We start from the raw sequence: 57,338 nt of genomic DNA on the forward strand, positions 1-57,338 counted from the left end.
CGATTTAACTCGCGGAAACATAAGGGTTTAATGCTGAACGCTTAAAGCTGAGCATTGACCGGCCGTCCAAGCTGGCATATTGCCAGTGATCTACGCCTTGTGAGCCCTGCCTGCGCTACCTAGAATGGCCTCGCCCGTCCCGCCTTCGAGTTATCGCTGTCATGCCACTCCCTATCACCCGCCTCGCTGTGAATGCCGAGCGCACTCTTGTAATCGGGAGCGTGGCAGCAATCCTGACCATTGTTGGCATCGTGGCGTTTCTGCTCAACGAGGAATACGACAGCGCCAGGGAGGTTGCGCTACGTGGCGCCAATAACGTTGCACAACTGATCGACAGCGATATCCAGCGCACGGTGGAGCTTTACGATCTGTCGCTTCAGGGCCTTATCGATGCATCACAGAACCCCGAGCTTTCACAGGTGCCGCCTTCGCTCAAGCGCCAGCTGTTGTTCGGGCGCGCGATCTCCATACCGCTTCGGGGCGACATTTTGTGGGTAGACCAACACGGCGCGGTGGTGGCCGATTCGCTCTCACCCGAACCGCGGCGGTTCGATTTCAGCCAGCGGGACAATTTCCGCCAGCATGCCTCCTCGCCTTCGTTGGCGCTTCACATCAGCCGTCCCTTCGAAGATCAGCTAGGCAAGCTTGATTGGTGTGTAGCCTTCACCCGGCGGATATCGGGCCCTGGCGGGGAGTTCCGCGGCATGGCGTCGAGTGTGTTGCGGCTGGACTACTTCGCTGACCTGTTCAAAAGCCTGAATATTGGCAAGGGCAGCAGCGTAAGCCTGGCCAACCTCGATGGCGATATGCTTGCACGTGAGCCAAAGCCTCCTGGACGCTCGGTAATCGGCGATAACTTCGCCAGCTGGCCGAACATGCGGCGCATGCTTGACGGCGGCGCTTCAGGCTATTTCATGTCCACGTCCGGGCTGGACGGGATCAAACGGGTATACAGCTATAGCCGCGTAGCCGACCTGCCGTTGATGGTAATCGTAGCCATGGCGTACGACGACGTCTTCGGCCCATGGCAACGCACCGCCCTGGTCATCTGCCTGGCAACGCTGGGGCTGTGCCTGGGCATTGCCTGGCTTACCGTCTTGTTCATGCGCGAGCTGCGCCGCGGCAGGCGTTCCGAAAACACGCTTGCCGCGCTGGCTGCTACCGATGGGCTCACCGGCCTGGCTAACCGTCGGCGCCTTGACCACACGCTACAGCATGAATGGGCGCGCACGCAGCGCAGTCGACGTGGGTTGGCCGTGCTGATGATCGACGTGGACCATTTCCGTGCCTTCAACGAGCGTCATGGCCACCACGGCGGCGATCAGGCATTGCGCCGCGTGGCTGATGTCATCAACCAGAGCGTGCAGCGCCCTGGGGACCTCGCTGCACGTTATGGCGGCGAAGAGTTCATGGTGGTGCTGGTTGATACCGGCCTCAATGGCGCCCTCGCCGTGGCCGAATCGCTGCGGCATCAGATTGAGGCATTGGTACTTACCGAGTTGGATGACGCTCGCCTTACCGTCAGCATCGGGGTTGCAGCTTCATTTGATCAGGCTCGGCTGCCCGCAACGCTGGAAGGTGTGCTTTGTGAAGCCGATGCGGCGCTCTATCGGGCCAAGCGCGACGGCCGTAACCAGGTGTGCCACGCCGAGCCCGGTAGCCAGGCAAAAAAAACGCCGGCAACGCCGGCGTAAGAGGGATTCCAGCTTAAGCTGGTACGAGCAGGATTCAACTGGCGCGAGCGATATTGCGCAGGGCCTTGATCTGGTCATGATTGCGCTGAACACCATGGAACTGGCGTTCGACGATGGCGTACACATTCGCCGGCAACGGTTGGGTCAAAGCCTCCTTGTAAGCCTTGATCGCAACGTCCTCACCTCGTTCAGCCTCGTTCAATACGGCCTCTTCGCTTTTGCCGGTGATAAGGGACTTGAGGTCAACCCAGCGACGGTGCAGGTCACCGCTCAGGCTGGTCGAATCTTCCGGGCTGCCGCCAAGCGCGGTCACTTCGGCTTGCAGCTCACCCGCGGCATTTTTGCATTCCTGGGAATGCTTGAGAAAGAGCGCCTTGAGTTCAGGGTTTTTAATGTCATCAGCGCAGGCCTTGAAGCCTTCCTCACCGTCTTTGCAGGTTTCGATCAGACGGTTGAGTACCGATACAACATCTTCTCCAGACTTGGTCATTTTAATCTTCCTCTTGGCAGTATGCTTTGGGAGAGAAAAAGCAGACTTCGTGCCAGCCTCGATCAATTCCGGTTAGTCAATAGAATCAACGTGTTATAGACCAGCCGGGTTACGCTACCATTCCGAATGCAATATCCTGTTGTTGCTACATTGCAAAATGCATGCAGCAGCTGACCACTCGCGAAACAACACGGCGCCAAATAATGGATTTCCAGAAACTTGAGGCATTGGTAACCACCAAGATGCCCTACGGTAAATACAAGGGCCGCTTGCTGGCGGATCTGCCAGGCAATTATCTGGGTTGGTTCGCTCGGCAGGGTTTTCCCCACGGGGAATTAGGCGCCTTGCTGGCGCTGATGCACGAGATCGATCACAACGGGCTGAACGACTTGCTGGCCCCACTGAGGCTGAAGCACCGAGCCGCGGAATAAAAAAAGGTGCGCCGACCAAGCGCACCTAAAAGCCATGAAACGAGCAACAATGCTGTATCAGAACAACGCAACGGCCTCGCGGCTGCATTGTTCGACTTTGTCCCACTCCCCGCCGCTGATCCACGCCTTGTCGAGCATCCATGTACCGCCTACGCACATCACGTTCGGCAAGCTCATGTAGGCCTTCACATTGCCGGTGTTCACGCCACCGGTGGGGCAGAAGCGAACGTCGCCAAACGGGCCGCCGAAAGCTTTGATTGCCGCAACGCCACCGCAGATCTCTGCGGGGAACAACTTGAAGCGGCGATATCCCAGTGCATAACCCATCATGATTTCCGAGGCTGTGGCGATCCCTGGCAAGAGCGGGATCGCACTTTCCACACCTGCCTGGAGCATGTCCTGGGTGGCGCCGGGCGTTACCACGAACTGAGCGCCCGCTTCTTCCACCGCGGCAAACATCTGCCGGTCCAACACGGTTCCTGCCCCCACGGTCAGCTCCGGCCGGTGCTGGCGAAGCATCTTGATTGCCTTCAGCCCGTACTGGGACCGCAGCGTCACTTCAAGGCAGGTCAGCCCACCCGCCGCCAGCGCATCGGCCAATGGCAGGATTTCGCTTTCGGAATTGATGACTATCACCGGCAGAATCCGCGCACGTTGCGCCATCTCGTCGATGAGTTTGACCTTGTCCGCCATGCGGGATTGTTGTTCAGGCGTCATAACGGCTGATCCTTGGCTCTGGGGCACCGGTGAGGCCGGCGTGTTGTGGTGGTTACTGGGCCGTCAGCGTTCAGGCGGCCGTGTTCAGATATCGCCATACCAGGACCTGCCATCGCGCGTGATCAGCGCAATGGAACTCATCGGGCCCCAGGACCCCGCCGCGTACGGCTTGGGCGCATCGCCGGATTTCTTCCACCCGGCGATCAATTGGTCGCACCAGCGCCAGGCGTATTCGATTTCGTCTTTGCGCACGAAGAGGTTCTGGTTGCCTTGCATCACTTCGAGCAACAGACGTTCGTAGGCATCCGGAATGCGCGAGCTGCGGTAGGTGTCGGAGAAATTGAGCTGCAGCGGTCCGCTGCGCAGATGCATGCCTTTGTCCAGGCCCTGCTCCTTGGTCATTACGCGCAAGGAAATGCTTTCGTCAGGCTGCAGCCGGATTATCAGCTTGTTGCTGATCTGCAGGCGCTGCTCCGGCGCGAAGATGTAGTGCGGCGGTTCCTTGAAGTGGATCACGATCTGCGAGAGCTTTTGCGGCATGCGCTTGCCCGTACGCAGGTAGAACGGCACCCCGGCCCAGCGCCAGTTGCGGATATCGGCGCGCAGGGCCACGAAGGTTTCGGTGTCGCTCTGGGTATTAGAGTTTTCTTCCTCCAGATACCCCGGCACGCCGCGGCCCTCGCTGTAGCCCGCAATGTACTGGCCGCGAACCACATGGGTGCTCAGGCCTTCACCGGTGATGGGCGCCAGCGCCTTGAGTACTTTCACCTTTTCGTCACGGATGGCATCGGCGGAAAGGTCCGCAGGCGGGTCCATGGCGATCAGGCAAAGCAACTGGAGCAGGTGGTTCTGCACCATGTCACGCAATTGACCCGCCTTGTCGAAGTACCCCCAACGCCCCTCGATACCCACCTTCTCGGCAACGGTGATCTCCACATGGGAGATGTAGTTCTGGTTCCACTGGGTTTCGAACAGGCTGTTGGCGAACCGCAAGGCAATCAGGTTTTGTACGGTTTCCTTGCCCAGGTAATGGTCGATCCGGTAAACGCGGTTTTCCGGGAAGTAATGCGCGACCGCATCGTTCACCCGTCGCGAGGACTCCAGGTCGTGACCGATGGGCTTTTCCAGCACAACGCGAGTGCGCTCGGCCAGGCCCACCTTCGCGAGGTTCTCGCAAATGGCGCCGTACACCGCAGCCGGCGTGGCGAAGTAGGCGATTACCTGGGCCGCGGGCCCGATGCGCTCGGCCAGCACGGCATAGTCTTCGGCCAGGAGGAAATCCACATGCAGGTATTCGAGGCGCGCTTTGAACCGCTCCAGATGGTCCGTTTCGAGTTCTGCCGCCGGGACGAATTCGTGCAGGTGCTCTTCGATCGATGCCAGGTGCTCGCCGACTTCGCCAGGCTCACGGGCCAATGCGAACAAGCGGGTATCGGGGTGCAACAACCCTGCGCGCTCCAGCTGGTACAACGCCGGAAACAGTTTTCGCAAGGCCAGGTCACCGAGGGCGCCGAAGAGAGCAAATGTGCAAGGTTCGGAAATCGACAGCATGATATGGGTTCTTTTATCAAGTTGGACGAGTATTACGGGTTTTGACCCCGTCGATCAAGTCGAAATGTAGTAATAAAACAACAAGCGCCACGCTTGCCGCGCCGGGTACTGGTGATCGCCGTGGCCCATCAGTACGATAGACCACCCATCACGGCTGCCGTGCCGGGAAACGACCCGCGGTGCGGGCCGGCCATCACAGGAGATTACATGGATCGCGTGCGCAACCTACTGGAACAGATCCAGGGGCGCCTCGAAGAGCTGAACAAGGCGGAGCGTAAAGTTGCCGAGGTCATTCTCGGCAATCCCCAGCAGGCTACCCGGTTCAGTATCGCCGCACTGGCGCAGGCCGCCAAGGTCAGTGAGCCCACGGTGAACCGCTTTTGCCGCTCGTTCGGCGTAAGCGGGTACCCTGAACTCAAACTTCAACTGGCCCAGAGCCTGGCCAGCGGCGCGGCTTACGTAAGCCGTGCGGTTGCGCCGGACGACGACCCTGCCGCTTATACGCAGAAAATATTTTCCAGTGCCATCGCCTCGCTGGACAGCGCCTGCCAGCAGCTGGACCCGCAACTGGTGAGCCGCGCCGTGGACCTGATGATCCAGGCCCGGCAGATCCACTTCTTCGGGCTGGGTGCTTCGGCGCCGGTGGCCCTGGATGCGCAGCACAAATTCTTCCGTTTCAATCTGGCCGTCTCTGCCCACGCGGACGTGCTGATGCAGCGCATGCTTGCCTCGGTGGCGCATACGGGCGAACTGTTCGTGATCATTTCCTATACCGGGCGCACGCGTGAGCTGGTGGAAGTGGCGCGCATCGCTCGGGAAAACGGCGCGTCGGTGCTGGGGCTGACTGCGGCCGGTTCACCACTGGCGCAGGCGAGCAGCTTGAGCCTGAACATCCCGCTGCCCGAGGACACGGACATTTACATGCCCATGACCTCACGCATCATTCAGCTCACCGTACTCGACGTCCTGGCGACAGGCATGACCCTGCGCCGCGGCTCGGACTTCCAGCCGCACTTGCGCAAGATCAAGGAGAGCTTGAACGCCAGCCGGTATCCCCTCGAAGAGGGGTAACCGAGCGGGTGAGTCCCGGGTTCCACCGGATGGTCCGTGGAGCCCGGGAACCTGTGGGGCACAGTTAGAACTTGGACTGCACCTTCAGGCCAGCCACCAGTGCGTTGTCCACATCATCCACGCCACCTGGGCGCTTGATGTACTGCAGGTTGGGACGCACGGTCAGCCAGTTGGTGACGTGGAAGCCGTAGTAGATCTCGGCGTCGTATTCACTGCTGCGGATCGGCACGTAGCTTGGGTTGTCGTAGTCGTCGATACCGCTCAAGGCGTTGGCCAGGCGAGCGTTGTCAGACACATCGTCGTTCACGTGGATACGTGCGATGCCCACACCGATGTCATCCTTCGGACGGCTGTCCAGCAAGCCTTTGTAAACGAAGCCCACCTGTTGGTAGTTGTCCACGACGGTAGTGTCCTTGTCGTGCACGGTGGCGTTGGCAAAGATGCTCAGGCCGCGGCTGGCGTCGCCGTTGTGGCTGGTCAGCTGCTGCTGGACCACAACCCATGCGCCATGTTTGCTGCCCTGGGTACGGTAGGCACCGCCACTGCTGGCTTGCAACTGGCCGTCTTCGCCTTCGGATACGTCGTTCGCCTTGGCCGTGCTGTAGTAGTAGCCAAGGCGGTACTCACCTGGCAAGCCGTTGACAGTCGGCGACCACACCACTTCCACCGGAATGATCGCGCCCTTGGTGCCGCTGCCGCTCAACTTCCAGGCATTGCCGGTTTCGAGGTAGGACGGGTTCTGCTCGTAGGCACCGATCTGTGCGTAGAACTCAGGCGTGATGTTGTACTTCACGCGCAATGCCCACTGCGACACAGGCCAGTTGTACCAGATGTCCCCGATCCAGTTACCCACCTGCGAGCCGCAGAACGCCAGGTTCTGGAAGTCGCAAGGGAAGCTGTTGAAGTCCTCGCCCTCGCCGAAACGGCCGAATTTCACATCCAGCTTGTCGTCCAGGAAGGTCTGCTTGACCCACATCTGGGTCAGGCGCCAGGTTTGGCCCCGGCCCCATACTTCCTGCGAGGAGCTGAGCGTGCCGGCGCGCGGGTCGCCGATGCGGTCGTTGCTGATGTTGCGGCCGCTACGCTCGGTGATTGCCAGCTTGAACTCCGCGCCGTGCCAGCCAAAGAGCTTTTCCAGGTCCAGCTGTACGCCCAGCGCGAACTGGTCCGAGTAACGAGCCGTACGGTCGTCGTTATAGCCGCCGTTCAGGTTGGTAGCGGCTTCACCTACGTACTCCAGGGTGAAGTCATAACCCTTGTCGTAAAGCTCATGACGCAGCCCGCCCCAGTCGCCAGTGCCGTATTGCGATGCATCGTAGGGCTTGGCCGCGTAGGCAGTGGTTGCCAACCCCATCGCGCCCAACACCGAAAGCTGGCGCGCCAGCCGCAAGGTGCTCGTTTTGGTGATGATTTGCTTGTTCATTCCCTGGCTACCCTCGTTTTATTGTTATTGGAACTCATCGTTGTGCGGCGGGTGTTGGCACCCGCTCACTCAGCGGCCCGTAAAACGAGCCACGTTGTCGCTGCGCGGCTGCTCCACGGGCGCAGCCGCCAATCCCAGACGTTCGCCGGTGGCGGCGTCGAACAGCAGGACCTTGCTCGGATCGAAGCGTACATCCAGCGACGCCCCCACCGCCGGGGCGTCGTCGGGGGCCACCCGGCAGCACACCTTCGTGTCGTTCAAGGTCACGAACACCAGGGTATCGGGCCCGGTAGGCTCGATGACCTGGACTTCCGCCCGCAGGCCGGGGAAAGCGCTGCCCGCCTCCCTTGCCACGATCAGTTGTTCCGGGCGCACACCCAGAATCACCTCTCGGTCCTCAAGGCCTGCGGTATGCAGGCCAAGGGGCAACTCGCAGCGTGCCTGGCCGCTGTCCAGCACAGCGACCAGGCCCACATCCCGCCGCTGCAGGCGCAGCGGAATGAAGTTCATGGGTGGCGAACCGATAAAGCTTGCCACAAACAGGTTAGCCGGATCGTTATAAATATCCTTCGGCGTACCAAATTGCTGAATGATGCCGTCCTTCATCACGGCAACCTTGTCACCCAGGGTCATGGCCTCGATCTGGTCATGGGTTACATACACGGTGGTGGTGCGCAAGCGCTGATGCATCAGCTTGATTTCGGTGCGCATTTCCACGCGGAGCTTGGCGTCCAGGTTCGACAATGGCTCGTCGAACAGGTAGATCTTCGGCCGCCGCGCCAGCGCACGCCCCATGGCCACCCGCTGCTGTTGGCCCCCCGAGAGTTGGCCAGGCTTGCGCGTAAGCAAGTGTTCGATCTGCAGCAGCTTGGCCACGCGGGCCACTTCCTGGTCGATTTCGGCCGTGGGCATCTTGCGGATCTTGAGCCCGAACGCGATGTTCTCGCGCACCGTCATGGTGGGGTACAGCGCGTACGACTGGAACACCATGGCGATGTCCCGGTCTTTGGGGCTCATGCCGCTGATGTCCACGCCGTCGACCATGATCGCGCCGCCGGTGATGTTCTCAAGGCCGGCGATGCAGTTCATCAGGGTCGATTTACCACACCCCGACGGGCCCACCAGGATCAGGAACTCACCAGAGTCGATCGCCAGCTGGATGTCCTTGAGGGTGTCCGGCAAGCCGCTGCCGTAGCTTTTGATTACGTTACGCAGTTCAAGCGTTGCCATGTGCCTTACCCCTTGACCGCGCCGGCCGTGAGCCCGCGCAGGAAATACTTGCCTGCCAGCACATACACTAGCAGCGTCGGTAGCCCGGCGATCATCGCCGCAGCCATATCCACGTTATATTCCTTCACCCCGGTGCTGGTATTGACCAGGTTGTTCAGCGCCACCGTAATGGGCTGGGCATCGCCACTGGCAAACACCACGCCGAAGAGGAAGTCGTTCCAGATCTGGGTGAACTGCCAGATCAGGCACACCATGATGGTCGGGATCGACATCGGCAGCAGAATGCGGCCGAAAATCGTGAAGAACCCTGCTCCGTCCAGCCGCGCGGCCCGTACCAGTGCATCCGGTACGCTCACATAGAAGTTGCGGAAGAACAGCGTGGTAAACGCCAGGCCATACACCACGTGCACCAGTACCAGGCCGGTGGTGGTATTGGCCAGGCCCATCTTGCCAAGGGTGAACGAAGCCGGAAGCAGTACGGTCTGGAATGGCAGGAAGCAGCCAAACAGCAACAACCCGAAGAACAGCTGCGAACCCCGGAAACGCCACATCGACAGCACATAGCCGTTGAGCGCGCCCACGAACGTGGAAATGAGTACGGCCGGAACAGTGATTTTCACCGAGTTCCAGAAATAGCCGCCCACGGTATTCCAGGCTTTCTGCCAGCCTTCTACGGTAAATACCTGAGGAAGGCTCAGCAGGTTGCCCGCAAACACGTCCTCCGGGGACTTGAAGCTGGTGAGCAACATCACCACCAGCGGCACCAGGTAAATCGCCGCGGCGACCAGCAGCACCGCATAGATGGCGACGCGGTCCAGGGTCAGGCCCTGCTTGAGGCGAGTATCAGTCATGGCGCTTGCCTCGCAATTCCGAGTAGAGGTAAGGCACCAGAATGGCCAGGATCGCCCCGAGCATCAGCATGGCACTGGCCGAGCCAACGCCCATCTGCCCACGGCTGAAGGTGAAGGAATACATGAACACGGCGGGCAGGTCGGAGGCATAGCCAGGGCCGCCGGCCGTCATCGCCATCACCAGGTCGAAGCTCTTGATCGCGATGTGCGCCAGGATCATGAAGGCGCTGAAGAACACCGGGCGCAGGCTCGGCAATACGATCTTCATATAAATGGTGGGCAAGCTGGCGCCGTCTACCTGGGCCGCCCGCACGATGGAACTGTCCACCCCGCGCAGGCCGGCGAGGAACAACGCCATCACAAAGCCCGAGGACTGCCACACGGCGGCGATCACCACGCAATAGATCACCCGGTCCTGATCCACCAGCCAGTCCAGCCTGAAGCCTTCCCAGCCCCAGTCGCGCAGCATCTTGTCCAGGCCCAGGCCTGGGTTGAGCAGCCACTTCCAGGCGGTGCCGGTGACGATCATCGACAGCGCCATGGGATACAGGTAAACGGTGCGCAAAAAGCCTTCGCGGCGGATGCGCTGGTCCAGCAGCACCGCGAGGAATACACCGATCACCAGGCTGATGGCGATGAACATACCGCCGAATATCGCCAGGTTCTTGCTGGCGACCCACCAGCGATCGTTGTCCAGCAGGCGCACGTACTGCTGCAGGCCAACGAATTTGTAATTTGGCATGAAGGTGGAACTGGTGAACGACAGCACGAACGTCCAGATGATGTAACCATAGAAGCCCACCAGCACGATCAACATGCTCGGTGCCAACACCAGCTTGGGTAGCCAGCGCTGGAGGGCATCCAGGGGTGACGCTTTGCTCAAGACCGCTACTGAGCTCATGACTTGTGATCCGCTAGAAGCATTCGGGTTCGGGGCCTGCACCGCAGTCATGCTCGTGACCACGGTGCAGGTTGGCTCGGCAGGTTACTTGGCGCTTTTGATAGCGCTTGCCAGTTGCTTGGCGGCCGCGGCCGGGTCTGCACCCGGGTTGTTGATGTAGTTGGTGACTACGTCAAATATCGCGCCCTGAACAGCCAGCGAGGTTGCCATGTTGTGCGCCATGCTCGGCTGCAGGCCACCGCTCTTGTCGTCGGCCAGGAAGTCCTTGGCCGCCTGTTGAGCGCAGCTGTCGAAACCGAGTTTTTCCATGTCGTTCTGCATGTCGGTACGAACGGGGATCGAACCTTTGTTAATGCTGAAGACCTTCTGGAAATCGGTGCCCAACGCGACCTTGGCCAGGTCCTGCTGCGCCGCGATGTTGTTCTTGTCCTTGAGCAGGAACACCGCGAGGGAGTCGATGTTGTAGGTGAAGGCCTTGTCGGTGCCCGGGAACGGCACGCATTGGTAGTCCTTGCCGGCTACCTTGTGCTTGGCGGTCCACTCGCTCTTGGCCCAGTCGCCCATGGCCTGCATGCCGGCCTTGCCGTCGATCACGTCGCCAGCGGCGAGGTTCCAGTCACGGCCCGCGCGGTTGGCGTCCATGTAGGTAGCGACTTTCTTGAGCTCGGTGAAGGATTTCACCATTTCAGGGCCGGTCAGGGTTTTTTCGTCCAGGTCCACGAAGGCTTTCTTGAAGCCATCGGCGCCCATGACCGAGAGCACGACGTCTTCGAAGACAGTGCTGTCCTGCCAAGGCTGGCCACCGTGAGCCAGGGCGATGAAGCCAGCGGCCTTGAGCTTGTCGCCGGCGGCGTAGAACTCTTCGAGGGTGGTAGGCGCCTTGGCGATGCCGGCCTTCTTGAAGACTTCCGGGTTGATCCACAGCCAGTTCACCCGGTGGATGTTCACCGGCACGGCAACGTACTTGCCTTCGAACTTCACGGTATCGGCAACTTTCTTCGACAGCAGCCCGTCCCAGTTTTCCTGCTTGGCAACGTCGGTGAGTGCGTCCGGGTTCAGCAAGCCAGTGCTGCCCCATTCCTGGATGTCGGGGCCTTTGATCTGCGCAACGCCGGGCGGGTTACCGGCCATGGCGCGGCTTTTGAGCACGGTCATGGCAGTGGAACCGCCGCCACCGGCAACAGCGCCGTCTTTCCAGGTGAAGCCGTCTTTTTCTACTTGAGCCTTGAGTACATCAACAGCAGCCTTTTCGCCGCCCGAGGTCCACCAATGCACGACCTCGACGGTGCCTTTGCCATCGGCGGCATGCACAGCGAAGGGGAATAGCGTGGCGAGAGAAACAACAGCGGCGAGGCGATTGATCGCGTTCATCGAAGTACCTTTTTGTTGTTATGCATTGCAAGTCTGGCGCTTGCGCTGCGGGAAGTTTAAGCAGGGTATTTAGCGCAACGGGTAACGAAAGGACGTGCGTTTGTCACCAAGCCGTGACATTTGTCCCGCCACTGGCAACCGCGCTGGCCAGGCTCAAGGATAACGGCAGGCCGGGCAGCAGCACCGCCTGAAGCGCGTGGTACAGGTCCGGCTTGCCGCCCCATACCTCGGCACTGGGCCGATTGCCGGCATCGAGCTCGTGATGCCAGCTCCCGTGTTCCAGGTCGATCAGGAAGCGCTCGGTGAAATCCCAGAACACGCGGTACCACTGTTCATAGTCGGGCTCGGCGGTACGCCTGAGCAGCGCAGCGGCTGCCGAGCTGGCTTCGGCGTGAACCCAGTGCATGCGCTGGCGCACCAGCGGCTGGTCGTCCCAATCCAGCGTATACACCAGCCCTGGCGCGCCATCTATGTGCCAGGCGGTACGGCACGCGGTAGCGAACAGGCTTCGGGCGTTATCCAGCAACCAGCCCGGCGCGGGAAGGCTTCGGCGCTCGAGTGCGGCTTCGAGGTGCAGCAGCAACCGGGCCCACTCGAAGGCATGGCCAGGGGTGCTGCCATACGGGCGGAACGGGTCAGCCGGGCGGGCCTGGTTGTAATGCAGCGAGGGCTGCCAGTCGGGATCGAAATGCTCGATCACGCGATGACCATTGCCGGCTGCATGCGCGTGGATAACCCGCTCGCTGATGCGCAAGGCACGCTGCAGCCACACAGCATCACCGGTTACATCCGCCAAGGCCAGGAACGCCTCCACGCTATGCATGTTGCTGTTGGCGCCGCGGTAAGCTTCTTCGGCAGCCCAGGCCTGGTCGAAGGATTCGCGCATGGCGCCTTGCGCTTCACACCAGAACCGTTGCTCGATCACATCTATGGCCTTGGCCAGGAGAGCCTCGGCGCCGGGCCTGCCCGCTACCACCGCGGAGCTGGCGGCAAGGGCGACGAAGGCGTGGAGGTAGGCGGCCTTGCCGGTATCTTGCGCGCCATCGGCAAGGGCATACCAGCCTCCATGGGCGTGATCCTGCAGGCACCCTTCGAGCGCGGCGATGCCGTGGTCGATCAGCTCACCGTACCCGGGCAAGCCGTTGAGGTGCGCCAGCGCGAAGCTGTGGGTCATTCGTGTGGTGATGAGGGTTTGCGCTTGATCACTCGCCAGCTGGCCACGCTCGTCCAGCGGGCCGAAACCCTCCACAAGCCGCGCTGCCCGCGCGAAACGTGCCAGCCTGCAAGCCTCGGCGCCTAGCCATTGCTGGTGCGCAGGCGCGGCCAGCCAGGTATTGAATCGGGGGTGGTGCCTTTCCATGGGAACCCTGCGTTTTTATTGTTCGCGGGCCGAGTGTAACCAAGCTGCAAGAGTGCCCGCGTAACGAAGCGGTTTTGAAATGTCACCACCTTGTGACGTTTTATCTAGCGGGTAACGGGTTACTGTCGAGGTAGGTACAGGGTTACCCGCAATCCGCCTTCGCGCAGGTTCTGCAGGGTCACTTCACCGCCATGGCTGTGGGCAATATTGCGCGCGATCCCAAGCCCCAGGCCGTAGCCCTGCTGGTTGCTGGACAGGCGCACATGAGGCTCGAACACGGTTTCCAGGCGCTGCGCCGGCACCCCCGGCCCTTCATCATCCACATGCAGCACGAACGCCTTGGCCGAATCCTCCACAACCAGATGGGCACGATCACCGTACTTGAGCGCGTTGTCGATCAGGTTGCCCATGCAACGCTTGAGCGCCAGCGGCTTGCCCCGGTACACCCGGCGCGCGCGGCCATTGACGGTCACCCGGCCGTTGCCCACGGGGCCAAGATACGGCTCCACCAGGCAATCGAGCACCTGGTTCAGGTCCACGCGCTCGATGTTTTCGTGGATGTCTGTGTCCTTTACGCACTGCAAGGCGCCTTTTACCAGCAGGTCCAGCTCGTCGAGGTCACGATTGAAGCGTGCATGCAGGGCTTCGTCCTCGAGCAGTTCCACGCGCAGGCGAAGCCGCGTGATCGGTGTGCGCAAGTCATGGGATATGGCGCTGAACAGCTGGCTGCGCTCGGTCAGATACCGGCTGATGCGTTCGCGCATGGCATTGAAGGCTCGGCTCACCTCCACCACTTCGCTGCCGCCTCCCTCCGCCAGGGGCTGATCAGGCTCCGCACCCAGGGACAGCTCCCGCGCGGCACGGGCGAGCCGCTTGAGGGGCCGGCTTTGCCAGTGCACCAGCAACCCGATGAACACCAGCAGAAAAGCGCTGGTGAGGGCGATGAACAGGAGCTGCTGGGCCGGCAGGCCTTCTTCGTCGAGGCTGGTATAGGGCTCGGGCAAGAGTGACGCAATGTATAGCCACTCGCCGTCGCCCAGGCGGATCTGGGTGACCATCACGGGCGGGTTCACAGGCTCCAGGGTCAGGGCGTAGTGCGCCCAGGAACGTGGAAGATCGTCCAGCGCCAGGCCGCTGTTGAAGATACGCAAGTCCTGAGGCGTCACGAACTGCACCGTCAGGCTCACCTGCTCGCCAAGCTGTTGATGCAATACCGCTTCCACGGCGGTGATAACCGCCTGCCGGCGTGGCGACGGTTCCAGTACGCGCATGCTCAGCGGTTTGTCATTGAGGGACACGAAAAACCGTGTGCCGCCCATGCTGCGCAGCTGGTCCAGAACCAAAGGGCGATAGGCCAACGGCAACGAACGGAAATAGCTCACGCTGGCCGACATCGAATGCGCAAGGCTACGGGCGCTGGTGACCAGGCCCTCGAGCTGGGTTTCCCGCAGCTGCGACAGCCAGATCACGCTCGACAGCGCCTGGGCGAACAGCACGGCCAACAGGGTAAGCAGCAGCATGCGCCCCAGCAGCGAGCGCGGCAGCGGTAGCCGCTTACGCCGCGACAACGTTGGCCGCCAGCAGATAACCACTGCCCCGCACGGTACGGATCAACCGTGGCGGTTTCTCCGTATCGCGCAGGCGTTGGCGAAGGCGGCTGACGGCCATGTCAACGATGCGGTCCAGCGGCATGGGCTCTCGCCCGCGGGTCGCATTGCCAATGGTGTCGCGATCAAGAATCTGCTGAGGATGGTCAAGGAATAACTTGAGCAGGGCGAAATCAGCGCCAGAGAGGATCACTTCTTCGCCGTCCACGTGGAACAAGCGGTGGCTTACAACGTCCAGCCGCCACTCGTCGAAGGCGAGCAGTTCGCTGGTGCGTTCGCTGCCAAATTGCGCCCGTCGCAGCAGCGCCTTGATCCGGGCTTGCAGTTCGCGGGGGCTGAAGGGTTTGCCCAGGTAATCGTCCGCGCCCAGCTCAAGGCCGACGATACGGTCGGCCTCATCAGAGCTGGCGGTGAGCATGATAATCGGCACCTGTGCCTGGCGAGGGTGCTGCCGGGCCCACCGGCACAGGCTGAAGCCATCTTCGTCGGGCAGCATGATGTCCAGGATGACGAGGTCCACGCCAGCTGCGTTGAACGCTTCGCGAAAACCCTGGCCATCGCCGACCGCCCGTACCTGAAAGCCAGCACGGCCCAGGTAGGTGGTCAGCAATTCGCGAATGTCCTGGTCATCATCCACCAGGAGGATGGTCTTTCCGGCAGTGGTCAAAGCGGTCATTCCCCGTCATCCCGGGTCGTCGCCCGTTCGACGCCGATTAGACGCTCAGAGCGGCCCTTCCCGCAAGGCCACTCCTGCCCCGATCAGGCCCGAGAACTCGGCGGTCACAACCCATACCGGCACATTTGAGAAATATCCGCTCATGCAGCCTTTGTCGCCGAAGCTCTCGTTGAAGCCGCTGGCCAGAAAACGCTCGATGAATTTCGGGATCACGCCCCCCACGATATACACCCCACCGAGCCCACCCACGGTAAGCACGTTGTTGCCAGCCACGCGCCCGAGGAAGCGGCAGAACTGATCGATGGCCTGCTCTGCCACGGGGTCGCCCGCCAGCGCCAGCTCGGTCACCTGTGATGGCTGCGCCGCTTTCACCGGGTGGTCGTCCAGCGCGCAGATCGCCTGGTACAAACGCAACAGGCCGCCGCCGCTGAGGATGGTTTCGGCGCTCACATGGCCGATCTCGTCCTGGATGTGCTGGCGCAGGCTGGCTTCACGGGCATTGCCCACCGGAAGGTCCACATGGCCGCCCTCGCCTGGCAAGGCCATGTAGTGCCCGCCCCCGAGGTTGAGCAAGGTGCCAACCCCAAGGCCGGTGCCCGGGCCGATCACCACGGCCGGGCGGCGCGGGTCGGCGCGGCCTTCGCGCACGGTCCTGAATTCACCTTCCTGTAGCTGGGTCATGCCCAGCGCCATGGCGGTGAAGTCGTTGATCAACAGCAGGCGCTCCACCCGCAACGTGTTGCAGAAGGCCTTCTGGCTAAGCCGCCAGTGGTTGTTGGTGAAGCGGAACTCGTCGCCGTCCACGGGCCCGGCAACCGCCAGGCACACCTGAGAGACCGCGCCCGCGGCCAGGCCCTGGTCTTTCAGGTACTGCGCAATGGCTTGCTCGGGGCTGGTGTAGTCGGCGGTGGAGAAAACCTGCACCGCGCGCATCGCATCGTTTTCCCACAGGGCGAAACGAGCGTTGGTGCCGCCGATGTCACCTACCAGTGCCAATGTCATTTAAGGGCTCCCAAAGCCGAGGTAAAGGCGCTGGCGCCCTGCTCGGCCGAGCTGAACGCCACCCGCATGAAACTGAACAGCTCACGACCGCAGCCCACGCTGCTGTCGATGGTTGGCACCGCAGGCTCGCGGGCGGCGAACTCGGCCGGATCGACCTTAAGCTCAAGGCTTCCGGTCGCGCCGTCGACGCGGATGATATCGCCATCGCGCACGCGGGCCAGCGGGCCACCGTCCACCCCTTCCGGGCAGACATGGATCGCGGCCGGGATCTTGCCCGATGCACCAGACATTCGTCCATCAGTAACCAGCGCCACCTTGAAGCCTCGGTCCTGCAGCACGCCGAGGAAGGGGGTCATCTTGTGCAGCTCCGGCATGCCGTTGGCCCGTGGCCCCTGGAAGCGCACTACCGCTACCACGTCGCGCTCCAGCTCACCGGCCTTGAACGCATCGGCCAGTTCCTGCTGGTCTTCGAATACTCGGGCAGGGGCCTCCACTACGCGGAATTCCGGCGCCACGGCCGACACTTTCATCACGCCGCGGCCCAGGTTGCCTTCCATTACACGCAGCCCGCCTTCATTGGAGAAGGGGCGGCTGGCCGGGCGCAGGATCGCTTCTTCGAGGCTATCGCTCGGGCCATCGCGCCATACCAGCTTGCCATTGTCCAGGAACGGTTCGCGGGTGTAGGCGGCCAGGCCTTTGCCCAGTACGGTGTTCACATCTTCGTGCAGCAGCCCGGCGCTCAACAGTTCGCGGATCAGGAACGCCATGCCGCCGGCCGCCTGGAAGTGATTGATGTCCGCTTTACCGTTCGGGTACACGTTGGACAACGTGGGCACCACCTCGGACAGGTCGGCCATGTCCTTCCAGGTGAGCTGGATGCCCGCCGCCATGGCGATCGCCGGCAAGTGCAGAGTGTGGTTGGTGGAACCGCCGGTGGCATGCAAGGCCACGCAGGCATTGACCAATGCGCGCTCGTCGACGATTTCACCCAGCGGCATGAAGTTGCCGCTGGCCTTGGTGATGCGCACCACTTGCTGGGCGGCTTCGACTGTGAGCGCCTCGCGCAGCGGGGTGTTGGGGTTGATGAAGGACGACCCGGGCAAGTGCAGCCCCATGACTTCCATCACCAGCTGGTTGGTGTTGGCGGTGCCGTAGAACGTGCAGGTGCCCGGTGCATGGTAGGAATTCATCTCCGATTCCAGCAGCTCTTCACGCGTGGCCTTGCCTTCGGCGTAGCGCTGGCGGACGTCGGCTTTCTGCTTGTTGGAGATGCCGGACGGCATGGGCCCGCCCGGCACGAAGATGGTCGGCAAGTGCCCAAAACGCAGGGCGCCGATCATCAGGCCCGGAACGATCTTGTCGCAAATGCCCAGGCACAGGGCTGCGTCGAACATGTTGTGGGACAGCGCCACCGCGGTGGCCATGGCGATGGTTTCGCGGCTGGCGATCGACAACTCCATACCCGGTTCGCCCTGCGTAACCCCATCACACATGGCCGGCACACCACCGGCGAACTGGCCTACCGAGCCCATTTCCCGCAGGGCGGCCTTGATCACGTCGGGATAACGCTCGTAGGGCTGATGCGCCGAGAGCATGTCGTTGTAGGCCGACACGATCGCCACGTTCGCCGCATTGAGCAGGCGCAGGTGGTGTTTGTCCTCCGCGCCGCAACCGGCAACGCCGTGGGCAAAGTTCGCGCATTGCAGCTTGCCGCGCTGAGGACCGTCGGTCGCGGCGGCGCGGATCATGGCCAGGTAACGCTCGCGCGTGGGGCGGCTGCGTTCGATCAGCCGTTCGGTAACCTCGAGGACGCGGGGATGCATGTAGGACTCCAGGCTTTGAGTGGGACCGTTATCGGGCGCCGCAGCGGATCGTCCTGGGGTGAAACTTTCAACTTAACTGCCAGGGGTCGATCAAAAGACAGAGCCGTACCGGTCACGCGTTGTAGATAAAACAAAATTCTGCCATCAAAAAGGCTTGTTTTCTATTTCTATGCGAATAATCTTGTAATTCCAATAACAAAACAGATTTGGTGATTCGGATTCCTCGGCTGGAGCGTTCACAATCTGACAGTAGGTAAAGCCATGACCATTCGCATCGCAATCAACGGTTTCGGCCGCATCGGTCGAAACGTCCTTCGTGCACTGTATACCCAAGGCTACCGCCAGAACCTGCAAGTCGTCGCCATCAACGATCTGGGCGACAGCGCCATGAACGCGCACCTGCTCAAATATGACACCGTGCATGGCACGTTCGACGCGACCGTCGAGCATGACGAGCAGGGTTTGAGCGTGAACGGCGACCGGATTGCCGTTTCGGCCATCCGCAACCCCGCCGACCTGCCGTGGAAAGCCCACAACGTAGACGTGGTGTTCGAATGCACCGGCCTGTTCACTGACCGTGAGAAGGCCGCGGCGCACCTCACCGCAGGCGCCGGCAAAGTGATCATCTCCGCCCCGGCCAAGGGTGCCGATGCCACCGTGGTCTATGGCGTGAACCACCACATCCTCACTGCCGAGCACAAGGTCATCTCCAACGCTTCCTGCACCACCAACTGCCTGGCACCGGTGGCACAGGTTCTGGACCGTGAACTGGGCATCGAGCAAGGCCTGATGACCACGATCCATGCCTATACCAATGACCAGAACCTGATCGACGTTTACCACACCGACCCGTTCCGTGCCCGCTCCGCTACCCATTCGATGATCCCCAGCAAGACCGGCGCCGCTGAAGCAGTAGGCCTGGTGCTACCGGAACTCAAAGGCAAGCTGACCGGCATGGCCGTGCGGGTGCCGGTGATCAACGTGTCAGTGGTAGACCTTACGGTGAACGTGAAGCGCGACGTGACCGCCGAGGAAGTAAATGCCCTGTTGAAGGCCGCTGCCGAGGGTTCGAAGGTGCTGGGCTACAACACCTTGCCGTTGGTATCGTGCGACTTCAACCACAACCCGCTGTCGTCCATTTTCGACGCCAATCACACCAAGGTGATCGGGCGCATGGTGAAAGTGATGGCCTGGTACGACAACGAATGGGGCTTCTCCAACCGTATGCTCGATAACTGCCTGGCCCTGTGTAACGCCAGGTAATGGTTCCCACGGGGACCCGGCTTGACCCAGGCAGCAGATGAGAAGCATTATCATCCGCTGCCAAATGGTCAGGTCGCCCCGTGAACCCCTCTCGTCTGGATGTCGTGTTTCTCCGCCAACGCCTCAGCCTGCTTCGTACGCTTCAGGGCCTGGTCCGTAATGCCAGCGTAGCCGAGGACCTGCTCCACGAAACCTGGCTCAGGGTTTCGCGTGCGCTGGCCGAGCGCCCCGTGGATCATCTCGAACCCTTCGTGTTCCAGACCGCCCGCAACCTGGCGCTCGACCACCTGCGCGCCCAGCGCCGCCACGCCCGCCTGGTGGATACCGAACTGCCCGCGCACGCCTTGCACAATGTGGCCGAGGAGCGCAGCAGCGCGGAGGACGCGGCCTATGCCGAACGGCTGCTGCGCCGCCTGAGCACGGAGGTGGCTGGCTTTACGCCGCGACAGCGGGAGATTTTCGTGCGCAACCGCCTTCACGGCCAGCCCTGCCCTGCTATCGCCAACGAACTGGGGATATCCGCGAGCACCGTGCAGAAAGAACTCAAGCAGATCATGCTTATATGCCTGCACGCTACAGGGCATGGTAGTGAGTAGTCGCCCGCGTGATCAGCGCCTAAGCTGCGGGGATCGAAACCAGGAGAAGCACCCGATGACCGACGCATCGCCCGGCAAGGCCCTGGAAGAGGCCGTGGAATGGATGATCGTCCTGCAAAGCCCTACGCCTGCGCAGTGCCAGGCCTTCGATGCCTGGCTGGCCGAAAACCCGTTGAACATAGATGCCTACTCCAAGGCTTGCGCGGGCTGGAACCATGAGGCCGTAGCGCACGTGGCGCAGGCACTGGAAGTGCCCCGAAGCGCGGCCAAACCCCGGCCGTCACGCAAAGGCCGCTGGCGCCATGCCGTCGCGGCCATGCTGGTTATTGGTGTAGCCGGCGTGAGCAACCTGCCGCTGCGGCTGCAGGCCGACCACCTCACCGCAACGGGAGAGCGGCAGCGGTTCGACCTCAACGACGGCACCCAGGTGGTGCTCAATACCGACACGGCCTTGTCCAGCGATGGCCAGGAGGGCACGCGCTCGGCGCACCTCTACCAGGGCGAGGCGTGGTTCGACGTACCTGGGCGCGCTCGCCCATTGGAGGTGCAGGCCGGCCCTCTGGTGGCACATGCCAATGGCAGCACGTTCACCGTACGCCTGTTGAAGGGCGAAACGCGTGTGCAGGTGGCGCGTGGCGAAGTGCAACTGGAAGGCGCCCGGCAAACCCTCAATGTGCCTGCGGGCATGGGTGTAAGCCTCGATGCTTCGGGTTTCAGCCGCCCTGCCCCGCTGCATCCGGACGAAGACCTCGCCTGGCTGCGAGGGCGACTGGTGTTCGTTGACCGCCCCTTCAAGCAGGTGCTCGCGGAGCTCAGCCGTTATTACCCTGGCTGGATCGTGATGGCCAACGATGCCCTTGGCGAGCGGCGTATCACCGGTAATTACAATGTGCAGGATCCCGCCGCCGCCCTTCGTGCGCTGGCTCAAGTCACTGCGGCAAGCCTTCGGGAGCTTCCTGGCGTGATGCTGCTGAACTGAACCCCTCACAGCACGCGTACCCTTTCATAGCGGGCGCCAAATTTTTTTTTTACGCGTTTACGCCGTTCATTCGTCTCGTCTTCTTGCCAATGCAAATTATTCGCATCAAGACGGAGCCTTTCATGCATCATCCCCTGCTTCCCGGCGCCTTGTTTGCCCTCACGGCCGTACTAAGTACCGCAGCCCAGGCGCAACCTGGCGACAGCCGCGATTTTCGCATCGTTCCACAGCCACTGCCCGCAGCGCTCAATGCCTTCAGCCTGGTCACCGGCTGGCAATCCGGGCTACCGGCGGAGCTGGGCCAGAATGTAATGTCCAGCGGCGTAACCGGCCACTATGCCCCCGAGGAAGCGCTGGCCCAGTTGCTCAAAGGTACCGGGCTTTCCTACCGTAAGGTGGGCGATAACTCGGTGGTGCTCACGCGTCAGGCCGCGGTCGAGCTGGCGCCCGTCACCGTCAGTGCCACCCGCCGCGCGCAGGCCGTTAGCGAGGTACCGGCGAGCGTGAGCGTGATCGAGCGGCAAAGCCTGGACCGGGACAACGTCAATACCATCCACGATGCCGTGCGCTACGAGCCAGGCGTGAGCGTGGGCGGTGCCGGGCAGCGTTCCGGGCTTACCGGCTACAACATCCGCGGCATCGACGGCGATCGCATTCTTACCCAGGTGGATGGCGTGGCGATTCCCGAAAGCTATTTCTTCGGCCCTTACGCACAAACCCAGCGCAATTACGTAGATCCCGAAATCATCAAGCGAATGGAGATCCTGCGCGGCCCCAGTTCGTCCCTTTACGGCAGCACGGCCATCGGCGGTGCCGTGAGCTATTACACGCTCGACCCCGAAGACATCATCAAACCCGGAGAAGCCTTGGGCGCGCGGCTCAAGGCCGGTTACAGCTCCCGCGACAACAGCTGGCTCAAGTCCGGCACTTTCGCCGCGCGCCACGGGGCTTTCGATGGCCTGCTGCACCTAAGCCAACGCGATGGGCATGAAACGGAATCCTATGGAGGTAACAATGGCACCGGGCTAGCTCGCACCGCAGCCAACCCGCAGGACGTGCGCAGCAGCAGCGTGCTGGCCAAGGCTGGCTGGAACTACACCGACGACGGCCGCGTGGTGCTCACCTACGAGAAATACAAAAGCGAGACCGAAGCCGACATCAAAAGCGCGGTGGGCGGGCCTTTCATCTATGGCGCTGCGAGCGGCATGTACCGCTCGCGCAACACAGACGACACCCTTACCCGCGAGCGCTTCGGCATCGCCCACAGCTTCAGCCTGAACAGCCTGCTGGCGGACGAAGCCAAGTGGAGCCTGAACTACCAACTGGCCAAGACCGACGAGCAGACCGACGAGCTGTATGTCCCCTTTACCCGTCAGGTGCTGCGCCACCGCGATACCACCTACAAGGACCGCCAGTGGATTTTCGACGGCCAATTGGAGAAAGCCTTCACCCTCGGCCTCACGGACCACGACCTTACCTACGGCGCAACGCTCAAGCGCCAGAAGGTAACCGGGTTGCGTTACGGGTACGGCACCTGTGTGGCCAATGGGTTGAACTGCAGAGCGGGCAACCCGAGTGCCGGTGACTACCTGGCGCCGGAAAGCGACTTTCCAGACCCGACCGTGGATACCTTCAGCGTGTTCGCCCAGGATGAAATCCGCGTGGGCAACTGGTCATTCCTGCCGGGCGCGCGCTACGACTACACCCGTCTGAGCCCGCACCTCACGGATGAATTCCTGAACACCATCACCGCTACCGACGCCACGTTCAGCGACGAAACGAAAACCTGGCACCGCCTGTCCCCCAAGCTGGGGATTACCTACGCGTTTACCGAGAACACAAGCTGGTATGGCCAATACGCCGAAGGTTTCCGCACGCCCACGGCCAAGGCGCTCTACGGTCGCTTCGAGAATGCCGCTGGCGGTTACCGGGTAGAACCCAACCCCGACCTGGAGCCGGAAAAAAGCCGCAGTTTCGAAACCGGCCTGCGCGGCTACTACGACACCGGCAGCTTTGAGCTGGCCCTGTTCTACAACAAATACCGCGACTTCATAGATGAAAACCAACTGAAGGGTGCCTACGACGCAGTCACCTTCCAAAGCAGCAATATTCGCCGTGCCAGCATTCGCGGTGTGGAGCTCAAGGGCCGCTTGAACCTGGACCGTTTCGGCGCGCCGGAGGGGTTCTACAGCCAGGGCTCACTCGCCTATGCCCGCGGGCGCAACGACGATACCGGCCAGCCCATCAACAGCATCAACCCCCTCACCGGCGTGCTTGGGCTGGGCTACGAGCAACCGCGCTACGGCGGGCTGATGAGCTGGACACTGGTCAAACGCAAAACCCGAGTCGATGGCAGCAGCTTCAACACCCCCGATGGTGGCACCCTGTTCAAGACGCCGGGGTTCGGCACGCTGGACCTCACCGGTTATTACAAGCTCAGCGACGACCTGACCGTGAACGCCGGCCTGTACAACCTGACCGACAAGAAATACTGGCTGTGGGATGACGTGCGTGGCTACGACAGCGTGGGCGAAGCGGCAGTGACCGCACCCGCGAACCTGGACCGCCTCACCCAGCCCGGCCGCAACGTCTCCGTCAACCTGGTGTGGGACATCTGACACCCCTGCTGGGCCGTGTGCCGCGGCCCGGCACCTTCGAATCCTGGAGCGACCCCATGAACGCAAACGCCACCTTCCCGCAGCAAACCCTCGCACGCCCGCTACGCTCGCAACGGCTGAGCCAAGCCACCCATGCCCCTCACGACGTGCTCGACAGGCTGGTGAAGGCCCAGGCACCCTTCGATTCGCTCGAAGGCTTCAGCCGCTTCGTGACGGCCCAGTACCTGTTCCAGGCCGAACTCGAAACGCTTTATAACAACCCTCGCCTGGTAATCCATTTCCCCGATCTGCCCTCGCGCTGCCGTCTGGAACAGGCGCGCTCAGACCTATCATATCTGCACGTAGAGCTACCTGCCGCAGTGCCCGGCGCGCCGGCGGGTTTGTCCCTCGGCGAAGCGCTGGGCTGGATTTTTGTCTCTGAAGGGTCGAAACTCGGCGCCGCATTCCTCCTCAAGCGCGCGGAGGCCCTCGGGTTGTCGCCTACGCAGGGGGCTCGCCATCTGGCCGAACCCGAAGGGGGCCGGGCGGCGGGCTGGAAGGCCTTTGTCAAAGTGTTGGATGCCGTGACGCTGGACGAACGTGAGGAGCAGCTTGCCGAGGCAGGCGCGCTCGCGGCGTTTGAGCGCTTTACTGTATTGCTGCAAACGGCCTTTGCCCGTGCACAGGCTTGAATTCATTGCCCGGCCCGCCCTTGGCGTGGCCGGGCCCCATCTCTGCACGGTGCCGATGACCGCCCAGCTTCCCCCCAACCGCTCGCGGCTCGCCCGCCTTCTTTACGGTGTGCTTGCTTACGTATGCCTGGGCATCGGCATCATTGCCATTTTCGTCCCGGGCCTGCCCACTACCGAGTTCGTGCTGATCGCGGCATGGGCCGCTACCCGCAGCTCGCCCAGGCTTGCTGCCTGGCTGGAGCACCACAAGGTGTTCGGCCCGATCATCCGCAACTGGCGTAACGGCAAGGTGATCACACGGCGGTCGAAACTTGCCGCCACCTTCAGCATGCTGGCGTGCGCCGTGATCATGTGGCTGACCTTGCGCCATTACTGGGCGATCTATGCGGCCATCGGTGGCATGGTACTGGTGAACCTGTGGATCTGGTCGCGCCCTGAAGGGGTAAAAGGATCCAACAAGCAAGAACCGCCCGTCTAAATATTTAAAGTCCTTGTATGGCTTGCCGATGCGGTGAGGTAGTCGAACGTTCGGCTTGCGGGGTGCGCCACAGCCCTCGCTGATCACCTCACCCCATTACGAGCGCGCCCCATGCTGCAGTCACTTTCTATCCGTTTGAAGATAGTCCTCCTGGCGGGGCTATGTCTTGTTGCCGTGGTCGCCACCGTGGTGGGCATGAATATTTACCAAAGCCGGCAAAACAATGCCTTGGTCAGCGACTCGAGCGAGCGGATGCTCACCCGTAGCGTCGAGAAGCTGCTGCTGGCGCAGGCGGCGGAAAAAGCCGCTTCGCTGCAAAAGGCCTACAGCGCAGACCTGATGCTGGCCAGTGATGTAGCCGAGCAGATGGGCCAGCTGAGCAGCGCGGGCAAACGCCATGACTTCAGCGATCGCGCCATCCGTGAGGAAGCCAACCGCGCGCTGGAGCTGAGCTTCAAGCGCAACCGTGACGTGCTGGGGGTGTGGGCAGTCTTCCAGCGTGACGCCTTTGATGGCGATGACGCCAGCTTTGTAGCCGATCTGGCACGCGGCTCCAACGAAACCGGCCGCTTCGGCAGCTACTGGAGCCGCTACGACGGCACCGACAACAATACCGCCATCGATGAAGACGATCTGGTGAAGTCGGACATCAACGCCAGCGGCCTGCCCTACAACACCTGGTACACCTGCGCCCTGCAAAGCGGCAAGCTGTGCCTGCTCGAGCCCTACGCCGACACCATTGGCGACAAAACCGTGCTGATGACTACCATCGCATTGCCCATCCGTGTCGATGGCAAGGTGGTGGGCGTGGCCGGTGTAGACCTGGCCCTCAACTCGCTTCAGGTCAGCGCGGTACAGGCCAAAGCTGAGCTGTTCGACGGCGCAGGCCACATCATGGTGCTTTCCAGCAAAGGCGTGTTAGCCGCCAACAGCGATGCGGCCGATACCCTCGGCAAGCGCATCGACACCGCCCTCGGCGACGAAGGCCGGGAGATCCTGCAGCTGGTACAAGGTGGCACCGCCAAGGTTATCGCCCGCGGCGACCTGATCCGCGCCATTTATCCCGTAACACCGGTGGAAGGCGCCCCTTCATGGGGAGTAGCCATCGACCTGCCCCGCAATGTATTGCTGGCTGATGCCCTGAAACTTCAGAAGCTGCTGGATGCCGAGCAAACCAGCGGCACCTTGCAAACCCTGGCCGTGGCTGTCGTGGCAGGCCTGCTCGGCTTGCTGTTGCTGTGGCTCACGGCGTCGGGCGTGACCCGCCCGATCACCAGCGTGGCCATGATGCTCAAGGACATCGCCAGCGGCGAAGGCGACCTCACTCGCCGGATCCAGTACGCTCGCCGCGATGAATTGGGCGAACTGGCGAGCTGGTTCAACCGTTTCCTCGACAAGCTGCAACCTACCATTGCTCAGATCAAGACCAGTATCACCGAGGCGCGCGCCACGGCGGACCAGTCTTCGGAAATCGCTCGGCAGACCAGCGATGGCATGCAGGTGCAATTCCGCGAGATCGACCAGGTGGCCACCGCTTCGAACCAGATGAGTGCCACCGCTCAGGAAGTGGCAAGCAGCGCGTCCAATGCGGCCAGCGCAGCCCGGGGAGCGGACCAGTCTGCACGGGATGGCATGAGCATCATCGAGCGCAGCACCCGTGACATCAACGGGCTGGCCGAAGAAGTCAGCAAGGCCGTGGCCGAGGTGGAGACCCTGGCGGTGAACAGCGAGCAGATCGGTACCGTGCTCGAAGTGATCCGCAGCATTGCCGAGCAGACCAACCTGCTGGCGTTGAATGCTGCCATCGAGGCGGCCCGCGCTGGCGAGAGCGGCCGTGGCTTCGCGGTGGTGGCCGACGAAGTGCGTAACCTGGCCAAGCGTACCCAGGACTCGGTGGAAGAAATTCGCCACGTGATCGAGCGCATCCAGGGGGCGACCCGCGACGTGGTGTCGACCATGCATTCGAGCCAAGGCAAGGCCCAGGAAAACGCCACGCAGATTCTCCAAGCGTCGTCTGCCCTTACCCGCATCAGTGAGGCGGTTGGCGTGATCAGCGAGATGAACCTGCACATCGCCAGTGCCGCGGAAGAACAAAGCGCCGTGGCCGAAGAAGTGAACCGCAACGTATCGGCGATCCGCATGGTGACCGAAACCCTGACCGGGCAGGCAACGGAGTCGGCACAGGTCAGCAGCCAGCTCAACGCCCTGGCCAGCCAGCAAATGCGCCTGATGGACCAGTTCAAGGTCTGATTGCCAATTGCGGTCTATGCTTCTAGCGTCTACGCCCCGGCCCCCGGGGCGTTTCAGCAAGGGAGCGCTATCGATGTTCGAACCGGGCCATTTGCATCTTGAACACATCCCAGCCCAGCCACGCGATGTTGCGTACCGGCTGGACATCACCTACGAGCCTCACGACGAGCCAAACGGCACGGTGATGCACTTCCAGGTTACTGGAGATATCGCCGGGCAGCCGTTGGACGAAGGCCTGGACCTGCCCGCGGACCTGGCCTTCAATTTCGCCAGCGACATCGACCACCTGGCGCGCCAGCATGGGATGCCGGCGACCCAGGTGCTACCCATCAGCATTCACAAGCAGTACGACGCCATGTTCGCTGACATTCAGAACAAACTGCAGCGTTCACCTGGCGACCCGGTCGATCCCGCGCACTTGCCCACACTGTAGGCAAGCGCGGGCAGCGGTTCCTTCATACCTGAGGGCAAGGCATAATTCGCGGCTTCTGCCGCTCAGGCCCGCCCGCCCCCTATGCGCATTCACGTAAGTTTCCAAGACCGCGTCGGTATCACCCAGGAGGTGCTTGCCCTGCTGGGCGCGCGCAACCTCAACCTGGATGCCGTGGAAATGGTCCCGCCCAATGTCTACATCGACGCGCCCACGCTCAGCCCGGCGGTGCTGGATGAGCTGCGCGGGGCGCTGTTTGCCGTGCAAGGCGTGAATGCAGTCACGGTGGTAGACATGCTGCCCGGCCAGCGCCGGCATTTGCAGCTCGACGCGCTGCTGGCCGCCATGAGCGACCCGGTGCTGGCGGTGGACACGGCCGGCACGGTACTGCTGGCAAACCCCGCCATGGTGTCGCTATATGGGCGCGACCTCGCGGGCCAACCGCTGAGCGAGCTGTTCAACGACCCTGCAGTGATGACGGCCTTGCTGGAAAACGGATTTCGCTTGCCGCTGCGAGAAGTGGCAGTAGAAGGCGAGCCGCTGTTGCTGGAGGCAACCCCCATCCCCAACGCCGGGGCACTGCTTACGCTATACCCGCCCAACCGGATCGGCGAGCGGCTGGCGGCGTTGCACCACGACCATGCCGAAGGCTTCGAGGCGCTGCTGGGAGAGTCCGCTGCCATTCGCCAACTCAAGGCGCGGGCGCAACGTATCGCAACGCTGGATGCACCCTTGCTCATTCAGGGCGAAACCGGCACTGGCAAGGAATTGGTTGCGCGGGCGTGCCATACCGCCAGTGCACGCCACAATGCGCCATTCCTGGCGCTCAACTGTGCCGCGCTGCCGGAAAACCTCGCCGAGAGTGAACTGTTTGGCTATGCCCCGGGCGCGTTCACTGGGGCGCAGCGCGGCGGCAAGCCTGGCTTGATGGAGCTGGCGCATCAGGGAACGGTCTTTCTCGATGAAATTGGCGAGATGTCTCCGTACCTCCAGGCCAAGCTGTTGCGGTTTCTCAATGACGGCAGCTTCCGGCGAGTGGGCGGCGAACGCGAGGTGAAGGTGAACGTGCGTATTCTCAGCGCCACGCACCGGGACCTGAACAAGATGGTCAGCGAGGGGAGTTTCCGCGAAGACCTGTACTACCGGCTCAATGTGCTCAACCTGGACGTGCCGCCGCTGCGGGACCGCGGGCAGGACATCCTGTTGCTGGCGCGCTGGTTCATGCGCCAGGCCTGTGCACAGATCGGCCGGCCTATATGCCGTTTGGCGCCCGGCACCTACCCGGCGCTGCTCGGCAATCGCTGGCCAGGCAATGTTCGCCAACTCCAGAACGTGATCTTCCGCGCCGCGGCTATCTGCGAAAGTACCCTGGTAGACATTGGCGACCTGGACATCGCCGGCACTTCCGTAGCGCAACACCGGGACCGGGATGTGCAAAGCCTGGAACAGGCCATGGACGACTACGAACGCGCCCTACTGGAAAAGCTCTACGCCGACTACCCCTCCAGCCGCCAGCTTGCCGCCAGGCTGCACACCTCGCACACCGCCATCGCCAATCGGCTGCGCAAATATGGGATACCGGGGCAGAGGGGGTGATGAACCCTAGTCTTTCTGTTGGTCTTCACAGCCGTCCACATAATCGTGACGCCCCCGTAATGAATTCAATACGGTGTATATATCACGTTACACCCCCCGAGGCCGCCTAGGCACTGACTTCGCTTAAAACCGTAACGGAACCGCTACACCGCCGTTCCTCACGCTGTTTCAGTGATCCAGCGGCACCCAACAAAACCAGCCCTTTGCCCCGCTTGGCAACCAAATTGCAACAGCCCCTGGAATCCAGCCCACACGGGCACTTGTTTTCGGCCCTGTATCGGCCTTCAGGAGTGTTGCATGAGCGTTTTGCGTTTTACCCATGAGCATGAGTGGCTGCGTGCCGAAGCGGACGGCAGCGTGACGGTGGGTATCACCGCGTTTGCTCAGGAAGCACTGGGGGACGTGGTATTTGTGCAGCTGCCAGACACCGGCGATCACGTCGCTGACGCAGAAGTGGCGGTGCTGGAGTCTGTAAAGGCAGCGAGCAGCATCAACATGCCGCTCGACGGTGAAATTCTTGAGGTGAACCCGGCGCTCGAGGGCAAACCCGAGCTGGTCAACGAAGACCCACTGGGCCGTGGCTGGTTCTTCCGCTTCAAGCCTGCCGACGCCGCCCAACTGGATGGCCTGCTCGACCAGAACGCCTACGATCAACTCATCGCCGCACAAGCCTGAGGAGACGCAACATGCCTTTCGACGTTGCTTTGACCACCGATAACGAATTCATCGGCCGCCACATCGGCCCCCGCGCCGAGGACGAGCAGGCGCTGCTGCAAACCCTTGGTTTCGACAGCCTGGAAGCCCTCACCGCTGCGGTAATCCCGGACACCATCAAGGGCACCAGCGTGCTCGATGGCAGCGACGGCCAGAGCGAAGCCGATGCCCTGGCCGCGCTCAAGGCCATCGCCGGCCAGAACCAACTGCTCAAAAGCCTGATTGGCCAGGGTTACTACAACACCCATACCCCGGCACCGATCCTGCGCAACCTGCTGGAAAATCCGGCCTGGTACACCGCCTATACGCCCTACCAGCCGGAAATTTCCCAAGGCCGGCTCGAAGCCTTGCTGAACTTCCAGACCCTGGTCAGCGACCTCACCGGCCTGCCGATCGCCAACGCCTCGTTGCTGGACGAAGCCACCGCCGCCGCCGAAGCCATGACCTTCTGCAAGCGGTTGTCGAAGAACAAGGGCGGCAACGCTTTCTTCGCTTCGGTACATTGCCACCCGCAAACCCTCGACGTGCTGCGCACCCGTGCCGAGCCGCTAGGCATCGAGGTGGTGGTGGCAGACGAGCAAACCCTGGAAGACACCAGCGCCTTCTTTGGCGCCCTGCTTCAGTACCCTGCCAGCAACGGTGACGTGCTGGATTACGCGGCAGTGGTAGAGCGCTTCCATGGCAGCCAGGCGCTGGTAGCCGTTGCTGCGGACCTGCTGGCCCTGACACTGCTGACGCCGCCCGGTGAATTCGGCGCGGATGTGGCCATCGGCAGCGCCCAGCGTTTCGGCGTGCCCCTGGGCTTCGGCGGCCCTCACGCGGCGTACTTCTCCACGAAGGACGCCTACAAGCGCGACATGCCCGGCCGGTTGGTAGGCGTGTCCATCGACCGCCATGGCAAGCCGGCCTATCGCCTGGCCATGCAAACCCGCGAGCAACATATCCGCCGCGAAAAGGCGACCAGCAACATCTGCACCGCCCAGGTGCTGTTGGCGAACATCGCCAGCATGTTTGCGGTGTACCACGGTCCCAAAGGCCTGCAACAGATTGCCAAACGCACCCATGCGCTCACCGCTATCCTCGCCGCAGGGCTCAAGGAGCTGGGCGTAGAGGTGGAACAGGCCTACTTCTTCGATACCCTTACCCTGCACACGGGCGCCCACACTGCCGAGCTACATGCCAAGGCGCGGGCCGCTGGCTATAACCTGCGCCAGGTGGGCGCTGAACGCGTGGGCCTGTCGCTGGATGAAACCAGCCGGCAAGCGGACGTTGAAGCGCTGTGGACGCTATTCAGCGACGCTCAGCAACCTGATTTTGCGACCGTTGCAGCCAGCGCCTCCGACGCATTGCCTGCCCCGCTGCTACGCCAGAGCGCAATCCTCAGCCACCCGGTGTTCAACCGTTATCACTCTGAAACCGAGCTGATGCGCTACCTGCGCCGCCTGGCCGACAAGGACCTGGCCCTGGACCGCACCATGATCCCGCTGGGCTCCTGCACCATGAAGCTCAACGCGGCAAGCGAGATGATCCCGGTGACCTGGGCCGAATTCGGCAACCTGCACCCCTTCGCCCCCGCCGAGCAAAGCCAGGGCTACAAGGCGTTGACCGAAGAACTGGAGGCTATGTTGTGCGCGGCCACCGGCTACGACGCCGTGTCCCTGCAGCCCAACGCCGGCTCCCAAGGTGAGTACGCCGGGCTGCTGGCCATCCGCGCTTACCATCTGAGCCGTGGCGACAGCCAGCGTGACCTGTGCCTGATCCCCTCCTCCGCCCACGGGACCAACCCGGCCACCGCTCACATGGCCGGCATGCGCGTGGTGGTGACCGCCTGCGACGCACGGGGCAACGTCGACATCGACGACCTGCGCGCCAAGGCCGAGGAGCATCGGGACCGCCTGGCCGCGCTGATGATCACCTACCCGTCCACCCACGGGGTGTTCGAGGAAGGCATCGGTGAAATCTGCCAGATCATCCATGACCACGGTGGCCAGGTGTACATCGACGGCGCCAACATGAATGCCATGGTCGGCCTGTGCGCCCCCGGCAAGTTCGGCGGCGACGTGTCCCACCTCAACCTGCACAAAACGTTCTGCATCCCCCACGGCGGTGGCGGCCCCGGCGTAGGGCCCATCGGCGTGAAAGCCCACCTGGCGCCGTTCCTCCCCGGCCATGGCGAGCTGGAGCGCAAGGAAGGCGCCGTGTGCGCGGCACCGTTCGGCAGCGCGAGCATTCTGCCCATCACCTGGATGTACATCCGCATGATGGGCGGCGCGGGCCTCAAGCGCGCCTCGCAAGTGGCCATCCTGAACGCCAACTACATTGCCCGCCGGCTCGAGGAGCACTACCCGGTGCTCTACACTGGTAGCAATGGCCTGGTCGCTCACGAATGCATTCTCGACCTGCGCCCCCTCAAGGACAGCAGCGGCATCAGCGTCGATGACGTCGCCAAGCGCTTGATCGACTTCGGCTTCCATGCCCCGACCATGTCCTTCCCGGTTGCGGGCACGCTGATGATCGAGCCGACCGAAAGCGAATCCCGCGAAGAGCTGGACCGCTTCTGTGACGCGATGATCTGTATTCGCGAAGAAATCCGCGGGGTGGAAAGCGGCGCCCTCGACCCCGAGGACAACCCGCTGAAGAACGCGCCGCACACCGCCGAAGAACTGCTGGGGGAATGGCCGCACAGCTACAGCCGCGAGCAGGCCGCCTACCCGTTGGCCAGCCTGAAGGCGACCAAATACTGGCCGCCGGTGGGCCGCGTCGACAACGTGTTCGGCGACCGCAATCTCGTGTGCGCCTGCCCACCTATCGAAGCCTATCAAGAGGCCTGACCTGGCCACAGGGCGGTGTCTTCACCGCCCTCCCGGGTCACCTCGATAGCGTCTTCCTGGAGCGATCATGTCCCTGAGTGTGTTCGATCTGTTCAAGATCGGTATCGGCCCGTCCAGCTCGCATACGGTCGGCCCCATGCGGGCAGCCGTCCGTTTCGCCGAAGGGCTGCGCCGCGATGGCCTGCTCACCAGTGTGGCCCAGCTGAAAGTAGAGCTGTATGGCTCGCTGGGCGCCACCGGTAAAGGCCATGGCAGCGACAAGGCCGTGCTGATGGGGCTCGAAGGCGAGCAGCCCGACACGGTAGACACCACCACCATCGAACCTCGGCTGGCGGCCATTCGCGCCAATGGCCGGTTACGCCTGCTGGGCGAGCACGAAATCGCTTTCGTCGAAAAGCAGCACCTGTCAATGATCCGCAAGCCCCTGCCCTACCACCCTAATGGCATGATCTTCCGCGCATTCGACGCCGCCGGGCTGCAAGTCCGCAGCCGGGAGTACTACTCCGTGGGTGGCGGCTTCGTGGTGGACGACAACGCGGCGGGGGCTGACCGCATCGTGGCAGACACTACCGTGCTGGCGTATCCCTTCACCACGGCCAAGCAACTGCTGGCCCACTGCATCAGCGCGGGGCTATCCGTCAGCCAGGTAATGCAGGCCAACGAGCTGGCATGGCGCCCGGAAGCCGAAACCCGGGCCGGCCTGCTACATATCTGGCAAGTGATGCAGCACTGCGTGGCGGCAGGTTGCGAGAACGAGGGCATCCTGCCAGGCGGCCTGAAGGTCAAGCGCCGCGCCGCGGGGCTGTACCGGCAGCTACGTAGCAATCCGGAGGCGGCGCTGCGCGACAGCCTCTCGGTGCTGGACTGGGTGAACCTCTACGCCTTGGCGGTCAATGAGGAAAACGCCAATGGCGGGCGTGTGGTCACCGCGCCAACCAACGGGGCCGCCGGCATCGTGCCTGCCGTGCTGCATTACTACATGCGATTCGTGCCGGGCGCCAATGAGGATGGTGTGGTCCGCTTCCTCCTCACGGCGGCCGCCATCGGCATCCTCTATAAGGAGAACGCTTCCATCTCCGGCGCCGAAGTGGGCTGCCAGGGTGAGGTGGGTGTGGCCTGCTCCATGGCCGCCGGCGGCTTGTGCGAAGTCATGGGCGGTACACCGCAGCAGGTAGAGAACGCCGCAGAAATTGGCATGGAACATAACCTGGGCCTTACCTGCGACCCTATCGGGGGGCTGGTGCAGGTGCCGTGCATCGAGCGCAACGCCATGGGTTCGGTCAAGGCGATCAACGCCGTGCGCATGGCGTTGCGTGGTGATGGCCAACACCACGTATCGCTCGACAAGGTAATACGCACCATGCGCCAGACCGGCGCCGACATGAAGAGCAAGTACAAGGAAACGGCTCGCGGCGGCCTGGCAGTAAACATTATCGAATGCTGACGGCGCGGCCGCGGCAGAAGGAGCACACCGATGTCTGAAGTTCTGTTGAAAACCCCGCTGCACGCCTTGCACCTGGAACTCGGCGCGCGGATGGTGCCCTTTGCCGGCTACGAGATGCCGGTTCAATACCCGCTCGGGGTGCTCAAGGAGCACCTGCATACCCGCGAGCAGGCCGGGCTGTTCGATGTGTCTCACATGGGCCAGATTCGCCTGGTGGGTAAAGATGTCGCAGCGGCGCTGGAAACCCTGGTGCCGGTGGATATCATCGACCTGCCCGTAGGCACTCAACGCTATGCCGTGTTCACCAACGACCAGGGTGGGATCCTCGACGACCTGATGGTGGCCAGGCTTTCCGAGGAGGAGTTGATCCTTGTGGTTAACGCCGCCTGCAAGCACGCCGACCTGGCGCACCTTCGCCAGCACTTGGAAGGCCAATGCACCATCGAGCCCTTGTTCGAAGCGCGCGCATTGCTAGCGCTGCAAGGCCCCAAAGCGGTGGACGTGCTGGCGCGCCTGCAACCGTCCGTGGCGAGCATGACCTTCATGCAGTTTGCCCCCGCGGAACTGGCAGGCATCGACTGCTTCGTCAGCCGCTCGGGGTATACCGGGGAAGATGGCTACGAAATCTCGGTGCCGACCGAACAGGCCGAAGCCCTCGCGCGTCGCCTGCTGGACGAACCCGAAGTACAAGCGATCGGCCTTGGCGCGCGGGATTCGCTACGGCTCGAAGCCGGCCTGTGCCTGTACGGCCACGACATGAACGAAACCCTCACCCCGGTGGAGGCCAGCCTTGGCTGGGCTATCTCCAAGGTGCGCCGGGCAGATGGTGCTCGCGCCGGCGGGTTCCCCGGGGCTGAACGCATATACACCCAACAAAAAGAGGGCGTGGCGCGCAAACGGGTTGGCCTCCTCCCACAAGAACGCATGCCGGTGCGTGAAGGCGCCGAAGTTGTGGATGCGAACGGCGCAACCGTGGGGCAGGTGTGCAGCGGCGGCTTCGGCCCGACGCTTAATGCGCCAGTGGCAATGGCCTGGGTAGACACGCACCTGAGTGGGCTGGATACCGAACTGTGGGCACTGGTGCGGGGCAAAAAGGTACCGGTCAAAGTTGCCCGGATGCCCTTTGTGGCACAGCGTTATTTCCGCGGCTAAGCTGAGTACAGCGCCGTGGCGTTTTTCGTGTGTAACGAGGCCGTCATGGCGCTGTGTTTGCATAGCAAGGCAGGCTGATTTACAAACCGTTTATAGCGGTTGAGCGGTCATGCTGGATAAACAGGAACAAGCACGAAAAGCGGGGGAAAAAAGGCACAAAAGCAGGCGTTTTCGGGGCTTGTTTTTGTAACTGAAGTTAGCGTAGAGTCATCTCGACTGTGTTTGCATGGGTCGCTATGGTTCGTGACCTGGGCAGTAGCGCTAGGCTTTGCTACAACCCGTTCGACGTCTCTTACTTTCCTGCAACCAGCAACAGCGACCTTTCATTGTGAAAGCAGCTGACATTAATATTGAGCTTCAAGGAAATAAGATATGAGCCAGCGTCAGAGCGGTACCGTCAAGTGGTTTAACGACGAAAAGGGTTTTGGTTTTATCACTCCTGAGAGCGGTCCGGATCTGTTCGTACACTTCCGCGCTATCCAGGGCAACGGCTTCAAAAGCCTGAAAGAAGGCCAGAAAGTGACCTTCGTTGCTGTGCAGGGCCAGAAAGGCATGCAGGCAGACGAAGTTCAAGCCGAAGCCTGATCCCCTTCGCATGAAAAAGCCCCGGCTGGAAACAGCCGGGGCTTTTTTTATGCTGGTTTTCACTGGTGCAAGGTGCTAACCCCTTTCGCGAGCTTCGCCTGCGGCTGCGCCGGATGGCCGGCCCCGTTGCTCTACAGGAGCCAGGCCCGCCTCAGCCCTACCCCGCCCTGCGCAGCAACCAGGCCCCGGCCACGGCACATACAGCCGCGGGCAGTGCCACAGCCAGCAGCGGCGGGAAGCCGAAGACCAGGCTGGATGGCCCAAGCAGGTCCTGAGCGATACGGAACACGAAGCCCACCAATACGCCGGTGAATACCCGTTGACCAAGGGTAACCGAGCGCAGCGGCCCGAAAATGAACGAGATCGCCATCAATACCAGTGCGGCGGTCACCAGGGGTTGCAATACCTTGGTCCAGAACGCCAGCCAGTACTTGCCGTTGTTCAGCCCCTGGGCGGTCAAGTAGTGGATGTAGTCCCACAGGCCTGTAATCGACAAGGACTCAGGCGCCATGACTACAGTGCTCAGCAACTGCGGCGTAAGTGCCACGTCCCAGCGCTGAGTATCGGCGGGCACTACTTCGGTGTGGTCGCCCTTGAACAGCGTGGTGGTGACTTCGCTGAGCTGCCAGTGATCCTGATCATAGACCGCCTTGCGGGCGAAACTGGATTCAAGCAAGTGGCGCTGGTCGTCGAACTCGTAACGGGTTACGCCATACAGCAACCCGTTAGGCTGCACGGTATTGATATGGATGTACTCATTGCCTTGACGGTGCCACAGGCCATGCTTGCCACTTTGTGCATCGCCCCCACCCTGTGCCAGCGAACGCGAGGCCTGGGCCTGGTCTTCGGCGGGCGGCGCGACGTACTCGCCGATCAACACGCCAGCCACCATCAACACCAGCATGGGCTTCATCACCGCCCACACAATGCGTGATACCGACACGCCGGCCGCACGCATGATGGTCAGCTCGCTGCTGCTGGCCAGGCTGCCCAGGCCAATGAGGCAACCGATCAACGCCGACATCGGCAGAAGCTCATACAGCCTGCGCGGCGCCGTGAGCAGCACATACCAGGCGGCGTCGCCCAAGGTGTAGGTATCGGTCAGGTCGCCCAACTCGTCGATGAGCGCGAACAGTGTGGCCAGGCCCAGGATGATCCCCAGCACTGCCAGGATAGCGACGAAGACGCTGCGGCCGATGTAACCGTCGAGCTTTCTCATTTCGCCACCTCCGACCGGCTACGCTGGCGCGCACGGGCAAGCCGCCACGGTTGCCAGCCCATCATGCCGACGCCGATCGCCAGGAACAGCGCGTGCACCCACCAGATGCCCACCCCGATGGGCATGCGCCCCTTCTCCAACGCGCTGCGTACGGAAATCAGAATGGTGAGGTACGCCATGTACAGGAGGATCGCCGGCAGCAGCTTGAGGAAACGGCCCTGGCGGGGGTTCACCCTCGACAGCGGCACCGCCATCAATGCCACGATGAACACCAACAGGGGCAGCGACAGGCGCCACTGCAGCTCGGCGCGATCGCGCAGCTCACTGGAACCGAAGAGGCTGGCGGTAGGAACGGCCTCGCGCTCGGTGATTTCTTCGCTCACCTCCGGCTTGGGCAACATCACGCCGTAGGTGTCGTACTTGATTGCGCGGTAGTCTGGCTGGCCCGGGTTGCCGTCATAACGGTAGCCGTTCTCCAGAATCAGGTAGCGGTTGCCGTTGGGGTCCACTTCCTGGCGCCCCTTGTCGGCCACCAGCACGGAAATGCCACGGTCCTTCTTGCCGTCCTCGGAGGCGCGCTTTTCTGAAATGAATACACCGCCGAGGTTCACCCGGTCTTCCGAGAGCTCTTCGGTATAGGTGACGCGGGTGCCATCGCGCAGCATCTGGAAGCGGCCCGGTACCAGCGTATCGAACTCTGTGAGCGCGTCCTGCTGGTTGAGAATCTGCGCCACCCGCGCTACCCCCTGGGGTGCCAGGCCAAGGCTGAGCCAGGCCACCGCCACCGCCACCACGGCCGCGGGGACCATCGTGATGCCAAGCAGGCGCCGCGGGCTCATGCCTGTCGCCGAGAGCACGGTCATTTCGCTTTCGAGGTACAACCGGCCATACGCCAGCAGGATGCCCAGAAACAGGCCCAGCGGAAGAATGAGCTGGAGAAAGCCCGGAAGGCGATACCCCATGATCTGGAACAGCACACCCGGATCCAGGGCACCGCTGGCCGCCTGGGCCAGGTATTTGATGAAGCGCCCGCTCATGATGATCACAAGCAACACGGCGCTGACAGCACTGAGCGTGACCAGTACTTCACGGGAGAGATAACGGAAAACGATCAAACCAGGACACTCCGGGGTTACCAGCCTTGGCGGCCATGTGCCTGAGCGGCTTGCGCCCCAGGCCCGACGGAAAAAGTGCGCGCATTATCCTGTGAATGTGGGTGGCTGTCACTTCGCGAGCGCCAACGGGGTTGTCAGCGGCCGACGCGCAGGCTCAAACTGCGTGCTTATGCCTGCGCAAGCACGTGGCGCCACGCCGCGTTGAAGTCGAACTTTTGATTGGGGACGCTAAATGGAACTGCTTGTTAAAAGCGTGAATGCCGAAACGCTCAAGACCGCAACACTGGTGGTGCCGGTCAGCGAGGGCCGCAACCTGGGCGCCGTGGCCCGCAAGCTGGACGAGCAAAGCAATGGCGCCATCAGCGCGGTACTCAAGCGCGGCGACCTGGAAGGCAAACCCGGCCAGACCCTGCTGCTCCACAGCCTGCCAGGCCTGCGCGCCGAGCGCGTGCTGCTGCTGGGTATAGGCAAAGAGGCCCTGGGGGACCGCGCATGGCGCAAGGCCGTGGCCGCCGCCATGAATGTGCTGAAAAACCTGGGCGGCAGCGAAGCCGCGCTGGCACTGGATGAAGTGTCGGTCACCAACCGTGACACCTACAGCAAGGTCCGCCTGCTGGCCGAGACCGTGCTGGACACCACCTATGTGTTCGAGCGCTACAAGAGCAAGAAAGCCGACCCACGCGCACTGCAGAAGATCACCCTGATCACCGCCAAGGCCGACACTGCCGAAGTGGAACGCGCCGTGCAGCATGCCCGCGCCATCGCGCTGGGGATGAGCCTCACCCGTGACCTGGGCAACATGCCGCCCAACGTCTGCCACCCGACCTTCCTCGGCGAACTCGCCAAGGGCCTGGCCAAGGATCACAAGAACCTCAAGGTCGAGGTTCACGATGAGAAAAAGCTGCAGCAACTGGGCATGGGGTCGTTCCTCGCCGTGGCCCAGGGCAGCGCCCAGCCGCCTCGCCTGATCGTGGCCCAATACCAGGGCGGCAAGAAGGGCGATCAGCCGTATGTGCTGGTGGGCAAGGGGATCACCTTCGACACCGGTGGCATCAGCATCAAGCCCAGCGCCAACATGGATGAAATGAAGTTCGACATGTGCGGCGCCGCCAGCGTGTTCGGCACCCTGCGCGCCGTGCTGGAACTGCAATTGCCGATCAACCTGGTATGCCTGATGGCCTGCGCCGAGAACATGCCCAGCGGCACGGCTACCCGGCCCGGCGATATCGTGGAAACCATGAGCGGCCAAACCGTGGAAATCCTCAACACCGATGCCGAAGGCCGCCTGGTGCTGTGTGACGCCCTCACCTACGCCGAGCGTTTCAAGCCCAAGGCCGTGGTAGACGTGGCCACTCTTACCGGCGCCTGTGTGGTTGCGCTGGGCGGGCATACGTCCGGCCTGCTGGGTAACAACGACGGGCTGATCGCCGACCTGCTGTCTGCTGGCCGTCGCGCCGACGACCGCGCCTGGCAGCTGCCGTTGTTCGACGAATACCAGGAGCAACTGGACAGCCCCTTCGCCGACATCGCCAACATTGGTGGCCCGAAGGCTGGCACCATCACCGCGGCCTGCTTCCTGTCGCGCTTCGCCAAGAGCTACGACTGGGCGCACCTGGACATCGCCGGTACGGCGTGGCTCAGCGGCGGCAAGGATAAAGGCGCCACGGGCCGCCCGGTTCCACTGCTCACCCAATACCTGCTCGACCGCGTCGCCGGCTAAGGCGCTCCCCCCGGCGGCACCTGCCGCCGGGGAGGCACATGAACCATGACCCAGGTCGACTTTTATATTCTTCCCAGCCCGCTGGCCTCGGCGCGGCTGGATTTCGCCTGCAAGCTCGCCGAAAAAGCCTGGCGCCTCGGGCATCAGGTGCACCTGCATTGCGCTGACGAAAGCCAGCGGGACGACCTCGATGCCCGTTTGTGGGCGTTCAAAGGCGAAAGCTTCGTGCCGCATAGCAAGGCGAACGACCTGTCTCTGGCGCCGGTTACCCTGGGCATTGGAGAGCCGGCCAACGCCAGCGGCGAGTTGCTGATCAACCTCACCCTGGCAGTGCCGCCCTTCGTGGCGCGTTTTGCCCGCGTAGCGGAGATCGTGACCGCCGACCCACCCGTGCGAGACCAGGCCCGGGACAATTTCCGTTTCTATCGCGAACAGGGCTATCCTCTGCAGGATCATCGCCTGACGCGTATTTGAGTTTTCCTTGATGGATAAGCCAACCCCTTTGCCCGACTCCACCCAACTTCTGGACGACCTCGAGTCGATCCGCCGCCTGCTGGGGGACGATTCGCTGGAACCGCCAGTGCTTACCGAGACCATTGACGGCCCTGAGCACGAGGCCATCCCGCTGTTGTTCGAAGCGGTGGATGAACCCGAGCTGGACACGGCCGATGTACCGGTACTGGTGGAAGTCGCGCCAGCAGCCGTGACAACGCCAGAGCAGAACCGCCAGGACACGCTGCTTCATCTGGACCTGGATTTCCGCGAGGCCGCTCGAAAGATCATGCAGGACGTGATCGACGACTTTGCGCCCCATATAGAGACCGAGATCAAGCGTCGGCTCGAGGCGCGTATGCAGCGGCTGCTGGATCAACCGCCAGCACACTGAAGCTCTATACGTTGACCCCCGGTCACAGGCGCGGCCCGCCCGCTACACACACAATCGCCCTTCCCGTTATACTGTTCGGCTTTCCGAATCGTTGCCTTACAGGGCCCTGCCGCGCATGGACAAGACTTACCAGCCGCACGCCATCGAAACGTCCTGGTACCAGACCTGGGAAGCGCAGAACTACTTCGCGCCCCAGGGCTCTGGCCAGCCATACACCATCATGATCCCGCCGCCGAACGTGACCGGCAGCCTGCACATGGGCCATGGTTTCAACAATGCGATCATGGACGCGCTGATCCGCTTCCGCCGGATGCAGGGCCGCAATACCCTGTGGCAGCCGGGCACCGACCACGCCGGCATCGCCACCCAGATGCTGGTAGAGCGTCAACTCGAGGCCAAAGGCCAGAGCCGCCATGACCTGGGCCGCGAGCAGTTCCTGGAAAAGGTGTGGGAATGGAAGAACGAATCCGGTGGCAACATCAGCCGGCAAATTCGCCGCCTCGGCTCGTCGGTGGACTGGTCGCGTGAGCGCTTCACCATGGACGACGGCCTGTCTGAAGCGGTCAAGGAAGCCTTCGTGCGCCTGCACGAGGATGGTCTGATCTACCGCGGCAAGCGCCTGGTCAATTGGGACACCAAGCTGCACACCGCCATTTCCGATCTCGAAGTGGAAAACCACGACGAGAAGGGGTTCCTGTGGAATTTGCGCTACCCCCTCGCCGACGGTGCTGTTACCGCTGAGGGCAATGGGTTCCTGGTGGTTGCCACTACTCGCCCCGAAACCATGCTCGGTGACGTGGCCGTAGCCGTGAACCCGGGCGACGAGCGTTACCAGGCACTGATCGGCAAGTTCGTCGAGCTGCCGCTGGTGGGCCGGCGCATCCCGATCATCGCCGACGATTATTGCGATCCGGCCTTCGGCACCGGTTGCGTGAAGATCACCACCGCCCACGATTTCAACGACTACGAAGTCGGCAAGCGGCACAACCTGCCCTTGCTCAACATCTTCGACAAGAGCGCTCAGGTACTGCCGGCGCTGCAGGCGTTCAACCTCGACGGTTCGGTCAACGACCAGATCGCCACCGAGCTGCCCGCGGCCTACGCCGGCCTGGACCGTTTCGAAGCTCGCAAGCGGATCGTCGCCGACTTCGACGCGGCCGGCTTGCTGGTGAGCGTGGATGACCACGCCCTCAAGGTGCCGAAAGGTGACCGTTCCGGCACGGTGATCGAGCCGTGGCTGACGGACCAGTGGTACGTGTCCACCAAGCCATTGGCCGAGCCGGCCATTGCTGCGGTGGAAGACGGCCGCATCCAGTTCGTGCCCAAGCAATACGAAAACATGTACTACTCCTGGATGCGCGACATTCAGGACTGGTGCATCAGCCGCCAGCTCTGGTGGGGCCACCGGATACCGGCCTGGTACGACGAAAGCGGCCAGGTGTATGTAGGCCGCAGCGAAGCCGAAGTGCGCGAGCGCCATAACCTGGGCGCGGACGTGAAGCTGGAGCAGGACAACGACGTACTGGACACCTGGTTCAGTTCGGGCCTGTGGACCTTCTCCACGCTGGGCTGGCCGGAACAAACCGAGTTCCTGAAAACCTTCCACCCCACCGACGTGCTGGTCACCGGCTTCGACATCATTTTCTTCTGGGTCGCCCGGATGATCATGCTCACGATGCACCTGGTGAAAAACCCCGACGGCACGGCGCAGGTCCCGTTCAAAACCGTGTACGTGCACGGCCTGGTGCGCGACGGCCAGGGCCAGAAGATGTCCAAGTCCAAGGGCAACGTGCTGGACCCATTGGACATCGTGGACGGCATTACCCTGGACGCACTGCTGGACAAGCGTACCAGCGGCCTGATGCAGCCCAAGCTGGCCGACAAGATCGCCAAGCAAACCCGTGCCGAATTCCCCGAGGGGATCGACAGCTACGGCACCGATGCCTTGCGCTTCACCTTCTGCTCGCTGGCTTCCACGGGCCGCGACATCAAGTTCGACATGGGGCGGGTCGAGGGTTACCGCAACTTCTGCAACAAGATCTGGAACGCCGCCCGATACGTGCTGGACAAGGGCGAGGACTGCGGCCAGAACGGCGAGGCGTTCGAGCTGTCGCTGGCCGATCGCTGGATCATCTCCCAGCTGCAGCGTACCGAAGCCGAAGTCACCCGGCAGCTGGACCAGTTCCGCTTCGACCTGGCGGCCCAGGCCCTGTATGAGTTCATCTGGAACCAGTACTGCGACTGGTACCTGGAGCTGTCCAAGCCTGTGCTGTGGGACGAGACCGCCCCGGAAGAGCGCCAGCGTGGCACCCGCCGCACACTGGTACGGGTGCTGGAAGTCGCGCTGCGCCTGGCACACCCGTTCATGCCGTTCATCACCGAAGAGATCTGGCAGCGCCTGGCGCCTCTCGCTGGCGCAACCGGCCAGACCATCATGCTGCAGCCCTGGCCGGTCGCAAACGAGGAACGCATCGACGAAGCCGCCGAGCGTGACATCGAGTGGGTCAAGGGGCTGATGCTGGGTGTGCGCAACATCCGTGGCGAGATGAACATCGGCCCTGGCAAGCCTTTGCACTTGTACCTGAAGAACGCCAGCGCCGACGACCGTCGCCGCCTCGAAGAAAACCAGCACCTGCTGCGCAAGCTGGCGAAGATCGAAGCCTTCACCGTACTGGAACCCACCGATGAGGCCCCGCTGAGCGCCACCGCGCTGGTGGGCGAGCTCGAAGTGCTGGTACCCATGGCCGGGCTGATCGACAAGGACGCCGAGCTGGGGCGTTTGAACAAGGAAATCCAGCGCCTTCAGGGCGAGGTCCAGCGCGTGGGCGGCAAGTTGTCCAATGCGTCCTTCGTGGATAAGGCACCGCCTGCGGTGATCGACAAGGAACGCGCCAAGCTGGCCGAGGCGGAACAGGCCCTGGCCAAACTGGCTGATCAGCACGCCCGTATCAGCGCGCTCTGATGCCCTCGTCGCGGCGGATGCGCTTCACCATTGTGTGAAAGCGCACCCGCCGCGCATTTTTTTCAGCGGGCGTATCAATGAAACCAACGCTTCATCCCCGTAACCGGCATCAAGGCCGTTATGATTTCCCGCGCTTGATTCAGGGCACGCCTGAGCTGAGCCAGTACGTCATTCTCAACCCCTATGGCAAGGAAAGCATCGACTTCGCCGACCCGGCCGCCGTGCGAGTCTTCAACCGTGCCTTGCTCAAATCCCTGTACGGCATCGCGTTCTGGGACATCCCGGAAGGTTACCTGTGCCCCCCCGTGCCGGGCCGGGCCGATTATGTGCACGGCGTAGCCGACCTCCTCGCCCAGGATCAGGGCGGTGCCCTGCCCACCGGCGCGCAGGTGCGTGCGCTGGACATCGGCACCGGGGCCAACTGCATTTACCCCCTGCTGGGCCATCTGGATTACCGCTGGCGCTTCGTGGGTTCGGATATCGACCCCGTGGCGCTCGGGTCGGCGCAGGCCATCGTCCAGGCCAACAAGCTGAGCAAGGCCGTCGAGCTGCGCCGTCAGGCTCAACCGGCGCATATCCTGGAAGGGTTGCTGCTGCCTGACGAACGCTTCGCGGTGACCCTGTGCAACCCGCCCTTCCATGCCAGCCCTCAGGAAGCGATCGCCGGGAGCCAGCGTAAATGGCGCGCGCTGGGCAAGGCGGACCCCAGCCGCAAACTGCCGGTGCTCAACTTCGGCGGGCAGCAGAACGAGTTGTGGTGTGAAGGCGGCGAGATCCGCTTCGTGAGCCAGCTGATCGATGAAAGCGTTGCCTGTGGGCAACGTATCGGCTGGTTCACCTGCCTGGTGTCCAAGGCAGGCAACCTTCCGCCACTGCAGGCACGTATCGCCCGGGCGGGTGCGCTGGATACCCGAGTGGTTGCCATGGGGCAGGGACAGAAGCAGAGCCGCTTCCTGGCATGGACGTTCCAGACACCAGCGCAGCGCAGGCACGGCATCGCGCCAGGCAAAGCATAATACCGGCGAAAAAAAACCGCGCTCAGGGCGCGGTTTTCTTCGCAACGCTCAACTTACTTGTTGATAGCGTCGGTCAGCACCTTGGCAGGCACGAACTTTACGACTTTCTTTGCAGCGATTTCGATGGCAGCACCGGTGGATGGGTTACGGCCAGTGCGTGCAGGACGCTCGGTAACTTTCAGCTTGCCGATACCCGGCAGAGTGATTTCGCTGCCGTTTTCCAGCTGGTCGGCAACGATCTGGCCCAGTTGCTCGAGCGCATTCTTGGCGGTGGCCTTGGGTGCGTCTACGGCTTCGGCGATGTCAGCGATCAGTTGGTCTTTGGTAAGTGCCATTGTGGTGTTCCTTCCCTTTCAAATTCGTATGGGTTGCCAGAGCAACGTCAGCCGTCGGACCGGCCCTCGTGGGGCCCGGCGTATGGGGTACAGCCACGCCAATCGGCAATGTAGATGCCCATCGCGTTGTTTGGTTCGCGCTGACGGCCACTGATAAGTGGGCTAACGCCGGGGCCATCGAGCCAAGCCGTTGGCGCACCAGCGCAAGAGCCGGCAAAACTAGCACAGAGCCAGATAAATATCCGCCACTATGGCGGTAAATATTCGTGTTTATTGGGGTTTTGGCTAAAAAACAGGCAAAAATCGCAGAGCTGGCGACAGAGTGTCGCAGCACTTACTTGCTCAAGGGCGTGACTCCCCCACCTCGGCACTTACGGTACACTTGGCGTTTTTCCGCTATTCCAGAGACGTCCATGCCGATCCGTCATTGCATTGTTCACCTGATCGACAAAAAGCCCGACGGCACCCCCGCCGTGCTGCATGCCCGTGACCAGGCGCTGGAGCATACCCAGGCGCTGGACGACATGCTCGCCGACCTCAACGAAAGCTATAACGCCAAGCAAGGCAAGGCGTGGGGGTTTTTCCATGCCGAGTCCGGCGCCTACCCTTTCAGCGGCTGGCTGAAAGCCTACCTCGAAGAGGAGCAGGATTTCACCGCCTTCAGCCGTGTTGCGGTGGAACATCTGCAAAAGCTCATGGAAGAGTCCAACCTGTCCGTGGGCGGGCATGTGTTGTTCGCCCACTACAACCAGGGCATGACGGATTACCTGGCCATTGCCTTGCTGCACCATAGCGATGGCGTGGCGGTGACCGAGGAACTGGATGTAACGCCTTCCCGCCATCTGGACCTGGGCCAGCTGCACCTGGCGGCCCGGATCAACCTGTCCGAATGGAAGAACAACCAGCAATCGAAGCAGTACATCTCCTTCATCAAAGGCAAGAACGGCAAGAAGGTCTCGGACTACTTCCGGGACTTCATCGGCTGCCAGGAAGGGGTGGACGGCCCGGGTGAAACCCGCACCCTGCTCAAGGCCTTCAGCGACTATGTGGAAAGCGAAGACCTGCCCGAAGAAGCCGCCCGCGAGAAAACCAAGACCCTTGTGGACTACGCCACCAGCCAGACCCGCATGGGCGAGCCTGTGGAACTGCAAGAGCTGTCCGGGCTGATCGACGAAGACCGCCCGCGTGCGTTCTATGAGCACATACGCAACAAGGATTACGGCCTGTCCCCTGAGATTCCAGCGGATAAACGCACCCTGAACCAGTTCCGCAAGTTCACCGGCCGCGCCGAGGGGCTGTCCATCAGCTTCGAAGCCCACTTGCTGGGCTCCAAGATCGAATACGACGAGGCGGCTGGCACCCTGACCATCAAGGGCCTGCCCACGCAACTGACGGACCAGCTCAAGCGCAGGAAGGATTGACCCCTTCGTCCACGGCCTATCGCCGGTCCTTGTAGGAGGGGGCGCAGCCCCCGAACCTGCTTCAAGCCTTGATGGCAAAACCCATCCGCGGGAAGTGCACGTGCACAACGCCTGCACGTTCGTCCTCACGGCGCACTACGATTTCCTCGCGGTCGCAGTACACCAACTCACCGGCAACGGCGTCCACGCCGTAATCCGTGGCTGCAACGCTTACCTTGTCGCCTGCCTTGAAGCCACTTGGGTCTACGAAGTCGATCTCGGCGAAGGTGGCCGGCGTGGCGGTCTTGGCGATTTCAAGCGCTTCGGCGCTGCTCAATTCGGTGGGGGTGCCATGGCCTATGGCAAGTACGCGCTGCAGCCATGCCGAGACGTTCGGGTAGCTGTCCACCAGGCCTGAAGTCACCGGCGTACCTTTCAAGAACCAGAAGGTATGCGCGAGGGCAAAGTCCGCATGGCTGGGCTCGCCGAACAGAAACTCGCCGCCCGCGCTCAATTGTTCTTCAACGCGACCGATGATCACCGGCCACTGATGGCGAGCGGTTTCGATCGGCAAACGGCTGGCGGTACCGCCGCTGAACAGCCGCGCACGGTCGGCCAGGAACGCATTGCGTTGCTCCTCGGTGAAGCGTGAGAAGCGCATGGCGGCGGATTCTGGTTGGAACACAAAGCTGACAGCGTGCTGGAACACCACCGAGTCCGCCCAACCGGCGAAGGTCGCCACTACCGCTTCCTTGCCCTTGGGGAAAAGCGCAGGGGTTGGCTGCAGCTTGTCCAGCTGCCGCGCAATCAAAGCGGTGTCGCAATACACGTCGGCGCCAATCTGCAGTACCGGCGTTTTCCGGTAACCACCGGTAAGGGGCATGAGGTCTGGCTTGGGCATCATCGGCGGAATGATGACCGAGTGCCAGGCAAGGCCCTTGAACCCCAGCATCAGGCGGGTTTTCTCGGCGAAGGGAGACGTTGGGTAGTGGTGCAGGATCGGTGCAGTCATTGCGGCATCCAGGCAGGTGTGAGGTGGGTCAGCTTAGCGCTACCGCACCAGCACGCCTACCCACCTCTCGTGATCCGCTGTCATTCGCCCGGGCTATGGTCACCTTGCCAGGAAAGCGCCATGGCTTCCTTCACGCGTTTGGGCAGCCGCTTGATGGCGCGTTCGGTTCGCAGCGCCTCGCCTTTCTCCTCACAGGGCTGAATATAGACCAGCGCCACTGCAGGGCTGGACCGAAAGAACCGGGCACCCTTGCCGCTCTGGTGCGCGGCGAAGCGCTTGTGAGGGTCGTTGGAAATGCCGCAGTACAAGGCCCCATTGGCCGCCCGTACCAGGTAAACGAACCACGGCGCGATCGCGGCCTCAGCCATCGATGCGCTCGCTGCGTACCGCCACCAGCCGAGCCCGCCCGGCGCCCATGCCCGCGACGGTCGCACCCAGGCCGATCGCCCCGAACACCCAGCCCATCGCCGACCAGCCGCCGGTAAGATCATGCACAACCCCGACTGCCAGCGGGCCCATGGACGCGAGCGTATAACCGAAGCCCTGAGCCATGCCCGACAGGCTGGCGGCGACGTGGGCATCGGGCGAGCGCAGCACAATCAGCGTAAGCGCCACGGCGAATACCCCACCCTGCCCCAGGCCGAGCACCACGGCCCAGCCCCATAAACCGCTCAATGGCGCATACAAGCAGCCGAACAACCCCACCAGGCTCAGGCCCATCACCACAAGAATAGCCAGCCGCTGGTCCCGCCCCCGTGTTGCCAGCCAAGGCGCGCTGAGCGAACTGGCCAGTTGCACGATGATCGAGCCGGACGTTACCAACCCTGCTTCGGCAGCGGACAGGCCGCGATCGATCAATATGGACGGCAACCAGCCGAACACGATGTACGCCAGCGAAGACTGCAGCCCCATGAACAGGGTGACCTGCCAGGCAAGCGGGTCGCGCAGCAACCCTTTCACCCGGTAAGCGACGCGCCGCGCGTGCTGGCCGGAGCGGGTTTGCGGAAACCAGGCGATCGCGGCGATAAGCGCCGGCACCAGCCATACGCCCAGCCCCAAGCGCCAGCTGTCGCCGAATGCCTCGCTCAACGGCACGCTCGAGCCGGCCGCCAGTGCCGCCCCCAGGCACAGGGCCATGGTGTACACGCCGGTCATGGTGCCGGCATGGGCCGGGAAATCCCGTTTGACGATGCCAGGCAACAGCACCCCGATAATGCCGATACTGGCGCCCGCCACTACGCTACCGGCAAACAGCCCGCTTACGCCGAACTGGGTACGCAACAGAATGCCCGCGGCCAGCAGGAGCAGTATCCCGCCAACGGTGCGTTCAGGGCCGAAACGGCGAGCCAGCAAAGGCGCCAACGGCGCAAATACGCCCAGGCAGAACACCGGCAAGGTAGTGAGCAACCCGGCCACGGCCGCGCTGAGCCCCAAATCTTCAGACACTCGATGTAACAACGGGGACAAGCTCGACAACGCTGGGCGCAGGTTAAGGGCGACCAATACCAGCGCGCCGATCAACAGGGCGGCACGCCCGCGCGTGGGGGAAATGGAATGCGCCTGAGTAGCGGTGGCGTCAGGCGTAGGGGTGTCGGCAGGCATAAAGGCTCGGCTGGGCAGATTTATTTAGATACAAACAGCCCAGCACTTTACGCTTGCCAAAGGAAGTGGATCAACTGGTCAAAACCTGGATGGGCGCCCCGTCGCGGCAATCCTTGAACGCGACGGGAGCATCCTCAGGGATCAATGAATGATCTGGCTCAGGAACAACCGCGTACGGTCGCTTTGCGGGCGATCGAAGAAGTCGTCCGGCGCGGCCTGTTCAACGATCTCGCCCTTGTCCATGAAAATCACCCGGTTGGCCACGGTCCGCGCAAAGCCCATTTCGTGGGTTACGCACAGCATGGTCATGCCGTCTTCGGCCAGGCCGATCATGGTGTCGAGCACTTCCTTCACCATTTCCGGGTCCAGCGCGGAGGTCGGCTCGTCGAACAGCATGATCTTGGGTTTCATGCACAATGCGCGGGCAATGGCCACCCGTTGCTGCTGGCCACCGGAAAGCTGCCCGGGGAACTTGTGCGCCTGCTCCGGAATGCGCACGCGCTCCAGGTAATGCATGGCGATTTCCTCGGCTTGACGCTTTGGCATCTTGCGTACCCACATGGGCGCCAGGGTGCAGTTCTGCAGGATGGTCAGGTGTGGGAAAAGGTTGAAGTGCTGGAACACCATGCCCACTTCCCGACGGATCGCCTCGATCTGCTTAAGGTCGTTGGTCAGCTCTACGCCATCCACCACTATGCTGCCCTGCTGGTGTTCTTCCAGCCGGTTGATGCAGCGGATGGTGGTCGATTTGCCCGAACCCGATGGGCCGCACAGCACGATACGCTCGCCCTGGCGCACGTTGAGGTTGATGTCCTTGAGCACGTGGAACTGGCCGTACCACTTGTTCACACCGGTCATGCGAATAATGCCTTCAGCGCCGGCGGGTTGCTTGATGGGGTCGTTCATGTTCTCTCCTGACGCTTAGCGCTTGTGACCGGTGTCCAGCTTGTGCTCCAGGTGTATGGAGTAGCGGGACATGCCGAAACAGAAAATCCAGAACACCAGGGCGGCGAATACATAGCCCTCGGTGGCCATACCGAGCCATTTGGGATCGGCGGCGGCTTGCTTGACGCTGTTGAGCAGGTCGAACAGGCCAATGATGATGACAAGGCTGGTGTCCTTGAACAGCGCAATGAAGGTGTTCACCAGGCCGGGAATCACCAGCTTGAGCGCCTGCGGGAGCACCACCAGGCCCATGCTGCGCCAGTAGCCCAGGCCCATGGCGGAAGCGGCTTCGTACTGGCCCTTGGGGATAGCCTGCATGCCACCGCGCACAACCTCGGCCACATAGGCGGACTGGAACAGGATCACCCCGATCAGCGCTCGCAGCAGCTTGTCGAAGTTCATGCCTTCGGGCAGGAACAACGGCAGCATCACCGAAGACATGAACAGCACGGTAATCAGGGGCACGCCGCGCCAGAACTCGATGAAGGTCACGCACACCACCTTCACCGCCGGCATCTTGGAGCGCCGGCCCAGGGCGAGGATGATGCCCAGCGGCAAGGCGCCGGCGATGCCGACCGTGGCAATCACCAGCGTAAGCATCAGGCCGCCCCACTGGCTGGTAGGCACAGTAGCCAGGCCGAATACACCGCCGTGCAACAGGCACCAGGCAATGATCGGGTACAGGATCAGGAAGGCGATCCCGTACTTGACCTTTTTCGGCACCTTGGGAATGAACAGTGGCGCCGCCCCGATCACGGCCAGCCACACCGTGAGGTCTACGCGCCAGCGCAGTGCTGAAGGGTAGTAGCCATACATGAACTGGCCAATGCGCTGTTCGATGAACACCCAGCACGCGCCGGCCTTGGTGCAGTCTTCGCGAACGGTGCCCACCCAGTTGGCATCGAAGATCGCCCAGCTAAGCACAGGCGGCACAATCAGCCAGATGAGGTACAGGGCAAGCAGCGTGAGCAGGGTATTGAACCAGCCGGAAAACAGGTTGGCGCGCATCCAGGCGACGGCACCCACGGCTTTCACGGGTGGCGGCTGGTCGGGCTTGAAAACATGAGTAGTCATATGCAGGTCCCTATCGCTCGATCAGCGCGATGCGCTTGTTGTACCAGTTCATCAGCAGCGAAATGCTGATGCTGATAGCCAGGTACACGCTCATGGTGATGGCGATGACTTCGATGGCCTGGCCGGTCTGGTTCAGCACGGTGCCGGCAAACAGCGAGACCATTTCCGGGTAGCCGATACCGGCGGCCAGCGAGGAGTTCTTGGCCAGGTTCAGGAACTGGCTGGTCAATGGAGGAATGATCACCCGCAAGGCTTGAGGAATGATCACCTTGCGCAGCGTAGGGCCATTGCGCAGGCCCAGCGAGCGGGCGGCTTCGGTCTGGCCATGGCTGACCGACTTGATACCCGAGCGCACGATTTCGGCAATGAACGCGGCGGTGTACACCGTGAGCGCCAGGGTAAGCGCCAGCAGCTCCGGGATCATCACCCAGCCGCCCACGAAGTTGAACCCACGCAGGGTGGGGACCTCCCAATGGAAGGGCGCACCGAACACCAGCATGGCGAGGCTGGGGACTACCACGATGATGGCAAGGCCTGTCCAGAACTTGTGAAACGGTTGGCCGGTGGCTTCGAAACGGCGGTTTGCCCAGCGGACCATGGCGAAAATCGCCACCAGTGCGACCACAACGGCAACGGCGAATGCCCAGAAGCCTTCGCCCATCATCGCGCCCGGCATGTTCAGGCCGCGGTTACTGATATAGAAGCTGTCCGCGATGTTGATACCACCGCGAGGGCCTGGCAGCGTAAGAAAGACCGCGAAGTACCAGAAGAGGATCTGCAGCAGCGGCGGGATATTACGGAAAACTTCGATATATACCGTGGCCAGCTTGCTGATCATCCAGTTGTTGGACAACCGAGCCACACCCACCACGAAGCCCAGCAGCGTTGCGAGCACGATGCCTATGAACGTCACCAGCAAGGTGTTGAGCAGGCCAATGAGGAACACGCGCGCATAGGTGTCCGATTCCACATAAGGAATCAGGTGCTGCGCGATACCGAAGCCGGCGCTGCGTTCCAGAAAGCCGAAGCCCGAGGTGATACCGCGGTGCTGCAGGTTGGTCTGGGTGTTGTCGAACAGGTACCAGCCGAGCGAAACCACGGCCACTACAGTGATGATCTGGAATACCCACGCACGCACGCGTGGGTCGGTCAGGGAAAACCGCCCGGTTTTAGCGCTGGGTGCGCCGATGTGTTTTTGCATGAAATGCCCCGGAGTGAAACGGTCGATACAGCGGTCTGGTGCCGAAGGCTGGCTGGAAATGCCAAGGCAGGCGCTGCCGCGAATTCATCGCGTCCTGCGCCTGCCCTGATTTGCATCCTGCCTTCGCTACGCCGGCCATCGAGCGCCGGCGTACGGCGATCAACGCACTGGAGGTGCGTACATGATCCCGCCGTTGTTCCACAGTGCGTTCATGCCACGGTCGATCTCAAGCGAACCCTTGCCCAGGTTCTTCTCGAAGATCTCGCCGTAGTTACCCACTTGTTTGACGATCTGCACTACCCAGTCCTTCGGCAGGCCGAGGTCCTTGCCGTATTCGCCGTCAGCGCCGAGCAAACGGGCAACGTCCGGGTTTTTGGTCGACTTGGCCTGCTCTTCCACGTTCTTGGAGGTAACGCCAGCTTCCTCGGCGTTGAGCATCGCGAAGAGGCTCCACTTGACCACGTTCAGCCATTCGTCGTCGCCCTTGCGGACAACCGGGCCCAGGGGCTCCTTGGAAATGGTTTCCGGCAGCACGATGAAGTCAGCCTTGGTGGCCAGCTTGGAGCGCTGTGCGTACAGCTGGGACTTGTCGGAGGTAAGTACGTCGCAGCGGCCGCTTTCCAGCGACTTGGCCGATTCGTCGGAGGTGTCGAAGGTGATCGGGGTGTACTTCAGGCCGTTGGAGCGGAAGTAGTCCGAAACGTTGAGCTCGGTGGTGGTACCGGCCTGGATGCAGATGGTCGCGCCATCCAGTTCCTTGGCGCTTTTCACGCCCAGCTTGTTGTTCACCAGGAAGCCAACGCCGTCGTAGTAGGTCACACCGGCGAAGATCATGCCCATGCCCGCGTCGCGGGAGCTGGTCCAGGTAGTGTTGCGCGACAGTACGTCGATTTCGCCGGACTGCAGCGCGGTGAAGCGCTCCTTGGCGTTCAGCTGGCTGAACTTGACCTTGCTGGCATCGCCAAACACGGCGGCAGCAACGGCGCGGCACACATCGGCGTCGATACCCTTGATCACGCCAGTGGAGTCAGGCACCGAAAAGCCCGGCAAGCCGTCGCTCACGCCGCACTGGACGAAGCCTTTTTTCTTTACGCCGTCCAGGGTGGCCCCTGCCTGAGCAAACCCGCTGGCACCGAACAGGGCCGCGGTGGTCAGTACTGCCAGGGTGGATTTCAACATCTTCATTCAAACCTCCAATGGGCTCTTGTTGTGTCCGAGCTAGTGTTACCCGCACCTTTGTGAGGCGACCTCAACCCGTGCTGGCTTCGTTTTGGGTCGAGCGGGGTAACCTGCAAGTGCGTGGAAAAGCGCTCGTGCCTGCGACGGAGCCGGAACGCCGGATACTTTGCCCGGCACGCCAGCCCCTTCCCCCAACCGCAGGTGTTACCGGTAGCGGGCGCGTCTTCGTTCGCACCATAGGTTTAGCAAAGCGCGTACCATACCGCCACGCATAAGCGATTCAGTTAGCGTCAAGCAGGAAAGTTTCACCCACGCGACGTTTTGTTAGCAAAATGCCACAACCCGCCCCGAAAGCACGCACTCTTTCGAATCAACCCGCACCAAAAAGGAGCGCCGATGAGCGAAACCCTGATCCTTGAGCCCACCCAACCCGCCGACGCCTGTGTAATCTGGTTGCACGGATTGGGGGCAGACCGCTTCGATTTTCAGCCTGTAGCAGAGCTGCTTCAGCAGGTTTTGCCTGCTACACGCTTCGTGCTGCCCCAAGCGCCTGTGCAAGCGGTGACGATCAATGGCGGCTATATGATGCCCAGTTGGTATGACATCCTGGCCATGAGCCCGGCACGGGCCATCAATCGCGACCAACTGGACGCCTCCGCCACGACCGTTCTCGCCTTGATGGACGATGAGAACGCCAAAGGCATCGCCGATGAACGCATCGTGCTGGCCGGCTTTTCCCAAGGCGGCGCGGTGGTACTGCACACGGCGTTCGTTGAACGGTCCCGCCCCTTGGCTGGCGTGATGGCGTTGTCGACCTATGCCCCGAGCTTCGGCGATGTACTTCCGTTGACGACCGTTCAGCAGGCCATTCCTGTGCTGAACCTGCATGGCACCCAGGATGGCGTGGTCATCCGGGAAATGGGCCGCGCAGCTTATGACCGGCTACAGGATGCAGGCGTGACGGCGACCTGGAAGGAATACCCGATGGAGCACGCAGTGATCGAAGCCGAAATCCGCGACATCGCGGCCTGGCTGAAGGCCCGACTGGGTTAAGCCCGCCCGAGCGCGGCACTACGCCGCGCCCGATTCTTGCATTACACTGCCAGCGAACCATTCCTTACAATCAATGACGAGATGACCGTGCTCAAAGCACTCAAGAAAATGTTCGGCAAAAGCGAGGCTGAGCCACTCGCCGCCGCGCCCGCTTCGCCCGCAGAGATTCATACGCCTCGCCCTTCCGCCGCCTCCGCCCCTGCGCCCAAGCCGTCACGGGCACCACGCGCCACCGAGGCGCCGGCGCGTGAAGCTGCCGCCACCACTGCCGAACGCCCGCGCCGCGAACGCAAACCAGCGCCCAAGCCCAAGCCGGTAGTGCAATGGAAACCCGAGGATTTTCAGGTCGAGCCCCAAGAAGGCAAAACTCGCTTCCATGACTTCCCCCTGCGTGCAGAACTGATGCACGCCATCCATGACCTGGGTTTCCCCTACTGCACGCCGATCCAGGCCCAGGTACTCGGGTATACGCTCAAGGGCCGCGACGCCATCGGCCGAGCGCAAACCGGTACCGGTAAAACCGCGGCCTTTCTGATTTCAACCATTAGCCAGCTACTGCAAACGCCGCCGCCAGCCGAGCGCTACATGGGCGAACCGCGGGCGCTGATCATCGCGCCTACCCGCGAGTTGGTGGTGCAGATCGCCAAGGATGCCGCCGAGCTCACCCGCTATATCGGGCTGAACGTGATGACCTTCGTGGGCGGGATGGATTTCGACAAGCAGCTCAAGCAGCTCGAGTCCCGCTATTGCGACATTCTGGTGGCAACTCCCGGCCGCCTGCTGGATTTCAACCAGCGTGGCGAAGTGCACTTGGACATGGTCGAAGTGATGGTGCTGGACGAAGCCGATCGCATGCTCGACATGGGCTTTATCCCTCAGGTTCGCCAGATCATCCGGCAGACCCCACCCAAGAGCGAACGCCAGACACTGCTGTTCTCTGCCACATTCACCGAAGACGTGATGAACCTGGCGCGCCAGTGGACGGTAGACCCGGCCATTGTCGAGATCGAGCCCGAACAGGTCGCCAGCGACACCGTGGAACAGCACGTGTACGCCGTGGCTGGCAGCGACAAGTACAAGCTGCTGTACAACCTGATCAACAGCGAAGGCTGGGACCGGGTGATGGTGTTCGCCAACCGCAAGGACGAAGTGCGCCGCATCGAGGAACGCCTGGTACGCGATGGCGTGAACGCCGCGCAGCTGTCCGGGGACGTGCCTCAGCACAAGCGCATCAAAACCCTTGAAGCCTTCCGCGCAGGCCAGGTGAAAGTGCTGGTTGCGACCGACGTGGCCGGTCGTGGGATTCACATCGAAGGCATCAGCCACGTGATCAACTTCACCCTGCCCGAAGACCCGGACGACTACGTGCACCGCATCGGCCGAACCGGCCGCGCAGGCACCAGCGGCATCTCCGTGAGCTTTGCCGGTGAGGACGACAGCTATCAGCTGCCAGGGATCGAAGCGCTGCTCGGCCGGAAGATCAGCTGCGAAATGCCGCCGGAGACCTTGCTAAAGCCGGTACCGCGTCGCGGCTGAACGGTGTTCAGGGCAAAAGCCGAAACTTGTAGGAAGCGGGCGAAGCTCGCGAATAGCATTTTCGCGAGCTTCGCGAGCTTCGCCCGCTTCCTACAGGTGCCTGGTGCCAACGGTCATCATCCAAGCCAGAAGCCCAGCCTGGGCCTCCTGAGGGTCACCACCGCTCGGCGGCTTGCTGGTCGCTGTGGCGGCCTTCCACCCAGCGGGGGCCGTCGGGGGTGGTTTCCCGTTTCCAGAACGGCGCGCGGGTTTTCAGGTAGTCCATGATGAATTCGCAGGCCTCGAACGCGGCTTGCCGATGGGCGCTGGCGCAGGCCACGAACACGATGGGCTCTCCCGGGGGCAAGTCGCCCACCCGGTGAATCACCTCCACGTTCAACAGTGGCCAACGCTCCCGCGCCTCTTGCTCGATGCTACCCAGCGCCTTTTCGGTCATGCCCGGGTAATGCTCCAGAAACAACCTGGCAACGTCCTTGCCGTCGTTGAAATCCCGCACATAGCCGGTGAAGCTCACCACCGCCCCTATGCCCAGCTGGCGCTGGTGTACCGCGTTGAGTTCCAGGCCCGGGTCGAAGGCCGTGGGCAACACACGAATGGCCATCTCAGCCCCCGGTCACGGTGGGGAAAAAGGCTACCTCATCACCGTCTTGCAACGGCTCTGCAAGGCTGCACAGCTCCTCATTACGGGCGCACATGAGGTTAGCCTCGGCCAGCACGTCATGCCCGCCCTGGTTGACCAGAAAGGCCCGAAGCGCTTCGAGAGTAGGAAACTCCCCCTCGACCTGTTCACAGTCGCGGCCCAGGGCTTCGCGGAACCTCGCGAAATACAGCACGTTCAGTTTCATAGCGGTGCCGCCTGGAAATCCCCGCTTTTGCCACCGCGCTTTTCAAGCAGCCGCACCGCTTCGATTACCATGCCCTTGTCCACGGCCTTGCACATGTCGTAGATGGTCAGCGCGGCGACACTGGCAGCCGTCAGCGCTTCCATTTCCACGCCGGTCTGGCCTGCCAGCTTGCAGCGGGCCCGGATCAGCACGGTGTCGGCGCCCTCCCCGCTCAGCTCTACCTTCACGCTGGTGAGCATCAGAGGGTGGCAGAGGGGAATGAGGTCGCTGGTTTTCTTCGCAGCCTGTATGCCAGCAATGCGGGCTACGGCGAATACATCGCCTTTGGGGTGAGCGCCGTCGACGATCATCTGCAGGGTGCCCGGCTGCATGCGCACGCGGGCCTCGGCGGTGGCCTCGCGCTCGGTGACGGCCTTGGCGGTGACGTCCACCA

51 protein-coding genes and 1 pseudogene (1 of these 52 running past the window's edge) are annotated in these 57,338 nt (G+C 62.3%); 26 read left to right on the forward strand and 26 right to left on the reverse strand.

What is annotated here, in order from left to right:
* The first annotated feature begins 161 nt into the window (after positions 1-161).
* Positions 162-1,694 carry a sensor domain-containing diguanylate cyclase gene (locus LG385_RS16750; protein WP_225775183.1) on the forward strand — a complete coding sequence of 511 codons (1,533 nt, stop codon included), beginning with the start codon at positions 162-164 and terminating at the stop codon, positions 1,692-1,694.
* A gap of 34 nt (positions 1,695-1,728) precedes the next feature.
* On the opposite strand, the gene LG385_RS16755 is transcribed toward LG385_RS16750, so the two are convergent.
* On the reverse strand, positions 1,729-2,184 hold the full coding sequence (locus LG385_RS16755) for a ferritin-like domain-containing protein (protein ID WP_181117132.1): 456 nt from the start codon (positions 2,182-2,184) through the stop codon (positions 1,729-1,731).
* Positions 2,185-2,387: 203 nt separating this feature from the next.
* Between LG385_RS16755 and LG385_RS16760 the strand changes: the two genes are divergently transcribed.
* Entirely contained in the window at positions 2,388-2,615 is a 228-nt protein-coding gene (locus LG385_RS16760; protein WP_225775184.1) for a DUF3820 family protein, read from the forward strand.
* A gap of 57 nt (positions 2,616-2,672) precedes the next feature.
* On the opposite strand, the gene LG385_RS16765 is transcribed toward LG385_RS16760, so the two are convergent.
* Together LG385_RS16765 and zwf are read right to left on the reverse strand one after the other, a co-directional pair.
* Positions 2,673-3,332 carry a bifunctional 4-hydroxy-2-oxoglutarate aldolase/2-dehydro-3-deoxy-phosphogluconate aldolase gene (locus tag LG385_RS16765; RefSeq protein WP_181117130.1) on the reverse strand — a complete coding sequence of 220 codons (660 nt, stop codon included), beginning with the start codon at positions 3,330-3,332 and terminating at the stop codon, positions 2,673-2,675.
* Positions 3,333-3,416: 84 nt separating this feature from the next.
* Positions 3,417-4,883, reverse strand: coding sequence for a glucose-6-phosphate dehydrogenase (gene zwf, locus LG385_RS16770; protein ID WP_181117129.1), 1,467 nt, complete (start codon positions 4,881-4,883; stop codon positions 3,417-3,419).
* Positions 4,884-5,099: 216 nt separating this feature from the next.
* Here zwf and hexR point away from each other — a divergent pair, with 216 nt between their 5' ends.
* On the forward strand, positions 5,100-5,954 hold the full coding sequence (hexR, locus tag LG385_RS16775; RefSeq protein WP_181117196.1) for a DNA-binding transcriptional regulator HexR: 855 nt from the start codon (positions 5,100-5,102) through the stop codon (positions 5,952-5,954).
* Between the two features lie 64 nt (positions 5,955-6,018).
* On the opposite strand, the gene LG385_RS16780 is transcribed toward hexR, so the two are convergent.
* From LG385_RS16780 to edd, 10 genes are all read right to left on the reverse strand, one after another.
* Positions 6,019-7,308, reverse strand: coding sequence for a carbohydrate porin (locus LG385_RS16780; RefSeq protein ID WP_413247386.1), 1,290 nt, complete (start codon positions 7,306-7,308; stop codon positions 6,019-6,021).
* A 138-nt stretch (positions 7,309-7,446) separates the two neighbouring features.
* On the reverse strand, positions 7,447-8,607 hold the full coding sequence (locus tag LG385_RS16785) for an ABC transporter ATP-binding protein (RefSeq protein WP_181117127.1): 1,161 nt from the start codon (positions 8,605-8,607) through the stop codon (positions 7,447-7,449).
* 5 nt (positions 8,608-8,612) lie between these two features.
* The gene (locus LG385_RS16790) at positions 8,613-9,458 is read right to left on the reverse strand and encodes a carbohydrate ABC transporter permease (RefSeq protein ID WP_181117126.1); all 846 of its coding nucleotides are present in this window, start codon (positions 9,456-9,458) and stop codon (positions 8,613-8,615) included.
* Complete coding sequence (locus LG385_RS16795; protein WP_181117125.1) at positions 9,451-10,359, reverse strand: carbohydrate ABC transporter permease; 909 nt, start codon at positions 10,357-10,359, stop codon at positions 9,451-9,453. Before LG385_RS16795 ends, LG385_RS16790 begins: the two co-directional genes overlap by 8 nt.
* Positions 10,360-10,443: 84 nt before the next feature.
* The gene (locus tag LG385_RS16800; RefSeq protein WP_181117124.1) at positions 10,444-11,730 is read right to left on the reverse strand and encodes an ABC transporter substrate-binding protein; all 1,287 of its coding nucleotides are present in this window, start codon (positions 11,728-11,730) and stop codon (positions 10,444-10,446) included.
* Positions 11,731-11,833: 103 nt separating this feature from the next.
* On the reverse strand, positions 11,834-13,090 hold the full coding sequence (locus tag LG385_RS16805) for an AGE family epimerase/isomerase (RefSeq protein ID WP_225775186.1): 1,257 nt from the start codon (positions 13,088-13,090) through the stop codon (positions 11,834-11,836).
* A 119-nt stretch (positions 13,091-13,209) separates the two neighbouring features.
* Complete coding sequence (locus LG385_RS16810) at positions 13,210-14,610, reverse strand: ATP-binding protein (RefSeq protein WP_318781424.1); 1,401 nt, start codon at positions 14,608-14,610, stop codon at positions 13,210-13,212.
* Between the two features lie 34 nt (positions 14,611-14,644).
* Positions 14,645-15,373, reverse strand: coding sequence for a response regulator (locus LG385_RS16815; RefSeq protein ID WP_413247331.1), 729 nt, complete (start codon positions 15,371-15,373; stop codon positions 14,645-14,647).
* 45 nt (positions 15,374-15,418) lie between these two features.
* Complete coding sequence (locus LG385_RS16820) at positions 15,419-16,375, reverse strand: glucokinase (RefSeq protein WP_225775187.1); 957 nt, start codon at positions 16,373-16,375, stop codon at positions 15,419-15,421.
* Entirely contained in the window at positions 16,372-18,198 is a 1,827-nt protein-coding gene (edd, locus tag LG385_RS16825; protein ID WP_181121871.1) for a phosphogluconate dehydratase, read from the reverse strand. Before edd ends, LG385_RS16820 begins: the two co-directional genes overlap by 4 nt.
* Before the next feature lie 261 nt (positions 18,199-18,459).
* On the opposite strand from edd, the gene gap reads away from it, so the two are divergent.
* The 15 genes and pseudogenes from gap to LG385_RS16895 all read left to right on the forward strand — a co-directional run bounded on the left by gap (position 18,460) and on the right by LG385_RS16895 (position 35,805).
* Positions 18,460-19,461, forward strand: coding sequence for a type I glyceraldehyde-3-phosphate dehydrogenase (gene gap / locus LG385_RS16830; protein WP_225775188.1), 1,002 nt, complete (start codon positions 18,460-18,462; stop codon positions 19,459-19,461).
* An 80-nt stretch (positions 19,462-19,541) separates the two neighbouring features.
* Positions 19,542-20,057: an RNA polymerase sigma factor gene (locus tag LG385_RS16835; protein WP_225775189.1), complete on the forward strand. Its 516-nt coding sequence runs from the start codon at positions 19,542-19,544 to the stop codon at positions 20,055-20,057.
* 55 nt (positions 20,058-20,112) lie between these two features.
* Positions 20,113-21,036, forward strand: a complete 924-nt coding sequence (locus tag LG385_RS16840; RefSeq protein ID WP_225775190.1) for a FecR family protein — start codon at positions 20,113-20,115, stop codon at positions 21,034-21,036.
* A 122-nt stretch (positions 21,037-21,158) separates the two neighbouring features.
* Positions 21,159-23,654, forward strand: a complete 2,496-nt coding sequence (locus tag LG385_RS16845; protein WP_225775191.1) for a TonB-dependent receptor — start codon at positions 21,159-21,161, stop codon at positions 23,652-23,654.
* Between the two features lie 56 nt (positions 23,655-23,710).
* Complete coding sequence (locus LG385_RS16850) at positions 23,711-24,325, forward strand: biliverdin-producing heme oxygenase (RefSeq protein WP_225775192.1); 615 nt, start codon at positions 23,711-23,713, stop codon at positions 24,323-24,325.
* Positions 24,326-24,380: 55 nt separating this feature from the next.
* Positions 24,381-24,803: a YbaN family protein gene (locus LG385_RS16855; protein WP_225776271.1), complete on the forward strand. Its 423-nt coding sequence runs from the start codon at positions 24,381-24,383 to the stop codon at positions 24,801-24,803.
* Between the two features lie 366 nt (positions 24,804-25,169).
* Positions 25,170-26,195 (forward strand): annotated as a pseudogene (locus LG385_RS25800) (HAMP domain-containing protein); the annotation flags it as partial.
* Positions 26,196-26,297: 102 nt separating this feature from the next.
* On the forward strand, positions 26,298-27,053 hold the full coding sequence (locus LG385_RS25805; RefSeq protein WP_375139239.1) for a methyl-accepting chemotaxis protein: 756 nt from the start codon (positions 26,298-26,300) through the stop codon (positions 27,051-27,053).
* A gap of 73 nt (positions 27,054-27,126) precedes the next feature.
* Positions 27,127-27,486: a DUF5064 family protein gene (locus tag LG385_RS16865; protein ID WP_225775194.1), complete on the forward strand. Its 360-nt coding sequence runs from the start codon at positions 27,127-27,129 to the stop codon at positions 27,484-27,486.
* 81 nt (positions 27,487-27,567) lie between these two features.
* Positions 27,568-29,079 carry a sigma-54-dependent transcriptional regulator gene (locus LG385_RS16870; protein ID WP_225775195.1) on the forward strand — a complete coding sequence of 504 codons (1,512 nt, stop codon included), beginning with the start codon at positions 27,568-27,570 and terminating at the stop codon, positions 29,077-29,079.
* Positions 29,080-29,376: 297 nt separating this feature from the next.
* Positions 29,377-29,754: a glycine cleavage system protein GcvH gene (gene gcvH / locus LG385_RS16875; RefSeq protein WP_181121862.1), complete on the forward strand. Its 378-nt coding sequence runs from the start codon at positions 29,377-29,379 to the stop codon at positions 29,752-29,754.
* A gap of 11 nt (positions 29,755-29,765) precedes the next feature.
* Positions 29,766-32,624, forward strand: coding sequence for an aminomethyl-transferring glycine dehydrogenase (gcvP, locus tag LG385_RS16880; protein ID WP_225775196.1), 2,859 nt, complete (start codon positions 29,766-29,768; stop codon positions 32,622-32,624).
* 67 nt (positions 32,625-32,691) lie between these two features.
* Positions 32,692-34,068, forward strand: coding sequence for an L-serine ammonia-lyase (locus tag LG385_RS16885; protein ID WP_225775197.1), 1,377 nt, complete (start codon positions 32,692-32,694; stop codon positions 34,066-34,068).
* A 30-nt stretch (positions 34,069-34,098) separates the two neighbouring features.
* Complete coding sequence (gene gcvT / locus LG385_RS16890; RefSeq protein ID WP_225775198.1) at positions 34,099-35,220, forward strand: glycine cleavage system aminomethyltransferase GcvT; 1,122 nt, start codon at positions 34,099-34,101, stop codon at positions 35,218-35,220.
* A 372-nt stretch (positions 35,221-35,592) separates the two neighbouring features.
* Positions 35,593-35,805, forward strand: coding sequence for a cold-shock protein (locus LG385_RS16895; protein WP_003175786.1), 213 nt, complete (start codon positions 35,593-35,595; stop codon positions 35,803-35,805).
* A gap of 157 nt (positions 35,806-35,962) precedes the next feature.
* On the opposite strand, the gene lptG is transcribed toward LG385_RS16895, so the two are convergent.
* Both lptG and lptF read right to left on the reverse strand, forming a co-directional pair.
* Entirely contained in the window at positions 35,963-37,024 is a 1,062-nt protein-coding gene (gene lptG, locus LG385_RS16900) for an LPS export ABC transporter permease LptG (protein WP_225775199.1), read from the reverse strand.
* A complete protein-coding gene (gene lptF, locus LG385_RS16905; RefSeq protein ID WP_225775200.1) occupies positions 37,021-38,139 on the reverse strand; it encodes an LPS export ABC transporter permease LptF in 1,119 nt (372 codons plus the stop codon). The genes lptG and lptF overlap by 4 nt, the downstream gene beginning before the upstream one ends.
* A gap of 232 nt (positions 38,140-38,371) precedes the next feature.
* Here lptF and LG385_RS16910 point away from each other — a divergent pair, with 232 nt between their 5' ends.
* From LG385_RS16910 to rlmF, 5 genes are all read left to right on the forward strand, one after another.
* Positions 38,372-39,859, forward strand: a complete 1,488-nt coding sequence (locus tag LG385_RS16910; RefSeq protein ID WP_225775201.1) for a leucyl aminopeptidase — start codon at positions 38,372-38,374, stop codon at positions 39,857-39,859.
* 45 nt (positions 39,860-39,904) lie between these two features.
* On the forward strand, positions 39,905-40,333 hold the full coding sequence (locus LG385_RS16915) for a DNA polymerase III subunit chi (RefSeq protein ID WP_225775202.1): 429 nt from the start codon (positions 39,905-39,907) through the stop codon (positions 40,331-40,333).
* 10 nt (positions 40,334-40,343) lie between these two features.
* A complete protein-coding gene (locus tag LG385_RS16920; RefSeq protein WP_225775203.1) occupies positions 40,344-40,745 on the forward strand; it encodes a DNA polymerase III subunit chi in 402 nt (133 codons plus the stop codon).
* 115 nt (positions 40,746-40,860) lie between these two features.
* Positions 40,861-43,707, forward strand: coding sequence for a valine--tRNA ligase (locus LG385_RS16925; protein WP_225775204.1), 2,847 nt, complete (start codon positions 40,861-40,863; stop codon positions 43,705-43,707).
* 77 nt (positions 43,708-43,784) lie between these two features.
* The gene (rlmF, locus tag LG385_RS16930; protein ID WP_225775205.1) at positions 43,785-44,723 is read left to right on the forward strand and encodes a 23S rRNA (adenine(1618)-N(6))-methyltransferase RlmF; all 939 of its coding nucleotides are present in this window, start codon (positions 43,785-43,787) and stop codon (positions 44,721-44,723) included.
* A gap of 53 nt (positions 44,724-44,776) precedes the next feature.
* Here the strand turns inward: rlmF and LG385_RS16935 are convergent, their stop codons facing one another.
* Entirely contained in the window at positions 44,777-45,058 is a 282-nt protein-coding gene (locus tag LG385_RS16935) for an HU family DNA-binding protein (protein WP_181117102.1), read from the reverse strand.
* 413 nt (positions 45,059-45,471) lie between these two features.
* Between LG385_RS16935 and yejK the strand changes: the two genes are divergently transcribed.
* Entirely contained in the window at positions 45,472-46,479 is a 1,008-nt protein-coding gene (yejK, locus tag LG385_RS16940) for a nucleoid-associated protein YejK (protein WP_225775206.1), read from the forward strand.
* Positions 46,480-46,540: 61 nt separating this feature from the next.
* Here the strand turns inward: yejK and LG385_RS16945 are convergent, their stop codons facing one another.
* The 7 genes from LG385_RS16945 to LG385_RS16975 form a co-directional block, all read right to left on the reverse strand.
* A complete protein-coding gene (locus LG385_RS16945; protein WP_225775207.1) occupies positions 46,541-47,470 on the reverse strand; it encodes a glutathione S-transferase family protein in 930 nt (309 codons plus the stop codon).
* 80 nt (positions 47,471-47,550) lie between these two features.
* Positions 47,551-47,838, reverse strand: a complete 288-nt coding sequence (locus tag LG385_RS16950) for a GIY-YIG nuclease family protein (protein ID WP_225775208.1) — start codon at positions 47,836-47,838, stop codon at positions 47,551-47,553.
* Positions 47,831-49,072, reverse strand: coding sequence for a CynX/NimT family MFS transporter (locus LG385_RS16955; RefSeq protein ID WP_225775209.1), 1,242 nt, complete (start codon positions 49,070-49,072; stop codon positions 47,831-47,833). The genes LG385_RS16950 and LG385_RS16955 overlap by 8 nt, the downstream gene beginning before the upstream one ends.
* Before the next feature lie 141 nt (positions 49,073-49,213).
* On the reverse strand, positions 49,214-49,978 hold the full coding sequence (locus tag LG385_RS16960; RefSeq protein WP_181117097.1) for an amino acid ABC transporter ATP-binding protein: 765 nt from the start codon (positions 49,976-49,978) through the stop codon (positions 49,214-49,216).
* Between the two features lie 15 nt (positions 49,979-49,993).
* Positions 49,994-51,091 (reverse strand): amino acid ABC transporter permease, encoded by a 1,098-nt coding sequence (locus LG385_RS16965; RefSeq protein WP_181117096.1) that lies wholly within the window; start codon positions 51,089-51,091, stop codon positions 49,994-49,996.
* A gap of 10 nt (positions 51,092-51,101) precedes the next feature.
* Positions 51,102-52,292: an amino acid ABC transporter permease gene (locus LG385_RS16970; RefSeq protein ID WP_225775210.1), complete on the reverse strand. Its 1,191-nt coding sequence runs from the start codon at positions 52,290-52,292 to the stop codon at positions 51,102-51,104.
* 159 nt (positions 52,293-52,451) lie between these two features.
* Positions 52,452-53,477, reverse strand: a complete 1,026-nt coding sequence (locus LG385_RS16975) for an amino acid ABC transporter substrate-binding protein (protein WP_181117094.1) — start codon at positions 53,475-53,477, stop codon at positions 52,452-52,454.
* A 390-nt stretch (positions 53,478-53,867) separates the two neighbouring features.
* On the opposite strand from LG385_RS16975, the gene LG385_RS16980 reads away from it, so the two are divergent.
* Positions 53,868-54,524 carry an alpha/beta hydrolase gene (locus LG385_RS16980; RefSeq protein ID WP_225775211.1) on the forward strand — a complete coding sequence of 219 codons (657 nt, stop codon included), beginning with the start codon at positions 53,868-53,870 and terminating at the stop codon, positions 54,522-54,524.
* A gap of 81 nt (positions 54,525-54,605) precedes the next feature.
* A complete protein-coding gene (gene rhlB, locus LG385_RS16985; protein ID WP_413247332.1) occupies positions 54,606-56,060 on the forward strand; it encodes an ATP-dependent RNA helicase RhlB in 1,455 nt (484 codons plus the stop codon).
* A gap of 154 nt (positions 56,061-56,214) precedes the next feature.
* On the opposite strand, the gene moaE is transcribed toward rhlB, so the two are convergent.
* The 3 genes in view from moaE to moaC are tightly spaced (at most 1 nt apart) and all read right to left on the reverse strand, a layout consistent with a single transcriptional unit that may run on beyond the window.
* Positions 56,215-56,661, reverse strand: a complete 447-nt coding sequence (gene moaE / locus LG385_RS16990; protein ID WP_225775213.1) for a molybdopterin synthase catalytic subunit MoaE — start codon at positions 56,659-56,661, stop codon at positions 56,215-56,217.
* 1 nt (position 56,662) lies between these two features.
* The gene (locus LG385_RS16995) at positions 56,663-56,905 is read right to left on the reverse strand and encodes a MoaD/ThiS family protein (RefSeq protein WP_225775214.1); all 243 of its coding nucleotides are present in this window, start codon (positions 56,903-56,905) and stop codon (positions 56,663-56,665) included.
* Positions 56,902-57,338: the 3' portion of a cyclic pyranopterin monophosphate synthase MoaC gene (moaC, locus tag LG385_RS17000; RefSeq protein ID WP_181121840.1), read on the reverse strand. It continues 37 nt past the right edge of the window; the window shows 437 of its 474 coding nt (coding positions 38-474); its start codon lies off the right edge, out of view; it ends in the stop codon at positions 56,902-56,904. Before moaC ends, LG385_RS16995 begins: the two co-directional genes overlap by 4 nt.

The organism is Pseudomonas sp. Marseille-Q5115 (assembly GCF_916618905.1).
Taxonomy (GTDB): Bacteria; Pseudomonadota; Gammaproteobacteria; order Pseudomonadales; family Pseudomonadaceae; genus Aquipseudomonas; species Aquipseudomonas japonica_A.

What these genes read in the sequence shown, in the direction of transcription:
- LG385_RS16925 (WP_225775204.1), top strand. Translation starts at nt 40,861, where the DNA reads ATGGACAAGACTTACCAGCCGCACGCCATCGAAACGTCCTGGTACCAG.
- LG385_RS16995 (WP_225775214.1), bottom strand. Translation starts at nt 56,905, where the DNA reads ATGAAACTGAACGTGCTGTATTTCGCGAGGTTCCGCGAAGCCCTGGGC.
- LG385_RS16970 (WP_225775210.1), bottom strand. Translation starts at nt 52,292, where the DNA reads ATGCAAAAACACATCGGCGCACCCAGCGCTAAAACCGGGCGGTTTTCC.
- gcvT (WP_225775198.1), top strand. Translation starts at nt 34,099, where the DNA reads ATGTCTGAAGTTCTGTTGAAAACCCCGCTGCACGCCTTGCACCTGGAA.
- LG385_RS16765 (WP_181117130.1), bottom strand. Translation starts at nt 3,332, where the DNA reads ATGACGCCTGAACAACAATCCCGCATGGCGGACAAGGTCAAACTCATC.
- LG385_RS16915 (WP_225775202.1), top strand. Translation starts at nt 39,905, where the DNA reads ATGACCCAGGTCGACTTTTATATTCTTCCCAGCCCGCTGGCCTCGGCG.
- LG385_RS16780 (WP_413247386.1), bottom strand. Translation starts at nt 7,308, where the DNA reads ATGGGGTTGGCAACCACTGCCTACGCGGCCAAGCCCTACGATGCATCG.
- LG385_RS16815 (WP_413247331.1), bottom strand. Translation starts at nt 15,373, where the DNA reads ATGACCGCTTTGACCACTGCCGGAAAGACCATCCTCCTGGTGGATGAT.
- rhlB (WP_413247332.1), top strand. Translation starts at nt 54,606, where the DNA reads ATGACCGTGCTCAAAGCACTCAAGAAAATGTTCGGCAAAAGCGAGGCT.
- LG385_RS16870 (WP_225775195.1), top strand. Translation starts at nt 27,568, where the DNA reads ATGCGCATTCACGTAAGTTTCCAAGACCGCGTCGGTATCACCCAGGAG.
- LG385_RS16980 (WP_225775211.1), top strand. Translation starts at nt 53,868, where the DNA reads ATGAGCGAAACCCTGATCCTTGAGCCCACCCAACCCGCCGACGCCTGT.
- LG385_RS16750 (WP_225775183.1), top strand. Translation starts at nt 162, where the DNA reads ATGCCACTCCCTATCACCCGCCTCGCTGTGAATGCCGAGCGCACTCTT.
- LG385_RS25805 (WP_375139239.1), top strand. Translation starts at nt 26,298, where the DNA reads ATGCAGGTGCAATTCCGCGAGATCGACCAGGTGGCCACCGCTTCGAAC.
- LG385_RS16955 (WP_225775209.1), bottom strand. Translation starts at nt 49,072, where the DNA reads ATGCCTGCCGACACCCCTACGCCTGACGCCACCGCTACTCAGGCGCAT.
- edd (WP_181121871.1), bottom strand. Translation starts at nt 18,198, where the DNA reads ATGCATCCCCGCGTCCTCGAGGTTACCGAACGGCTGATCGAACGCAGC.
- LG385_RS16865 (WP_225775194.1), top strand. Translation starts at nt 27,127, where the DNA reads ATGTTCGAACCGGGCCATTTGCATCTTGAACACATCCCAGCCCAGCCA.
- LG385_RS16805 (WP_225775186.1), bottom strand. Translation starts at nt 13,090, where the DNA reads ATGGAAAGGCACCACCCCCGATTCAATACCTGGCTGGCCGCGCCTGCG.
- gcvP (WP_225775196.1), top strand. Translation starts at nt 29,766, where the DNA reads ATGCCTTTCGACGTTGCTTTGACCACCGATAACGAATTCATCGGCCGC.
- LG385_RS16895 (WP_003175786.1), top strand. Translation starts at nt 35,593, where the DNA reads ATGAGCCAGCGTCAGAGCGGTACCGTCAAGTGGTTTAACGACGAAAAG.
- LG385_RS16820 (WP_225775187.1), bottom strand. Translation starts at nt 16,375, where the DNA reads ATGACATTGGCACTGGTAGGTGACATCGGCGGCACCAACGCTCGTTTC.
- LG385_RS16795 (WP_181117125.1), bottom strand. Translation starts at nt 10,359, where the DNA reads ATGAGCTCAGTAGCGGTCTTGAGCAAAGCGTCACCCCTGGATGCCCTC.
- LG385_RS16935 (WP_181117102.1), bottom strand. Translation starts at nt 45,058, where the DNA reads ATGGCACTTACCAAAGACCAACTGATCGCTGACATCGCCGAAGCCGTA.
- moaE (WP_225775213.1), bottom strand. Translation starts at nt 56,661, where the DNA reads ATGGCCATTCGTGTGTTGCCCACGGCCTTCGACCCGGGCCTGGAACTC.
- LG385_RS16800 (WP_181117124.1), bottom strand. Translation starts at nt 11,730, where the DNA reads ATGAACGCGATCAATCGCCTCGCCGCTGTTGTTTCTCTCGCCACGCTA.
- zwf (WP_181117129.1), bottom strand. Translation starts at nt 4,883, where the DNA reads ATGCTGTCGATTTCCGAACCTTGCACATTTGCTCTCTTCGGCGCCCTC.
- gap (WP_225775188.1), top strand. Translation starts at nt 18,460, where the DNA reads ATGACCATTCGCATCGCAATCAACGGTTTCGGCCGCATCGGTCGAAAC.
- LG385_RS16790 (WP_181117126.1), bottom strand. Translation starts at nt 9,458, where the DNA reads ATGACTGATACTCGCCTCAAGCAGGGCCTGACCCTGGACCGCGTCGCC.
- gcvH (WP_181121862.1), top strand. Translation starts at nt 29,377, where the DNA reads ATGAGCGTTTTGCGTTTTACCCATGAGCATGAGTGGCTGCGTGCCGAA.
- LG385_RS16975 (WP_181117094.1), bottom strand. Translation starts at nt 53,477, where the DNA reads ATGAAGATGTTGAAATCCACCCTGGCAGTACTGACCACCGCGGCCCTG.
- LG385_RS16885 (WP_225775197.1), top strand. Translation starts at nt 32,692, where the DNA reads ATGTCCCTGAGTGTGTTCGATCTGTTCAAGATCGGTATCGGCCCGTCC.
- lptG (WP_225775199.1), bottom strand. Translation starts at nt 37,024, where the DNA reads ATGAGAAAGCTCGACGGTTACATCGGCCGCAGCGTCTTCGTCGCTATC.
- LG385_RS16840 (WP_225775190.1), top strand. Translation starts at nt 20,113, where the DNA reads ATGACCGACGCATCGCCCGGCAAGGCCCTGGAAGAGGCCGTGGAATGG.
- yejK (WP_225775206.1), top strand. Translation starts at nt 45,472, where the DNA reads ATGCCGATCCGTCATTGCATTGTTCACCTGATCGACAAAAAGCCCGAC.
- rlmF (WP_225775205.1), top strand. Translation starts at nt 43,785, where the DNA reads ATGAAACCAACGCTTCATCCCCGTAACCGGCATCAAGGCCGTTATGAT.
- LG385_RS16910 (WP_225775201.1), top strand. Translation starts at nt 38,372, where the DNA reads ATGGAACTGCTTGTTAAAAGCGTGAATGCCGAAACGCTCAAGACCGCA.
- LG385_RS16960 (WP_181117097.1), bottom strand. Translation starts at nt 49,978, where the DNA reads ATGAACGACCCCATCAAGCAACCCGCCGGCGCTGAAGGCATTATTCGC.
- LG385_RS16950 (WP_225775208.1), bottom strand. Translation starts at nt 47,838, where the DNA reads ATGGCTGAGGCCGCGATCGCGCCGTGGTTCGTTTACCTGGTACGGGCG.
- LG385_RS16855 (WP_225776271.1), top strand. Translation starts at nt 24,381, where the DNA reads ATGACCGCCCAGCTTCCCCCCAACCGCTCGCGGCTCGCCCGCCTTCTT.
- LG385_RS16755 (WP_181117132.1), bottom strand. Translation starts at nt 2,184, where the DNA reads ATGACCAAGTCTGGAGAAGATGTTGTATCGGTACTCAACCGTCTGATC.
- LG385_RS16850 (WP_225775192.1), top strand. Translation starts at nt 23,711, where the DNA reads ATGAACGCAAACGCCACCTTCCCGCAGCAAACCCTCGCACGCCCGCTA.
- LG385_RS16845 (WP_225775191.1), top strand. Translation starts at nt 21,159, where the DNA reads ATGCATCATCCCCTGCTTCCCGGCGCCTTGTTTGCCCTCACGGCCGTA.
- LG385_RS16965 (WP_181117096.1), bottom strand. Translation starts at nt 51,091, where the DNA reads ATGACTACTCATGTTTTCAAGCCCGACCAGCCGCCACCCGTGAAAGCC.
- LG385_RS16785 (WP_181117127.1), bottom strand. Translation starts at nt 8,607, where the DNA reads ATGGCAACGCTTGAACTGCGTAACGTAATCAAAAGCTACGGCAGCGGC.
- LG385_RS16760 (WP_225775184.1), top strand. Translation starts at nt 2,388, where the DNA reads ATGGATTTCCAGAAACTTGAGGCATTGGTAACCACCAAGATGCCCTAC.
- LG385_RS16810 (WP_318781424.1), bottom strand. Translation starts at nt 14,610, where the DNA reads ATGCTGCTGCTTACCCTGTTGGCCGTGCTGTTCGCCCAGGCGCTGTCG.
- LG385_RS16920 (WP_225775203.1), top strand. Translation starts at nt 40,344, where the DNA reads ATGGATAAGCCAACCCCTTTGCCCGACTCCACCCAACTTCTGGACGAC.
- LG385_RS16945 (WP_225775207.1), bottom strand. Translation starts at nt 47,470, where the DNA reads ATGACTGCACCGATCCTGCACCACTACCCAACGTCTCCCTTCGCCGAG.